Annotated in this window: 60 protein-coding genes and 1 tRNA gene (2 of these 61 only partly in view); 33 read left to right on the top strand and 28 right to left on the bottom strand. The window is 72.9% G+C overall.

The features are described from left to right. Nucleotides 1–984, bottom strand: partial view of an arginine--tRNA ligase gene (gene argS / locus J3P38_RS14300; protein ID WP_210504147.1) — the 5' portion only. Its footprint begins 687 nt before the window's first position; 984 of the gene's 1,671 nt are visible here — the first part of the coding sequence; the start codon lies at nt 982–984; the stop codon falls past the left edge of the window. 96 nt (nt 985–1,080) lie between these two features. Between argS and J3P38_RS14295 the strand changes: the two genes are divergently transcribed. The 3 genes from J3P38_RS14295 (at nt 1,081) to J3P38_RS14285 (ending at nt 3,338) form a co-directional block, all read left to right on the top strand. After that, a complete protein-coding gene (locus J3P38_RS14295; RefSeq protein ID WP_210504146.1) occupies nt 1,081–1,578 on the top strand; it encodes a thioesterase family protein in 498 nt (165 codons plus the stop codon). Nucleotides 1,579–1,655: 77 nt separating this feature from the next. Then, nucleotides 1,656–1,728, top strand: a tRNA-Arg gene (locus J3P38_RS14290). Between the two features lie 191 nt (nt 1,729–1,919). Then, complete coding sequence (locus tag J3P38_RS14285) at nt 1,920–3,338, top strand: choice-of-anchor P family protein (RefSeq protein ID WP_210504145.1); 1,419 nt, start codon at nt 1,920–1,922, stop codon at nt 3,336–3,338. A 30-nt stretch (nt 3,339–3,368) separates the two neighbouring features. Here J3P38_RS14285 and J3P38_RS14280 read toward each other — a convergent pair whose 3' ends face one another. Continuing rightward, nucleotides 3,369–4,310, bottom strand: coding sequence for an LCP family protein (locus J3P38_RS14280; RefSeq protein WP_210504144.1), 942 nt, complete (start codon nt 4,308–4,310; stop codon nt 3,369–3,371). Next, nucleotides 4,307–4,921: a hypothetical protein gene (locus J3P38_RS14275; RefSeq protein WP_210440425.1), complete on the bottom strand. Its 615-nt coding sequence runs from the start codon at nt 4,919–4,921 to the stop codon at nt 4,307–4,309. The genes J3P38_RS14280 and J3P38_RS14275 overlap by 4 nt, the downstream gene beginning before the upstream one ends. 149 nt (nt 4,922–5,070) lie before the next feature. Between J3P38_RS14275 and J3P38_RS14270 the strand changes: the two genes are divergently transcribed. The 3 genes from J3P38_RS14270 to J3P38_RS14260 are packed head-to-tail and all read left to right on the top strand — an operon-like array spanning nt 5,071 to nt 9,737. Then, nucleotides 5,071–8,940: a multifunctional oxoglutarate decarboxylase/oxoglutarate dehydrogenase thiamine pyrophosphate-binding subunit/dihydrolipoyllysine-residue succinyltransferase subunit gene (locus J3P38_RS14270; RefSeq protein ID WP_210504143.1), complete on the top strand. Its 3,870-nt coding sequence runs from the start codon at nt 5,071–5,073 to the stop codon at nt 8,938–8,940. Nucleotides 8,941–8,949: 9 nt separating this feature from the next. Continuing rightward, nucleotides 8,950–9,126 (top strand): DUF6104 family protein, encoded by a 177-nt coding sequence (locus tag J3P38_RS14265; protein ID WP_210504142.1) that lies wholly within the window; start codon nt 8,950–8,952, stop codon nt 9,124–9,126. After that, nucleotides 9,126–9,737, top strand: coding sequence for an acetoacetate decarboxylase family protein (locus tag J3P38_RS14260; protein ID WP_210504141.1), 612 nt, complete (start codon nt 9,126–9,128; stop codon nt 9,735–9,737). The genes J3P38_RS14265 and J3P38_RS14260 overlap by 1 nt, the downstream gene beginning before the upstream one ends. Here J3P38_RS14260 and J3P38_RS14255 read toward each other — a convergent pair. Together J3P38_RS14255 and J3P38_RS14250 are read right to left on the bottom strand one after the other, a co-directional pair. Further along, nucleotides 9,734–10,435 carry an SDR family oxidoreductase gene (locus J3P38_RS14255; protein ID WP_210504140.1) on the bottom strand — a complete coding sequence of 234 codons (702 nt, stop codon included), beginning with the start codon at nt 10,433–10,435 and terminating at the stop codon, nt 9,734–9,736. The genes J3P38_RS14260 and J3P38_RS14255 overlap by 4 nt on opposite strands. After that, nucleotides 10,432–11,400, bottom strand: coding sequence for a zinc-binding dehydrogenase (locus J3P38_RS14250; RefSeq protein WP_210504139.1), 969 nt, complete (start codon nt 11,398–11,400; stop codon nt 10,432–10,434). Before J3P38_RS14250 ends, J3P38_RS14255 begins: the two co-directional genes overlap by 4 nt. A gap of 69 nt (nt 11,401–11,469) precedes the next feature. Between J3P38_RS14250 and J3P38_RS14245 the strand changes: the two genes are divergently transcribed. After that, entirely contained in the window at nt 11,470–12,711 is a 1,242-nt protein-coding gene (locus tag J3P38_RS14245; protein ID WP_210504138.1) for a GNAT family N-acetyltransferase, read from the top strand. A 21-nt stretch (nt 12,712–12,732) separates the two neighbouring features. Here J3P38_RS14245 and J3P38_RS14240 read toward each other — a convergent pair whose 3' ends face one another. Further along, nucleotides 12,733–13,908, bottom strand: a complete 1,176-nt coding sequence (locus J3P38_RS14240) for an NAD(P)-dependent malic enzyme (RefSeq protein ID WP_210504137.1) — start codon at nt 13,906–13,908, stop codon at nt 12,733–12,735. Between the two features lie 20 nt (nt 13,909–13,928). Then, nucleotides 13,929–14,309 (bottom strand): S24/S26 family peptidase, encoded by a 381-nt coding sequence (locus J3P38_RS14235; protein WP_307807924.1) that lies wholly within the window; start codon nt 14,307–14,309, stop codon nt 13,929–13,931. A 50-nt stretch (nt 14,310–14,359) separates the two neighbouring features. On the opposite strand from J3P38_RS14235, the gene sodN reads away from it, so the two are divergent. The 4 genes from sodN to J3P38_RS14215 all read left to right on the top strand — a co-directional run bounded on the left by sodN (nt 14,360) and on the right by J3P38_RS14215 (nt 17,939). Next, nucleotides 14,360–14,761, top strand: a complete 402-nt coding sequence (gene sodN / locus J3P38_RS14230) for a superoxide dismutase, Ni (protein WP_210440826.1) — start codon at nt 14,360–14,362, stop codon at nt 14,759–14,761. Nucleotides 14,762–15,036: 275 nt separating this feature from the next. Then, nucleotides 15,037–16,317, top strand: a complete 1,281-nt coding sequence (locus J3P38_RS14225; protein ID WP_210504136.1) for a DNRLRE domain-containing protein — start codon at nt 15,037–15,039, stop codon at nt 16,315–16,317. A gap of 358 nt (nt 16,318–16,675) precedes the next feature. Then, complete coding sequence (locus J3P38_RS14220) at nt 16,676–17,092, top strand: ATP-binding protein (protein WP_210440416.1); 417 nt, start codon at nt 16,676–16,678, stop codon at nt 17,090–17,092. A gap of 1 nt (nt 17,093) precedes the next feature. Continuing rightward, nucleotides 17,094–17,939: an RNA polymerase sigma factor SigF gene (locus J3P38_RS14215; protein ID WP_210504135.1), complete on the top strand. Its 846-nt coding sequence runs from the start codon at nt 17,094–17,096 to the stop codon at nt 17,937–17,939. Nucleotides 17,940–17,944: 5 nt separating this feature from the next. Here J3P38_RS14215 and J3P38_RS14210 read toward each other — a convergent pair whose 3' ends face one another. Next, entirely contained in the window at nt 17,945–18,361 is a 417-nt protein-coding gene (locus tag J3P38_RS14210) for a hypothetical protein (protein ID WP_210440414.1), read from the bottom strand. Nucleotides 18,362–18,519: 158 nt separating this feature from the next. On the opposite strand from J3P38_RS14210, the gene J3P38_RS14205 reads away from it, so the two are divergent. Next, nucleotides 18,520–18,771, top strand: coding sequence for a WhiB family transcriptional regulator (locus tag J3P38_RS14205; RefSeq protein WP_056601527.1), 252 nt, complete (start codon nt 18,520–18,522; stop codon nt 18,769–18,771). Nucleotides 18,772–18,789: 18 nt separating this feature from the next. Here J3P38_RS14205 and J3P38_RS14200 read toward each other — a convergent pair whose 3' ends face one another. Then, nucleotides 18,790–20,271, bottom strand: coding sequence for a sensor histidine kinase (locus J3P38_RS14200; protein WP_210504134.1), 1,482 nt, complete (start codon nt 20,269–20,271; stop codon nt 18,790–18,792). Between the two features lie 69 nt (nt 20,272–20,340). Here J3P38_RS14200 and J3P38_RS14195 point away from each other — a divergent pair, with 69 nt between their 5' ends. From J3P38_RS14195 to J3P38_RS14185, 3 genes are read left to right on the top strand one after another with little or no spacing between them, the layout of a single operon-like run. After that, nucleotides 20,341–21,195, top strand: coding sequence for a DUF2785 domain-containing protein (locus J3P38_RS14195; protein WP_210504133.1), 855 nt, complete (start codon nt 20,341–20,343; stop codon nt 21,193–21,195). Nucleotides 21,196–21,204: 9 nt separating this feature from the next. Beyond that, on the top strand, nt 21,205–22,878 hold the full coding sequence (locus J3P38_RS14190) for an acetolactate synthase (protein WP_210504132.1): 1,674 nt from the start codon (nt 21,205–21,207) through the stop codon (nt 22,876–22,878). A gap of 11 nt (nt 22,879–22,889) precedes the next feature. After that, nucleotides 22,890–23,369, top strand: coding sequence for a GNAT family N-acetyltransferase (locus tag J3P38_RS14185; RefSeq protein WP_246856256.1), 480 nt, complete (start codon nt 22,890–22,892; stop codon nt 23,367–23,369). A gap of 3 nt (nt 23,370–23,372) precedes the next feature. Here the strand turns inward: J3P38_RS14185 and J3P38_RS14180 are convergent, their stop codons facing one another. After that, the gene (locus J3P38_RS14180) at nt 23,373–24,788 is read right to left on the bottom strand and encodes a hypothetical protein (RefSeq protein WP_210504131.1); all 1,416 of its coding nucleotides are present in this window, start codon (nt 24,786–24,788) and stop codon (nt 23,373–23,375) included. Next, nucleotides 24,785–25,291: an RNA polymerase sigma factor gene (locus J3P38_RS14175; protein ID WP_307807923.1), complete on the bottom strand. Its 507-nt coding sequence runs from the start codon at nt 25,289–25,291 to the stop codon at nt 24,785–24,787. The genes J3P38_RS14180 and J3P38_RS14175 overlap by 4 nt, the downstream gene beginning before the upstream one ends. Nucleotides 25,292–25,390: 99 nt before the next feature. On the opposite strand from J3P38_RS14175, the gene J3P38_RS14170 reads away from it, so the two are divergent. Then, the gene (locus J3P38_RS14170; RefSeq protein ID WP_210504129.1) at nt 25,391–25,765 is read left to right on the top strand and encodes a thioesterase family protein; all 375 of its coding nucleotides are present in this window, start codon (nt 25,391–25,393) and stop codon (nt 25,763–25,765) included. Between the two features lie 75 nt (nt 25,766–25,840). Here the strand turns inward: J3P38_RS14170 and J3P38_RS18535 are convergent, their stop codons facing one another. The 6 genes from J3P38_RS18535 to J3P38_RS14145 all read right to left on the bottom strand — a co-directional run bounded on the left by J3P38_RS18535 (nt 25,841) and on the right by J3P38_RS14145 (nt 29,284). Then, nucleotides 25,841–25,915 carry a 50S ribosomal protein bL37 gene (locus J3P38_RS18535; protein ID WP_369759046.1) on the bottom strand — a complete coding sequence of 25 codons (75 nt, stop codon included), beginning with the start codon at nt 25,913–25,915 and terminating at the stop codon, nt 25,841–25,843. A gap of 79 nt (nt 25,916–25,994) precedes the next feature. Then, on the bottom strand, nt 25,995–26,267 hold the full coding sequence (gene rsrA / locus J3P38_RS14165) for a mycothiol system anti-sigma-R factor (RefSeq protein WP_210440408.1): 273 nt from the start codon (nt 26,265–26,267) through the stop codon (nt 25,995–25,997). Continuing rightward, nucleotides 26,264–26,908, bottom strand: a complete 645-nt coding sequence (locus tag J3P38_RS14160) for a sigma-70 family RNA polymerase sigma factor (RefSeq protein ID WP_210504249.1) — start codon at nt 26,906–26,908, stop codon at nt 26,264–26,266. Before J3P38_RS14160 ends, rsrA begins: the two co-directional genes overlap by 4 nt. 87 nt (nt 26,909–26,995) lie before the next feature. Continuing rightward, entirely contained in the window at nt 26,996–27,658 is a 663-nt protein-coding gene (locus tag J3P38_RS14155) for an alpha/beta hydrolase family protein (protein WP_210504128.1), read from the bottom strand. After that, nucleotides 27,655–28,416: an SOS response-associated peptidase gene (locus tag J3P38_RS14150; protein WP_210440406.1), complete on the bottom strand. Its 762-nt coding sequence runs from the start codon at nt 28,414–28,416 to the stop codon at nt 27,655–27,657. Before J3P38_RS14150 ends, J3P38_RS14155 begins: the two co-directional genes overlap by 4 nt. A 31-nt stretch (nt 28,417–28,447) precedes the next feature. Beyond that, the gene (locus tag J3P38_RS14145; protein ID WP_210504127.1) at nt 28,448–29,284 is read right to left on the bottom strand and encodes a hypothetical protein; all 837 of its coding nucleotides are present in this window, start codon (nt 29,282–29,284) and stop codon (nt 28,448–28,450) included. An 83-nt stretch (nt 29,285–29,367) separates the two neighbouring features. On the opposite strand from J3P38_RS14145, the gene J3P38_RS14140 reads away from it, so the two are divergent. From J3P38_RS14140 to rsgA, 4 genes are all read left to right on the top strand, one after another. After that, nucleotides 29,368–31,134 (top strand): sigma-70 family RNA polymerase sigma factor, encoded by a 1,767-nt coding sequence (locus tag J3P38_RS14140; protein ID WP_210504126.1) that lies wholly within the window; start codon nt 29,368–29,370, stop codon nt 31,132–31,134. Nucleotides 31,135–31,222: 88 nt separating this feature from the next. After that, entirely contained in the window at nt 31,223–31,753 is a 531-nt protein-coding gene (locus J3P38_RS14135) for a DoxX family membrane protein (RefSeq protein WP_210504125.1), read from the top strand. Between the two features lie 16 nt (nt 31,754–31,769). Then, nucleotides 31,770–33,101, top strand: a complete 1,332-nt coding sequence (aroA, locus tag J3P38_RS14130) for a 3-phosphoshikimate 1-carboxyvinyltransferase (protein WP_210504124.1) — start codon at nt 31,770–31,772, stop codon at nt 33,099–33,101. Further along, nucleotides 33,098–34,102, top strand: a complete 1,005-nt coding sequence (rsgA, locus tag J3P38_RS14125; RefSeq protein ID WP_210504123.1) for a ribosome small subunit-dependent GTPase A — start codon at nt 33,098–33,100, stop codon at nt 34,100–34,102. The genes aroA and rsgA overlap by 4 nt, the downstream gene beginning before the upstream one ends. Here the strand turns inward: rsgA and J3P38_RS14120 are convergent, their stop codons facing one another. Further along, complete coding sequence (locus J3P38_RS14120) at nt 34,103–34,564, bottom strand: DUF2231 domain-containing protein (protein ID WP_210504122.1); 462 nt, start codon at nt 34,562–34,564, stop codon at nt 34,103–34,105. Nucleotides 34,565–34,605: 41 nt separating this feature from the next. Here J3P38_RS14120 and J3P38_RS14115 point away from each other — a divergent pair, with 41 nt between their 5' ends. The 3 genes from J3P38_RS14115 (at nt 34,606) to J3P38_RS14105 (ending at nt 36,394) form a co-directional block, all read left to right on the top strand. Then, entirely contained in the window at nt 34,606–35,493 is an 888-nt protein-coding gene (locus J3P38_RS14115; RefSeq protein ID WP_210440399.1) for an inositol monophosphatase family protein, read from the top strand. A gap of 75 nt (nt 35,494–35,568) precedes the next feature. Next, nucleotides 35,569–36,000 (top strand): CBS domain-containing protein, encoded by a 432-nt coding sequence (locus tag J3P38_RS14110; RefSeq protein WP_210504121.1) that lies wholly within the window; start codon nt 35,569–35,571, stop codon nt 35,998–36,000. A gap of 52 nt (nt 36,001–36,052) precedes the next feature. Then, nucleotides 36,053–36,394: an FKBP-type peptidyl-prolyl cis-trans isomerase gene (locus J3P38_RS14105; RefSeq protein WP_455430095.1), complete on the top strand. Its 342-nt coding sequence runs from the start codon at nt 36,053–36,055 to the stop codon at nt 36,392–36,394. 60 nt (nt 36,395–36,454) lie between these two features. On the opposite strand, the gene J3P38_RS14100 is transcribed toward J3P38_RS14105, so the two are convergent. Continuing rightward, a complete protein-coding gene (locus J3P38_RS14100; protein WP_374222616.1) occupies nt 36,455–36,709 on the bottom strand; it encodes an RNA-binding S4 domain-containing protein in 255 nt (84 codons plus the stop codon). A gap of 19 nt (nt 36,710–36,728) precedes the next feature. Between J3P38_RS14100 and J3P38_RS18445 the strand changes: the two genes are divergently transcribed. Next, entirely contained in the window at nt 36,729–37,931 is a 1,203-nt protein-coding gene (locus tag J3P38_RS18445) for a phospholipase D-like domain-containing protein (RefSeq protein WP_210504120.1), read from the top strand. Between the two features lie 25 nt (nt 37,932–37,956). Here J3P38_RS18445 and J3P38_RS14090 read toward each other — a convergent pair whose 3' ends face one another. After that, on the bottom strand, nt 37,957–39,243 hold the full coding sequence (locus J3P38_RS14090; RefSeq protein WP_210504119.1) for a DUF445 domain-containing protein: 1,287 nt from the start codon (nt 39,241–39,243) through the stop codon (nt 37,957–37,959). Between the two features lie 52 nt (nt 39,244–39,295). On the opposite strand from J3P38_RS14090, the gene J3P38_RS14085 reads away from it, so the two are divergent. Further along, on the top strand, nt 39,296–39,691 hold the full coding sequence (locus J3P38_RS14085) for an adenylyltransferase/cytidyltransferase family protein (RefSeq protein ID WP_210440394.1): 396 nt from the start codon (nt 39,296–39,298) through the stop codon (nt 39,689–39,691). A 73-nt stretch (nt 39,692–39,764) separates the two neighbouring features. Further along, nucleotides 39,765–41,360 (top strand): MXAN_6640 family putative metalloprotease, encoded by a 1,596-nt coding sequence (locus J3P38_RS14080; RefSeq protein ID WP_210504118.1) that lies wholly within the window; start codon nt 39,765–39,767, stop codon nt 41,358–41,360. A gap of 13 nt (nt 41,361–41,373) precedes the next feature. Here the strand turns inward: J3P38_RS14080 and J3P38_RS14075 are convergent, their stop codons facing one another. Beyond that, entirely contained in the window at nt 41,374–41,985 is a 612-nt protein-coding gene (locus J3P38_RS14075) for a TetR/AcrR family transcriptional regulator (protein WP_210504117.1), read from the bottom strand. Between the two features lie 27 nt (nt 41,986–42,012). Between J3P38_RS14075 and J3P38_RS14070 the strand changes: the two genes are divergently transcribed. The 6 genes from J3P38_RS14070 to J3P38_RS14045 all read left to right on the top strand — a co-directional run bounded on the left by J3P38_RS14070 (nt 42,013) and on the right by J3P38_RS14045 (nt 47,108). After that, a complete protein-coding gene (locus tag J3P38_RS14070) occupies nt 42,013–43,266 on the top strand; it encodes an acyl-CoA dehydrogenase family protein (protein WP_210504116.1) in 1,254 nt (417 codons plus the stop codon). Next, nucleotides 43,263–44,027, top strand: coding sequence for an SDR family NAD(P)-dependent oxidoreductase (locus J3P38_RS14065; RefSeq protein ID WP_210504115.1), 765 nt, complete (start codon nt 43,263–43,265; stop codon nt 44,025–44,027). Before J3P38_RS14070 ends, J3P38_RS14065 begins: the two co-directional genes overlap by 4 nt. Next, nucleotides 44,024–45,097 carry a phosphotransferase family protein gene (locus J3P38_RS14060; RefSeq protein WP_210504114.1) on the top strand — a complete coding sequence of 358 codons (1,074 nt, stop codon included), beginning with the start codon at nt 44,024–44,026 and terminating at the stop codon, nt 45,095–45,097. Before J3P38_RS14065 ends, J3P38_RS14060 begins: the two co-directional genes overlap by 4 nt. After that, nucleotides 45,094–45,762, top strand: coding sequence for a histidine phosphatase family protein (locus tag J3P38_RS14055; RefSeq protein WP_210504113.1), 669 nt, complete (start codon nt 45,094–45,096; stop codon nt 45,760–45,762). Before J3P38_RS14060 ends, J3P38_RS14055 begins: the two co-directional genes overlap by 4 nt. 8 nt (nt 45,763–45,770) lie before the next feature. Continuing rightward, nucleotides 45,771–46,514, top strand: a complete 744-nt coding sequence (locus J3P38_RS14050; protein WP_210504112.1) for an SDR family oxidoreductase — start codon at nt 45,771–45,773, stop codon at nt 46,512–46,514. A gap of 84 nt (nt 46,515–46,598) precedes the next feature. Continuing rightward, nucleotides 46,599–47,108: a hypothetical protein gene (locus J3P38_RS14045; protein WP_210504111.1), complete on the top strand. Its 510-nt coding sequence runs from the start codon at nt 46,599–46,601 to the stop codon at nt 47,106–47,108. Between the two features lie 210 nt (nt 47,109–47,318). On the opposite strand, the gene J3P38_RS14040 is transcribed toward J3P38_RS14045, so the two are convergent. Then, nucleotides 47,319–49,433, bottom strand: coding sequence for a DEAD/DEAH box helicase (locus J3P38_RS14040; protein ID WP_246856254.1), 2,115 nt, complete (start codon nt 49,431–49,433; stop codon nt 47,319–47,321). 250 nt (nt 49,434–49,683) lie between these two features. On the opposite strand from J3P38_RS14040, the gene J3P38_RS14035 reads away from it, so the two are divergent. After that, nucleotides 49,684–50,280 carry a TetR/AcrR family transcriptional regulator gene (locus J3P38_RS14035; RefSeq protein ID WP_210504109.1) on the top strand — a complete coding sequence of 199 codons (597 nt, stop codon included), beginning with the start codon at nt 49,684–49,686 and terminating at the stop codon, nt 50,278–50,280. Nucleotides 50,281–50,292: 12 nt separating this feature from the next. Here J3P38_RS14035 and J3P38_RS14030 read toward each other — a convergent pair whose 3' ends face one another. The 6 genes from J3P38_RS14030 to paaA all read right to left on the bottom strand — a co-directional run. Next, nucleotides 50,293–51,198 (bottom strand): AMIN-like domain-containing (lipo)protein, encoded by a 906-nt coding sequence (locus tag J3P38_RS14030; protein WP_455430101.1) that lies wholly within the window; start codon nt 51,196–51,198, stop codon nt 50,293–50,295. A 103-nt stretch (nt 51,199–51,301) separates the two neighbouring features. Then, nucleotides 51,302–52,360 carry a 1,2-phenylacetyl-CoA epoxidase subunit PaaE gene (gene paaE, locus J3P38_RS14025; RefSeq protein ID WP_210504107.1) on the bottom strand — a complete coding sequence of 353 codons (1,059 nt, stop codon included), beginning with the start codon at nt 52,358–52,360 and terminating at the stop codon, nt 51,302–51,304. Nucleotides 52,361–52,365: 5 nt separating this feature from the next. Continuing rightward, nucleotides 52,366–52,827 carry a 1,2-phenylacetyl-CoA epoxidase subunit PaaD gene (gene paaD / locus J3P38_RS14020; RefSeq protein ID WP_307807922.1) on the bottom strand — a complete coding sequence of 154 codons (462 nt, stop codon included), beginning with the start codon at nt 52,825–52,827 and terminating at the stop codon, nt 52,366–52,368. An 83-nt stretch (nt 52,828–52,910) separates the two neighbouring features. Beyond that, entirely contained in the window at nt 52,911–53,867 is a 957-nt protein-coding gene (gene paaC, locus J3P38_RS14015) for a 1,2-phenylacetyl-CoA epoxidase subunit PaaC (RefSeq protein ID WP_210504106.1), read from the bottom strand. Nucleotides 53,868–53,887: 20 nt separating this feature from the next. Further along, nucleotides 53,888–54,250 (bottom strand): 1,2-phenylacetyl-CoA epoxidase subunit PaaB, encoded by a 363-nt coding sequence (paaB, locus tag J3P38_RS14010; protein ID WP_210504105.1) that lies wholly within the window; start codon nt 54,248–54,250, stop codon nt 53,888–53,890. Further along, a protein-coding gene (gene paaA / locus J3P38_RS14005) for a 1,2-phenylacetyl-CoA epoxidase subunit PaaA (RefSeq protein ID WP_210440379.1) crosses the window boundary here: on the bottom strand, nt 54,247–54,875 show its 3' portion. It continues 322 nt past the right edge of the window; 629 of the gene's 951 nt are visible here — the last part of the coding sequence; its start codon lies beyond the right edge, outside the window; its stop codon occupies nt 54,247–54,249. The genes paaB and paaA overlap by 4 nt, the downstream gene beginning before the upstream one ends.

The raw sequence follows: 54,875 nt of genomic DNA, 5'->3' as shown, positions 1-54,875 counted from the left end.
GCAGCGGTCGAACCCCCGCTCCTTCTTGTCCAGGTAGTAGGCGAGGTCGCCGGAGATGTAGGCGGGCGAGCCGTTGGAGCGCACGATGACGCGGTCCTTGTCGTCGCCGTACTTCTCGGTCCTCAGCCACAGCGCGCCGTCGGCCTCGTAGGTGTTGCCCATCTCGGTGAGCCGCGCGATGGCGCGCTCGACGGCGCCGGACTCGTGCAGGTTGTTCTCGTGGAAGTAGACGTCGAAGTCCACCCCGAAGTCGTGGAGCGACTGCTTGATCTCGGCGAACATCAGCTCGACGCCCTCGGCGCGGAAGATCTCCTGCGCCTCGTCCTCGGGCAGCTCGAGGACCTCGGGCCGCTTGGCCACGACGTCCTTGGCGATCTCCTCGATGTAGGCCCCGCCGTAGCCGTCCTCGGGCACGGGCCGTCCCTTGGCCCAGGCGAGCAGGGAGGAGCTGAACCGGTCGAGCTGGGCACCGTGGTCGTTGAAGTAGTACTCCCGGGTCACCTCGGCGCCGGAGAAGGCGAAGACCCGGCCCAGCGCGTCGCCCACGGCGGCCCAGCGGACCGCGCCGATGTGCAGGGGGCCCGTGGGGTTGGCCGAGACGAACTCGAGGTTGATCTTCTCGCCCGCGAACGCGTCGGAGGAGCCGTACGTCTGCCCCGCGGCGACGACGTCGGCCGCGACCTGCCCCTGGGCGCCGGCCTCGACCGTGACGTTGAGGAAGCCGGGACCCGCGACCTCGACGTCGCCGATGCCCGCGGAGGCGCGCAGCCGGCCGGCGACGAGGTCGGCGAAGGCCCGAGGGTTGGTGCCGGCCTTCTTGGCCAGCTGCAGGGCGACGTTGGTGGCGTAGTCGCCGTGCCCCTTCTGCCGGGGTCGCTCCACCGTGACCTGGGTCGGCACGCCGTCGGGCAGCGTGATCGCACCGTCGGCCACGAGGGCCTCCAGCGCGTCGACGATGGTCTCGGAGAGCTGCGAGGGATTCACCGGACAAGCCTATCGGCGGCCGCCGGCTCGGACCGAACCGGTTTCACGCCGTGGCCCCCCGGCCGGCGCCCGGGTCCTGCCCTAGGGTTCTGCGCTGTGACGACGCACCCGACCTACGACCAGCTGAGCGGCCTCCCCGCCTACGTCGAGCAGCCCGTGCCGATGCCCTTCGAGGACATCAACGGCCACCTCAACGTCCGCCACTACATCGGCATCGCCAGCGAGGGCCTCGACGAGTCCCTCGTCGAGGTCGGGATCCCTCAGATGTGGCCGCTGACGCACGGCCAGGCGTGCTTCACCGCCGAGCACCACGTCACCTACCTCAGCGAGCTGCGCACCGGCGACCAGATGTCCGCCCGGGTGCGCCTGCTCGGCCGCTCCGAGCGCGCCGCGCACGTGCTGGTCTACCTGCTCGACGAGACCCACCAGAAGGTCGCCTGCGTGGTGGAGGAGATCTTCTTGCACATCGACCTGGAGACCCGGCGTACGGCGCCGTGGCCCGAGGACGTCGCCGCCGCGCTCGACGCCCGCGTCGCCGAGCACGAGGGCCTGCCCTTCCCCGCCGTGACCTCCGGCTCCCTCGCCCTCCGCTAGGCGGTTTCACGACCGCGTCGCACGACCGGTAGTCTTCACCGCGCACCCAACCCGGAGCTCCTCCGGGAGAGGTGCAGGCCTCCGTAGCTCAGGGGATAGAGCACTGGTTTCCGGTACCAGGTGCCGCAGGTTCGAATCCTGCCGGAGGCGCCCCCGCTGCTGTCGCAGCCGCTCGCAGACCGACGGACCCACTTCGACGTGGGTCCGTTCGTCATTTCCGGCCCCGTCCGCGGTGACGGCCGTCACCAATCCGTGCTCCCCTCGTTGACGGCCTGAGGGAGTTACTGGCCGGTCACTGGGGACGGCCCACGTGTCGACTCCCCCGGACCCCGGGAGGGAACATGCAGAACCTGATCCGCCGACCGTTGGCGGCAGCCGTCGCCATCGGCGTGAGCGCCTCGCTCGCGCTGGCCACCGGAGTCGCACCGGCGCTGGCCGACGGAGCCGGCACCGGCACCGACGCCCGCGCGGCGCGGTCGGCGCTGACCGACTTCGGCTATCGCGGCGACGTCTACGGCGTGAAGCTGGTGACCGACAGCGTCGAGGCGCTCAACCTCAAGGACGCGCACGCACAGCAGCTGTGCACGCGCTCCGTGGGCAAGGTCACCGAGCAGCGGAGCGCTGTGTCGGTCCCGGACAACCCGCTGATCCACGTCTCGGCGAGCACGAGCCGCACCGAGACCTACGTCGACGGCAGCACGCACGGCGTCCGCGGCACCAACACGATCGGCGACATCTCGATCGGCGGGACCGTCGGTCCCCTGACGACGCCGCGGCTGGTCATCAAGGGCCTTCAGACCACCGCTCACGCGTTCAACACCCCGCGGGGCTACGGCCACGCCGAGAGCTTCACCTTCGCCAGCATCTCCCTCGAGCTGCTGGAGAACACGGTCGTGCAGCAGCTGCCGCCCGAGCTGCAGCAGCTCCTCGCGCCGCTCGAGCAGGTGACCGACACCGTCTTCACCGGCACGCAGCAGGCCGCCCAGCAGGTCTTCCAGGTCCTCAGCGACGTCACCAAGCCGATCGTCATCCCCGGTCTCGGGTCGATTGCGCTGGGCTACAAGACCGGCCGGGCCAACAGCCACAACGCCCAGTCCCAGGCCTCCGCGCTGCGCATCGAGGTCACCGCCGGCGGTCGTCGCCAGCTCGTCGAGCTGGGCACGGCGCGGGTGCGCATGGGCGGTCCCGCCCCGGTCGGCGTCTTCCGCTCGGGCGGCACGGCCATGGACTACCAGGCGCTCCGGGGAGCGCTGAAGTTCGGCAACGTGCAGCACAAGGCGCTGCCGTGCCAGGGCTCGCGCGGACGCACGCAGACCTACCAGGTCCCCCACGCCAGCCAGCTGGTCCCGGTGCCCGTCCTGCTCGACGGCATCACCTACCAGGTCAACGGCGACCAGTACCGCGCCAAGAAGGTGGCCAAGGGCTGGTCCCGCACCGCCATCAGGTCGGTCTCGATCCCGACCGCGCAGCTCGTCATCACCGACGTCAGCTCGCGGGCCGCGATGCGCCAGAAGACCGGCAAGCGGGTGGGCTCCAAGGTCTCGACAGCCATCGGGTCGATCACCGTCGGCGGTCAGCCGCTCGAGGTGCCCGCCCCCGGCGGCGTCGTCGAGCTGCCCAACGGCGCCGGCGAGATCCAGCGGCAGCTCGTCGACACCGGGTCGCGCGGGTCGCAGGTCATCGCGCTGCGGATCAAGCTCTACTCCGAGGCGGTCGTGATCGACCTCGCCCGCACGGCGGGCCGGATCTACCCCCACTGAGCACCGGGCGGGGTCGCTGCGCGACCCCGCTCAGCAGTGACGCAGGGCGGCGTCCTGGCGGGCCTCGCGCCCCAGGCGCCGCGCCTGCGCCACGTCGGGGAACACCACGCTCGCCGCGCCCACGAAGCCGATCCGACCACCGATCACGCAGGTGGTGATCCTGCGCGGGTCCACCTGCGCGACGGCCTGCGCGATCTCGAAGAGCTCGGCGGGCGAGGCGTTGGTGTCGGTGTGCGCCAGCACCGTCATCACGCCGCGCTCGATGAAGCCGGGCTCGTCCGCCTGGCTGCGGATGCGCGCATGGATGCCGCGCAGCGTGCGCTGCTGGTTGGCCGAGCGGTCGAAGTCGCCACCCGCGAGGCCCTTGCGGATCCGGGAGAACGCCATCGCGTTGTAGCCGTCGAGGTGGACCCGGCCCTTCGCGAACCCTTCCTTCTTCAGGTACGGGTCGGAGAACCGGCGCGGGTTGCTCACGGTGATGCCCCCGATGTCGTCGACCATGTCCTCGAAGAACGGGAACCGGGTCACGACGACGTAGTCGGGCTCGATCCCCACCAGGTCGCTCATCGCTCCGGCCATGCCGCGCGGGCCGGCGACGTAGAGGGCGGAGTTGATCTTCTCCCGACCGTGCCCCGGTATGGCGACCCAGGAGTCGCGGGGCACCCCGATCGCGGTGGCCGAGCCGGTGCGGGTGTTGATGCCGACCATCTGCAGCGCGTCGCCGCGCGCGCGGGTCATCTCCTGTCCCGGCCGGGCGTCGGAGCCGACCGCGAGGATCCACACGACGTCGTCCCCACCGGTTGCGACACCCTGCGCGTGGCGGATCTTGACCAGGCTCACGTCGGTCGGCTGCACGGCGGAGGGCGGGATCGCGAGGCCGGTGGCGGCGAGCACGGCGGCCAGCACGGCGGTCCGGGTGGTGCGGCGCGCACGCCGCAGGTGCCCCACGAGGTCGGTCCGGCGGGTGGTCATCGGCGGGCTCCCCTCGCGACGTCGTAGCCGAAGATGCGCCACGTCCCGCTCCTGCGCGTGAGGAACAGCCGGCCGCGGACGGTCGTGGTCGCGGTCCTCGGTCCGGTGGTGTCGAACCGCAGGACGAAGTGGGCCGTCACGGCCCGGGCCTGCCCGCGGGTGGCCAGGATGTCGAGGGTGACCGCGCGCCGCCGGGGCGTGACCGACTCGATCCGCCGGCCGGTGGTCTGGTTCGTGAGCAGCGCCTTGTCGCTGCGCGCGCGCTCCTCGGCAGCCCCGGTGAAGCCCGGGAACGCCGACGGGAAGCTGCTGCGCGGATAGGTGCCCCCGAGGTAGGCGGCCTCCCACCAGCGGTCGACGACCTCGCCGACCTGCCGGCGCACTGCCTTGCGCCGCGCGACCGGGAGCCGTCCGTGCACGCGGTGGATCCCGGTCCTCGTCGGCACCGGGTGCGAGGCCAGCTCCACCTGCGCGTCGCCGCCGGGACGCTCCGGCGCGGCCGACGGATCGCCGGTGGACCGGCAGCCCGCGGACAGCGGGAGCAGGGCGACGAGGACGACTCCCGCGAGGCGACGGGCACCCCGGGTGCGGCCCGATGAGGGGCGTGGCATGAGCTCTCCAGGCAGTGGTGTCGGGGCTGTGGCCCACACCATGCATCAAACGAAAGGCCCGCCCCTGCATTTGCGTGCGTGTGCGACTAGCCTTGTCGGCGACTTGGTCATTTCCTCGCGCGAAGAATCCTGGAAGAGGCGAAACAAGCGTGGCGCAGTCCCCGAACGGGCAGTCCGGCAACCAGTCCTCGGTTGCACCGTCATCCGACCTCGGAGCCAACGAGTGGCTCGTGGAGGAGATGAAGGAGCAGTACGACAAGGATCCCGCCAGCGTGGGTCCGGAGTGGGCGGCGTACTTCGGCAACGGCAGCTCGGCGGCCTCCGCCGCGCCGGCGGCCCAGGCCCAGCCTGCGAAGCCTGCCGCGGCTGCCGCCCCGGCCTCGGCGCCCGCGAAGGCCCCTGCCAAGGCCCCCACCCAGGCGGCCGAGAAGGCGCCCCAGAAGGCGCCCCAGCAGGCTGCGTCCCCGACGCCCCGCACGTCGACCCAGAGCTCGTCGGCGGCCCAGCAGGAGGCGCCGAGGACGGAGTCCCCCGCGCCCAGGTCCACGCAGCGTCCGGCCGCCGCCGCCGAGGAGCCCGCCAAGGGCACGAGCAGCCCGGTCGCGAAGGACCCCAAGCCGGCCGCCCCGACCGACGCGGGCGACGAGCCCACGTACACGGTGCTGCGCGGCGCGCCCGCCCGCACGGCCGCCAACATGGACGCCTCCCTCAGCGTCCCCACCGCCACGTCGGTCCGCTCGGTCCCCGTCAAGCTCCTGTGGGACAACCGCACCGTCATCAACAACCACCTCGCCCGCGCCCGCGGCGGCAAGGTCTCCTTCACCCACATCATCGGCTACGCCCTCGTGAAGGCGCTGCGCGCGATGCCGGAGATGAACGTCGGCTACGAGGTGGTCGACGGCAAGCCCAACCTGATCACGCCGGCCCACATCAACCTCGGCCTCGCGATCGACATGCAGAAGTCCGACGGGACCCGGCAGCTGCTCGTCCCGAGCATCAAGGGCGCCGAGGCCATGGACTTCGCTGCCTTCTGGACCGCGTACGAGGAGATGGTGCGCAAGGCGCGCGACGGCAAGCTGACCGTCGCCGACTTCCAGGGCACCACGATCTCGCTGACCAACCCCGGCGGCATCGGCACGGTGCACTCGGTGCCGCGCCTGATGGCCGGCCAGGGCGCGATCATCGGCGTCGGCGCCATGGAGTACCCGCCGGAGTGGCAGGGCGCCTCCGAGGAGGCGATCAACCGCAACGCCATCAGCAAGGCGATGACGCTCACCTCGACCTACGACCACCGCGTCATCCAGGGCGCGCAGTCGGGCGAGTTCCTCAAGCGCGTGCACGGCCTGCTGCTCGGCGAGGACGACTTCTACGACGAGATCTTCCGCTCGCTGCGCATCCCCTACGAGCCGATCCGCTGGGCACGCGACGTGGTGGCCAACCACGACGACGACATCGTCAAGCAGGCCCGCATCCTCGAGCTCATCCACGCCTACCGGGTCCGCGGCCACCTCATGGCCGACACCGACCCGCTGGAGTACCGCCAGCGCAGCCACCCCGACCTGGAGGTGGAGTCGCACGGCCTCACCCTGTGGGACCTCGACCGCGAGTTCGCGACCGGGTCCTTCGGCGGCGAGGGCCGGCGCTTCATGAAGCTGCGCAACATCCTGGGCATCCTGCGCGACTCCTACTGCCGCACGACCGGCATCGAGTACATGCACATCATGGACCCCGAGCAGCGCAAGTGGATCCAGGAGCGCGTGGAGCAGCCGCACGTGAAGCCGCCCCGAGAGGAGCAGCTGCGCATCCTGCTCAAGCTCAACCAGGCCGAGGCGTTCGAGACGTTCCTGCAGACCAAGTTCGTCGGCCAGAAGCGCTTCAGCCTCGAGGGTGGCGAGACGACGATCCCGCTCATCGACGAGATCTGCGAGGCGGCCGCCGAGACCGGCCTCGACGAGGTCGCCATCGGCATGGCGCACCGCGGCCGCCTCAACGTGCTGGCCAACATCGTCGGCAAGAAGTACAGCCAGATCTTCCGCGAGTTCGAGGGCAACATCGACCCCCGAACGGTCCAGGGCTCCGGCGACGTGAAGTACCACCTCGGCGCCGAGGGCGAGTTCGTCGCCGGGTCCGGCGACAGGATCAAGGTGTCCGTGGCGGCCAACCCCTCCCACCTCGAGGCGGTCAACCCGGTCCTGGAGGGCATCGCGCGCGCCAAGCAGGACATCCTCGACCAGGGCGAGAAGTTCCCGGTGCTGCCCCTGCTCGTGCACGGCGACGCCGCGTTCGCCGGGCAGGGCGTGGTGGCCGAGACGCTCAACCTCTCGCAGCTGCGCGGCTACCGCACGGGCGGCACGGTGCACCTGGTCATCAACAACCAGGTCGGCTTCACCACCGCTCCCGGCTCGTCGCGCTCCTCCCTCTACGCCACCGACGTGGCGCGGATGGTGCAGGCGCCGATCTTCCACGTCAACGGCGACGACCCCGAGGCCTGCATCCGGGTGGCCCGGCTGGCGTTCGACTACCGCCAGGCCTTCAACAAGGACGTCGTCATCGACCTCGTGTGCTACCGCCGCCGCGGGCACAACGAGGGCGACGACCCGTCGTACACCCAGCCGCTGATGTACGACCTCATCGAGCAGAAGCGCTCGGTCCGCAAGCTCTACACCGAGTCCCTCATCGGTCGCGGCGACATCACGATCGAGGAGGCCGAGCAGGTCCTCAAGGACTACCAGCAGCAGCTGGAGCGGGTCTTCACCGAGGTGCGCGAGGCCAGCTCGGAGGCGCTCACCGAGTGGACCACCGTGCCGGACTACCCGGACAAGCCGGCGGGCGACTTCTCGACCGCGGTCAGCCCGGAGGTCCTCAAGCGGATCGCCGACAGCTACGTCACGCCGCCGGAGGGCTTCACGGTCCACCCGAAGGTGATGCCGCAGCTGCAGCGCCGGGCGGCGGCGATCACCGAGGGCCCCATCGACTGGGGCACCGGCGAGATCCTCGCCTTCGGCTCGCTCCTCATGGACGGGCGCCCGGTGCGGCTGGCCGGCCAGGACTCGCGTCGTGGCACGTTCGTGCAGCGCTTCGCCACCATCATCGACCGCACCAACGCCGACGAGTGGACGCCGCTGACCAACCTCACCGAGGACCAGGCCAAGTTCCACGCCTACGACTCGCTGCTCTCGGAGTACGCCGCCCTCGGGTTCGAGTACGGCTACTCCGTCGCGCGGCCCGAGGCGCTGGTGCTGTGGGAGGCGCAGTTCGGCGACTTCGTCAACGGGGCGCAGATCGTCATCGACGAGTTCATCTCCGCCGGTGAGACCAAGTGGCGCCAGCAGTCCGGGGTGGTGCTGCTGCTCCCCCACGGCTACGAGGGACAGGGCCCCGACCACTCGTCGGCGCGCATCGAGCGCTTCCTGACGATGAGCGCCGAGGACGCCATGGTCGTCGCGCAGCCGTCGACGCCCGCGTCGTACTTCCACCTGCTGCGTCGCCACGCGCTGGGCGAGGAGCACCGTCCGCTCATCGTCTTCACGCCGAAGTCGATGCTCAAGCGCAAGGAGGCCGCCTCGCAGCCGGCCGACTTCGTCGGGGACACCACCTTCCGGCCGTTCATCGGCGACGCGAGCGCCGACCCGGACAAGGTCGAGACCCTCATCATGTGCTCGGGCCGGGTCACGTGGGACCTCATGGTGGAGCGGGGCAAGCGCGACAACGGCGACACGTTCGCGATCGGCCGCATCGAGCGGCTGTACCCGAACCCGGTCGAGGAGATCAGGGCCGAGATCGCCAGGTACCCGCACCTCAAGGCGATCCGCTGGGTGCAGGACGAGCCGCGCAACATGGGCCCGTGGCCGCACTACCAGCTCAACGTCTGGCCGCACCTCGACCTCACGGTCGAGCCGATCACCCGCCCCGCGTCGGCGTCGCCGTCGGTCGGCACGGTGAAGCGCCACGTGGAGGAGCAGAAGACGCTGCTCGACGCGGCCTTCGAGGCTCCGCGCGGTCACAGCACCGACTACTGAGGTCCGCGGGTGTACTTCACCGATCGAGGCATCGAGGAGCTCGAGAAGCGCCGGGGTGACGAGGAGGTCACCCTGGCGTGGCTCGCCGAGCAGCTCCAGGCGTTCGTCGACTCCCACCCGGACTTCGAGGTGCCCATCGAGCGCCTGGCCACCTGGCTGGCGCGGCTCGACGATCCCGAGGACTGATGTACCCCCCGGCGCCGTGGCGGCTGCACGGCCAGCTCTGGCTGTCGCTGTTCGGGGTCGGTAGAGGCGGTGCGCCGGGGCGCCCGCCCGGCGTGTGCGCGGTGGCGCTGGTGCGCTACGAGGCGCCGGGGGTGCTGACCTACGACGAGCTGCTGGTTTCCCGTCCGGTGGCGCGTCCGGTGCGCGGCGTGACGGTCGACCAGATCTGGGTCGACTCGGCTGCCTCGATGCTGGGCGGCCGGGAGCTGTGGGCGATCCCGAAGGAGCTCGCCGCGTTCGACGCGGGGGTGCGGCGCTCGCGCCTCGTCGACCGGGCCGCCTGGCGGGTCACGCACCAGGGCGCGCCCGTGCTGCAGGCACGGTTCGAGGACGCCTCCCGGTTCGCGCCGCGGCTCCCGTTCCGCGGCACCGTGTGGCAGCCGGGGCTCGTCGGCGAGCCGGGGCTCGACGGTCCGCGCAGCGCACGGCTCTCGGGCTCCGCCCGCGCGCTCCCGTGCCGGGGCCGGTGGCACTTCGCCGGCGACGGGCCGCTCGGCTGGCTCGCGGGGCACCGGCCGTGGCTGTCCGTGCGCCTGACGGACTTCGCGCTGGAGGTCGGCGGAGCGTCCTAGGTGGCGCGGGGCACCACCGGACGGACCGTCACGTCCGGGATCGTCGCGTCCGCCGGCAGGTCGATGACGTGGAGGATGGTGTCGACGACCGTGTCGGCGCTGATCCAGCGCGAGGAGTCGTACGTGCGACCCTCCTGCTCGTGCACCTTCTCCTGCATGGGCGTGGCGGTCCTGCTCGGGTACACGGTGCTGACCCGCACCCCGTTGTCGACCTCCTCGGCGCGCAGCGCGTCGGCCAGGGCACGCAGGCCGAACTTCGAGGCGGCGTACGCCGACCAGCCGGCGCTCGCGGTGAGCCCCGCCGAGGAGTTGACGAAGACGATGCTGCCGCGGCTGCGACGCACGTGCGGCAGGAACTCGCGCGTGAGCACCGCCGGGGCGGTGAGGTTGACCGTCACCTGCTCCTCCCAGGCCGCCAGGCGAAGGCGCTCGACGGGTCCGAGGTCCACCACACCGGCCACGTGGAGCAGCGTGTCGACCGCACCGTCGACCTGGCGCCCGATGCCGTTCAGCGTGCCCGGGTCGGCGAGGTCGGCGACCAGCAGCTGTGCCTGCGGGAACGACGCGGCGAGCTCGCGCGCGCGGGCGTCGCTGCGGGCGAGGAGGACCAGCTCGTCGCCGCGGTCCGCGAGCCGGTGCGCCAGCGCGAGGCCGATGCCGGAGCCGGCACCGGTGAGGACGTGACGCCGCGCGCTCACCGGGTGAACACGATCTTGCCGAAGACGTCGCCCTGGGCCATCGCCGCGAAGCCGTCGCGCGCCTGGTCCATCGGGAGCGCGCGGTCGACCAACGGGCGGGTCCCGGTGGCGTCGAGGAACCTGACGAGGCGGTCGAGCTCCCCGCGGGTGCCCATCGTCGAGCCGATCACCGACAGCTGGGTGAAGAAGATGCGGGTGAGCCCGGCGTCCGCGACGTCGGGGCCCGAGGTCGTGCCGCTGATGACGATGCGGCCGCCCGGGCGCAGCGAGCGGACCGAGTGGCTCCACGTGGCCCTGCCGACGGTCTCCATGACGGCGTCGACCCTGACCGGCAGGCGCGTGCCGGACTCGAACACCTCGTGGGCGCCCAGCTCCAGCGCGCGTCGGCGCTTCTGCTCGTCGCGACTGGTGGCGAGGATGCGCAGGCCGGCGGCGCGGCCGAGGATGATCAGCGCGGTCGCGACGCCGCCGCCGGCGCCCTGGACCAGCACGGTCTCCCCGGGCTTGCAGTCGCCCTGCACGAACAGCATGCGGTAGGCCGTCAGCCACGCGGTCGGGAGGCAGGCCGCCTCCTCGAAGGAGAGCGAGGCGGGCTTGGGCACCAGGTTGCGGCGGGGTACGACGACCTGGTCGGCGAAGGTGCCCTGATGCCGCTCGGACAGCAGCGAGCGGCCGGGGTCGTCGGCCTCTGCGCCCGTCCATGCCGGGTCGCCGATGACCCCGTGGACGACGACCTCGTTGCCGTCCTCGTCGAGCCCGGCGGCGTCGCAGCCGAGGATCATCGGCAGCGACTCCTGGCGCAGCCCGACCCCGCGCAGCGACCACAGGTCGTGGTGGTTGAGGCTCGCCGCCCTCACGGTCACGGTGGCCCAGCCGTCCGGCGCCTCCGGGGCCGGCCGCTCCCCCACCACCAGGCCGCTCAGCGGGTCGTCGGACGAGAAGGACTCGGCGTAGACGGCGAACATCCTCAGACCCTAGCGAGTGGCGCTCGTTATCCGCTTGCGGGTCCCGGGGCCGGACGATTGGCTGGCGGCGTGAGCATCGACGTACGTCCCTCGCAGGACGCCGACCGCTACCTCGCCACCGACCAGCTCGTCTGGTTCAGCGAGGTCTCCCCCTCCGACGCCGACCACCTGCGCCTCGGCATCCCCGAGGACCAGCGGTTCGTCGTCGACCTCCCCGGCGGCCCGCGCGACACGCACAGCGGCATCTACGGGGTCCGGCCGATGCAGATGTCGCTGCCCGGCGGCGCCCTGGTGCCGATCGCCGGCCTCACCTGGGTCGGCGTGCACCCCGACTGCCGCCGGCGGGGCGTGCTCTCGGCGATGATGACCGACCACCTCGCGCGGACGCGCGAGGCGGGCACGGCCGTCTCCGCGCTCCACGCCAGCGAGGCCGCCATCTACGGTCGGTTCGGCTACGGACTCGCCGTGCTCACCCACCAGGTCGACGTCGGTCGCGGGACGACCTTCACGGCGCCGCACCTCGAGCACGAGGCGGCCGCGATCACGACCACCCTGCAGACCATGTCCGACCCCGGGGTCGCCGAGCGCATGCGGGCCTGCCAGCTCGCCGCCGCGCCGGACGTCCCCGGTGCGGTCGTCGGGTCGGCCGACTTCTTCACGCTGATGACGTACGAGTCGCCGGAGCAGCTGCGCGGCAAGGAGCGCCGCCGCGTGGTGTTCGCCCGCCGCGACGGGACGGACGTCGGCTACGTCGGGCTGCGCCGCGAGCACCGGTGGACGAACGCGCGGCCGTCCGGCACGGCCACCGCCGGCATCTTCTGCGGTGGCCCCGCGGCGCGGCTGGCGCTCGCCCGACGGGTCGTCGACCTCGACCTGATGGGCACGACCAGGCTGGAGAACGTCGGGCTCGACGACCCGCTGCTCGGCTGGCTCGGGGGGCCGCGTGGCACCGGCGACCTCCAGACGTGGGACAGCACGTGGGTGCGCCTGGTCGACCTCCCCGCGGCGTGGGCACTGCGCGCCTACGAGGGGGACTGCGACGTCGTCGTCGAGGTGGAGGACCGCCACGCGCCGTGGAACGCCGGGCGTTGGCGCCTGCGCTGCTCCGGCGGCGCCGGGGACGCCGGCCGCACCGACTCCCCCGCCGACCTCACGCTCGCCATCGACGTCCTGGGCGCCGGCTTCCTCGGTCACTCGATCGCGGCGGGGCTCCGCGCGGGCCTGGTGCGCGAGCACCGGCCCGGCGCGTACGGCGAGCTCGCGCGGGCGATGCGCACGCTGGTCGCACCCGAGCCCTCGATCGGCTTCTGAGCCCCCCGGCCGCGACAGGCGTCAGCGGCGCGCGACCCCGTCGCGCCGGGCCGCCGCCGCGACGGCCGACCGCACGGCGCCGGGCACCCGTGGGTCGAACGGCGACGGGATCACCAGGTCCTCGCGCACGTCGTCGCCGACGAGCTCGGCGAGCGCGGTGGCAGCGGCGACCTTCATCCCCTCGGTGATCGCCGTGGCGTGGACGTCGAAGGCGCCCCGGAAGATGCCGGGGAAGGCCAGCACGTTGTTGATCTGGTTGGGGAAGTCGGACCGGCCGGTGGCCACCACGCGGGCGTACCTGTGCGCCAGGTCCGGATGCACCTCGGGCGTGGGGTTCGCCAGGCCGAAGATGATCGCGTCGTCGGCCATCGAGGACACGATGTGCTCCGGCACCTGGCCACCCGAGACGCCGATGTAGACGTCGGCTCCCGCCATCACGTCCGCGAGGCTGCCGCTGCGACCGAACCGGTCGGCGGTGTCGCGGGCGAGCGCGGCCTTCACCGCGGTCAGGTCGGACCGCCCGGAGTGGAGCACGCCCTGCCGGTCGAGCACCACCACGTCCGCGACCCCGGCCTCGAGCAGGATGCGGGCGACCGCGACGCCGGCCGCGCCCGCGCCCTGCACCACCACGCGCGCGGTCGCGGGGTCGCGACCGGTCAGCCGGAGGGCGTTGGTGAGCGCGGCGAGCGCGACGACCGCGGTGCCGTGCTGGTCGTCGTGGAAGACGGGGATGTCGAGGCGCTCCTTGAGCCGCGCCTCGATCTCGAAGCAGCGCGGCGCCGAGATGTCCTCGAGGTTGATCCCGCCGAAGCTCGGCGCGAGCCGGGCGACGGTCTCGATGATCTCGTCGACGTCCGTGGTGTCCAGGCAGATGGGCACCGCGTCCACGCCGCCGAACTGCTTGAACAGCACCGCCTTGCCCTCCATCACCGGCATCGCCGCGGCGGGGCCGATGTCGCCGAGACCGAGCACCGCGGTCCCGTCGGTGACGATGGCGACCGTGTTGGGCACCCAGGTGTAGTGCTGCGTCATCGACGGGTCGGCGGCGATGGCCTCGCAGACACGGGCCACGCCGGGGGTGTACGCCAGCGAGAGCTCGTCGGGGCCGCGCAGCGCCACCGTCGAGACGGTCTCCATCTTGCCGCCGACGTGCAGGTCGAACACGGGGTCGCCCGCGTGCGGGTGAGGCGTGGCCATGCCGGGGATACTGGCACAGCTCAGCGGCTCCGGAGCCTGCGTCCCACACGTGGCGAGGGCCACACCCGCAGGCGTACGACGCCCAGCACGCGCTCCTCGGCGACGGGCCCCCGGTGGCGTGAGTCGACGCCCTCGTCTGGGTTGTCGCTCAGCAGCCACCACCCCGGGGCGCCTGACGCCGTGCGCCGTGGCTCGACGGCGCGCTTGACCGTCAGCGTCCCGTCGGCGAACCGGGCGACCACGAGGTCCCCGGGCCGCACCCGGGCACCGTGGCGCACCAGCAGCAGGTCGCCCTCCGACAGGGTCGGCAGCATCGATCGGCCCCGCACCCGCGCGGTGCCGAAGGGCGCCCCGGGACCCTCGTCCCCGGGGACGAGACCCCGCTCCCGACGCCGTCGCACGCGGAGTAGTGTCGCAGCTGCTGCACATCTTCCCGATCGAGAGGAATCCGATGCTTCGCCACCTGCTTGCCCCGACCGTCGAGGTCTCCGCCCACTGCGACCTTCCCTGCGGCGTCTACGACCCCGCCCAGGCGCGCATCGAGGCCGAGTCCATCAAGGCGATCATCGCCAAGGTCGCCGACAACGACGACCCGGACTTCCGCACCCGCGCGATCCTCATCAAGGAGCAGCGCTCCGAGCTCGTCAAGCACCACCTGTGGGTGCTGTGGACCGACTACTTCAAGCCCCCGCACTTCGAGAAGTACCCCCAGCTCCACACCCTGGTCAACGAGGCCACCAAGCTCGCCGGCGCGTCCGGCACCAAGGGCGAGCTCGACGCCGAGGTGGCCGACAAGCTCCTCGCCAAGATCGACGAGATCGCCGAGATCTTCTGGGAGACGAAGAAGGCCTGAACGCCTGGAAGGCCTTGACCCGCACCAGCGCTGATCCGACGCCGCCTCAGTCCGCCACGAGCTCGCACGTGGACTGAGTGCGGCGTCGAGCACGTTCTGGGTCCGGTCCTCGTCATACGGGGAGGAGTGGGCGTTGCGCAGCACACGGCGGCCACACGCTTGAACCGCCGCTCGCCGGATCAACCTGTGACGTTGCTCGCCCCACAGGCGGGGCCCGGGCAGCACGAGGCTCCCTCAAGTTGACCTCACGGACACGCGTTCGGATGGTGGCCATCATGAAGAAGTTCGTCCCAGCGCTGGCGGTGGTCCTCGGCGTCACCGGCCTCGCGATCCCCCACCCTGCACACGCGGCTCCGTCCCGGACCACTGCTGTCGCCGACGCGTACGTCAACGTCCGCTCGCAGAGCGTCCGTCATGCCGATGCGGTCACTCTCAAGGTCGACGGAACCGCCGGGCGCCGCAAGCAGGCCTTCTTGAAGTTCACCGTCCCGACGGTGCCTGCCGGTCAGGAGCTCAGCCGGGTGGCGTTGCGGCTGCGGCCGCTGACCTCGTCCAAGCAGGGCGTCCGTGTCCATCGCACGAGCCGCCGATGGTCCGAGGAGACGCTCACCTGGGGCAGCAAGCCCACTGGGCGGACACTGCTGGGAGCGTCGGCCGCGGTGCAGTCCGGCGTGACCGAGGTCATCGAGCTCGACGCGTCCCGCATCGCGCCCGGGCGGGTGTTGTCTGTCCGGGTGGCGACCTCGGCGCAGTCGCCCGTGTCGTTCGCGTCCAGTGAGGCGCGCACCGTCGCCTACCGGCCCAGCCTGTCGGTGCGCCGCTCCTCCGCCACGACACCCAGCCCGACCCAGACGCCCACCTCGGCCGGTGTTCAGCCGACCGGTGTGGCGGGTGGGTGGAGCACCACGTTCCAGGACGAGTTCAACGGCACCAGCCTCGACACGAGCAAGTGGAAGCCGAACTGGTTCGACGAGGGCGGATCCATGAACAACGTGGGCACCTACGCCGACAACGTCACCGTCGCCAACGGTGAGGCGCGTCTGCAGCTGTCGTCCTCCACCCGGGGCGCCCTGATCCACACGGGCGGCGGCTACCGGGGCGACCCGAACCGCTACGGCTTGCCCGTGGGTGGCGTGGCGGAGGCTCGCATCTGGTTCCCTGGCAACGGGTCGTCGCTGTACAACTGGTCCGCATGGTGGGCCAACGACACCTACGACGGTGTTTCCGGTCAGCCGGTCAATGGTGAGCACGACATCGCCGAGATCCTCAGCAGCGGTGCACTGACCGTCAACTACCACAGCAGGTCGGGCGCACACAACCAGGGCTCGGTGCCGGGCTACTGGGGCGACGCGTTCCACACCTACACGCTGCACCGGAAGCCCGCGAGCGTCGACGTCTACTGGGACGGCCGGTTGGTCAAGTCGTACTCGACGGACGACAGCGGAGCTCCGATCGAGCTGATCCTGAACGTCGGATCAGGTCAGGGCACCACGGTCACCGGTCCTGCTGGGGCGATGCGCGTCGACTACGTGCGTGCGTGGGAACCCGCGCACTGACCGCACCCACGTGCGTCGTCCACGGCGGCCCAGGCGTGCGATCCACCTGAGGAGCGTCGCCGACAGCCCTACGGCCGGCCCGGTTCGCACGAGGTCCCCACGAGGCCAGCGGACCCGCGCGGGAAGCGGCGCGGCAGCGTCATGGTCGGCCCTTGCCCGCCCCAACTCGCGGACCTTCCGCAGGCCTCCGGTCGGAGCGCGGAAGGCACCGTTCAGGCCTTCTTCCGATCGGCTCGCCGCTGCGCTCCTCGGTCCCTCCACACCGGGCCCGGCCGCCACACTCGTGGCCGCCGGGCCCGGTGTCGCATGTCCTAGGGTGTGGCGAGCACACCAGCCTCGACGACGGGACAGGACGCAGATGGCAGACAACACGGGGGGCGCCCGCGCCGACGTCGAGCTCCGGCTCCCCGCCGAGGGTGCCTACGCGACGATCGTGCGCACGACCGCCGCGGGCCTGGCGGCACGGCTCGACTTCACGATCGACGACATCGAGGACCTGCGGATCGCCATCGGGGAGGCGAGCGCGCTAGCCATCGGTGAGGCGGACCCCGGGACGGACCTGGTGGCGTGCTTCTGGTTCGGTCGGGGGTCGATGACCATCGAGCTGGACGCCGAGGCCGTGGACGACCCACCACTCGATCCGGAGAGCTTCGCCTGGCAGGTGCTCGACACGATGGCGCAGGACGCGTCGGCAGGATCCGAGGGCGGCCGCTTCCGCGTCCGCTTCACGGTGACGTCGACGGTGGCTGCGGGGATGACAGGTGCCGAGCTCTGACATGAGCGACGTCACGGGGGACACGGGGGACCACCTGGCGGCGGAGGCCGCGCTGCACCGCGAGCTCGACGAGGACGTCGGGCACGTCGGCCTGGAGCAGGTCCGCACGCGCAGCGCCGAGCTGTTCGAGGTCCTGCGCGGCGACAGCGGCGTGGTGGAGCAGGCGAGGGCGCGCGACGACCTGGTCCACCTGCACCTGTCGCTCGTCGAGCACTGCGCGCGGCGCTTCCGCAACCGCGGCGAGCCGTTCGAGGACCTCGTGCAGGTCGGCACGATCGGGCTGATCAAGGCCATCGACCGCTTCGAGACCGACCGCGGCGTCGAGTTCTCGACGTACGCGACCCCGACGGTGATCGGCGAGATCAAACGGCACTTCCGCGACAAGGGCTGGGCCATCCGCGTGCCGCGTCGGCTCCAGGAGCTGCGGATGCAGATCGGCGCGGCGACCGGGGAACTGACGCAGAAGCTGGGCCGCTCCCCCACCCCGCGAGAGCTGGCCGAGGTCATCGGCTGCACGGTGGAGGAGATCATGGAGGGGATCGAGTCCTCCCACGCCTACGCCACGCTGTCGCTGGACGCCTCCGACGACGACGACGACGGTCCGCCGGCCATGCTCGCCACCCTCGGCGTGGAGGACGCCAACATCGAGCACGTGGAGGTCCGCGAGTCGATCAAGCCGCTGCTCGAGGGCCTCGGTGACCGCGAGAAGCGGATCCTGCTCCTGCGCTTCTTCAAGAACATGACCCAGTCGCAGATCGCCGAGGAGATCGGCGTGTCACAGATGCACGTCTCGCGCCTGCTCACGCGCACCCTCGCACAGCTGCGGGCCTCGCTCGAGCAGGACTGAGCCCCTCACGCGGGACGCGCGTCCTCCTCGAGCACCCGCGTGGTCGCCGGGTGCAGCAGCCCCGCGATGACGAGGAGCGCCGCCAGCGCGAGCGCCACCGGGAGCAGGACGCTCCAGACGTCGCGGAAGTTCCAGGCCAGCCCGAGCTGGATGAGCTGCACCATCACGACCGGCCCGCGGGCCCAGCGTCGCGCCTTCCACAGCGACCAGGCGCACCAGGCGAGCCCACCGGCGGCGGCGAGGAAGAAGATCGACGTCGTCACCCCCATGGTGAGCCGGGCCGCGCGGAGGTTGGCCACCTCCAGGACACCGAGCACGAGCAGCCCGAACGCCTCGAGCGCGGCGAGCGAGGCGGCGACCACGAGCGGAGGCGGCGCGACGGGGTCGGGATCCCGGGGATCGGCCGAAGGGGTGACGGGCACCGGACAACAGTAGTTGTGACCGACGCGACCTGCGTGTGGGGTTGTGTGAACGTTCAAGTCTTGCCAGTCTGGACGCTGCGCCTCGTAGCGCCCGGGCTCCGCTGAATGTCCGAAAACAGCACCTGCCTGTGAACTTGGAAAGAGGGATTCCCCCACTCATGGATTGGCGCAGCCGCTCCGCATGCCTCGACGAGGACCCTGAGCTGTTCTTCCCAATCGGCAACACCGGACCCGCGATCCTCCAGATCGAGGAGGCCAAGCAGGTGTGCCGACGCTGCGAGGTGCGCGAGCAGTGCCTTGCCTGGGCCCTCGAGGCCGGGCAGGACCACGGAGTCTGGGGCGGTCTCAGCGAGGACGAGCGCCGGGCGCTCAAGCGGCGCAACGCGCGCGCCCGGATCCGCACCGCCTGACCGCGGCGCGGTGACGCGCTAGTCGACGGGCAGGTCCGCCTGCACCCGGGTGCCCCGGCTCCCGGGACCGATCTCGAGCACGCCGCCCAGCTCGGACTCGACGAGCGTGCGCACGATCGACAGGCCCAGCTGGGTCGATCCGTCGAGGTCGAAGCCCTCGGGCAGGCCGCGGCCGTCGTCCTCGACGACCACGTGCAGCCGCCCGACGATGCGTCGCGCCGTCACCACCACCCGGCCCTCCTCCCGACCCTCCCCCCGGTCGGGGAGGTCGGCGTAGCCGTGCTCGACGGCGTTCTGTAGCAGCTCGGTGAGCACCATCGCCAGCGGGGTGGCGGCCTCCGACGCCAGCTTGCCGAAGGATCCCCTGCGGACCACCCGCACCGGCACCTCCACGCCGCTCACGTCGACGACCATGGAGCCGAGCCGGTCGGCGATGTCGTCGAAGTCGACGGTCTCCTCCACCGCGTGGCTCAGCGTCTCGTGGACGATCGCGATGGAGCCCACGCGGCGCACGGCCTCCTCGAGCGCCGCCTTGGCGTCCTCGGCGCGGGTGCGCCGGGCCTGCAGGCGCAGCAGGGCCGCGACGGTCTGCAGGTTGTTCTTCACGCGGTGGTGGATCTCGCGGATCGTGACGTCCTTGGTGACCAGCTCCCGGTCGCGACTGCGCAGCTCGGTGACGTCGCGCACCAGCAGGAGCGCACCGCTGCGCTCCCCCTGCGGGCGCAGCGGGATGCTGCGGACGATCAAGGTGACCTCGTCGGTGCCGACCTCGGTCGCGCGGCCGTCACGGCCGCCGAGGACGGCGCTGAGCGTCTCCTCGTCGGGGCGCATCCGGACCGGCACGAGCTCGCGGGTGAGGTCGGTGAGGACGAGCCCCGCGAGGTCGCCCTGCAGGCCGAGCCTCCGGTAGGCCGAGAGCCCGTTGGGGCTGGCGTAGACGACGCGCCCGGCGGGGTCCAGCCGCACGAAGCCGTCCCCGACCCGCGGCGAGTCGGCGTGGTCGCTGCGCTGGCCCGGGAGGGGGAAGTGGCCCGCGGCGATCATCTGCGTGAGGTCGGCCGCGGTCTGGAGGTAGCTGAGCTCGAGGCGGCTCGGGGTGCGTACGCCGAGCAGGTTGGTGTTGCGCGCGATGCAGGCGACCAGGCGCCCGGCGCGGCGCACCGGGATCACCTCGACCCGCACGGGCACGTCGTCGCGCCACTCCGGGTCGCCCTCCCGCACCAGGCGCCCGGTCGTGAAGGCCTCGTCGAGCATGCGGCGGCGACCGGTGGGGATGAACGTCCCCAGGACGTCGTCGACGAGCGCGGTGGGGCCGGTCGTGGGTCGCATCTGCCCACCGGCCCAGTAGCCGCGGCCCTCGCGGTCGGGCAGCCACAGCACGAGGTCGGCGAAGGAGAGGTCCGCGAGGATCTGCCAGTCCGCCATGAGCAGCTGCAGCCACGAGACGTCGTCCTCGACGAGGTCGGTGTGGGCTCGCACGAGCTCGTGGAGGGAGGGCACCCGGCAAGCCTAGGTGCACCGCAGCCCCGGACTAGGGCAGTGTGGGAGGCGGCTGGCAGGATGGGGCTCATGTCGCTCGGGTACTGGAGCCACGTGCAGGCCGCCGGGTTCGAGGTCCCCTCGGACCGCCCGCTCGACGACCTCACGGCCGAGCTCACCGCGATGCTCGGGTCCACCGAGCCCGAGGTCCGCGACGGCACGGCCTACCCCGCGCTGGCCACCTGGATCGGCCGCGGCGTCTACGACGACCTGCTGGCCGGGCTGGGCGACGGCATGGTGGCCGGACTGTCCGTCGGGCTCGGCGACACCGGCGCCGACACCGTCTTCCGGCGCAGCTTCAGCGCGCTGATCCTCGCCGAGTGCCTGCACCGCAACAACGAGCAGCACCTGCTGCCCGGCGCGAAGGTCCTCGACTGGGGCGACCGCATCGCGGTGTGGTTCCTCACCGAGGCCGACACCCGGGGCTTCGTCCCGGGCAAGGGCTGGGCGCACGCGGTCGCGCACGGCGCCGACGCCATCGGCGCGCTCGGCGAGTCCCCGCACCTGGCCGGGCCGGAGCACGCCGCGCTCCTCGACGTGCTGGCCGAGCGGCTGGTCCGGCAGCCCGCCGAGGCCCCCCTCGCGGCGGGAGAGCCCGACCGGATCGCCGCCGCCGCGATGCGGATCCTGCGCCGCAACACGCTCGGCACCGACGTCCTCGAGCCCTGGATCCTGCGTCTCGGCGCCGCCGGCAACCCCTTCGGCGGGCCGGTCGACCACGACCCCTTCGCCGCGACGGCGGCCGCGCAGGCGTTCCTCCGGGCGCTGTTCGTCCAGCTCTCCCTCGCGCCCGACGCGCCGGCGGTGCGGCCCGACCTGCTGCTCGTCCTGATCGAGGCGCTGCGGACGACCAACGCCCCCTACCTGCGGGTAGCAACCGGCTAACCTCGGTCCATGACCGAAGAGATCACCGGGCACAGCGGCGAGCTCGCCGTGCACGTGGCCCGCGCCCACGGCGTGGAGACGATGTTCACCTTGTCGGGCGCCCACGTCTTCCCGATGTACGACGGCGCCGTCCGGACGCAGAAGGAGGGGCAGGGCCCGCCGATGCGCCTGCTCGACGTGCGCCACGAGCAGACCGCCGCCTTCGCCGCCGAGGCCACCGGCAAGCTGACCCGGGTGCCCGGTCTCGCGGTGCTGACCGCCGGGCCGGGCGTCACCAACGGCATCAGCGCGATCGCGCAGGCCCAGTTCGCCGGGTCGCCGATGGTCGTCGTGGGCGGCCGCGCGCCGCAGAACCGCTGGGGCACCGGGTCGCTCCAGGAGCTCGACCAGCCGCCGATCATCGCCCCGGTCGCGAAGGCGGCGCGGACGTTGATGACCGCCGGCGACGTCGCCGCGGGGATGGACGAGGCCTTCACCCTGGCCCGCTCGAGCCACCGCGGACCGGTCTTCGTCGACGTACCGATGGACGAGTTCTTCAGCTCCGCCTCGGGCACCGTCGGCACCGGCGAAGGGGTCCGCATCGAGCCCGACCCGGACGCCGTGGCGGCCGTCGCCCGGCTGCTCGCGCGGGCGAAGCGCCCGGTCCTGGTCCTCGGCACCGACGTGTGGGCCGACCACGCGGAGGCGGCCGCGCTGCGCTTCGTGGAGGACCTCGGCATCCCGACGCTGACCAACGGCATGGGCCGCGGGGTCGTGCCCGGGGGGCACCGCTCGCTGGTCACCAAGGCGCGGGGCGCCGCGCTGTCCGGCGCCGACCTGGTGGTCGTGGTGGGCACGCCGCTGGACTTCCGTCTCGGCTACGGCCTCTTCGGCGGGCCCGACAAGAACCCCGACGGCGCCTTCGCCAAGGTGGTGCACATCGCCGACTCCCCCGCCCAGGTCTCCGGGCACGCCGAGCTCGCGGCGTCGGTCGCCGGTGACCTCACCACCGTCCTCGACGGCCTCCAGGCCGCGATCGAGCGCGGCGACAAGCCCGACTGGCAGGCGTGGGCCGACCAGCTGGCCGACCAGGTCCGGGCGGCTGCGGCCCGCGACGCCGAGCTCCTCACGGCCGAGGCCGACCCCATCCATCCGGCCCGGATCTACGGTGAGCTCGTGCCGCGGCTCGAGCAGGACTCGGTGGTCATCGGCGACGGCGGCGACTTCGTGTCCTTCGCCGGCAAGTACGTCGAGCCGCAACGGCCCGGCGGCTGGCTCGACCCGGGTCCCTACGGCTGCCTCGGTGCCGGTCTGGGCGCGGCCATCGCGGCCCGCCTCGCCCGGCCGAGCGCCCAGGTGACGCTGCTGCTCGGTGACGGCGCCGCCGGCTTCTCGCTCATGGACGTCGACACCCTGGTGCGCCACGACCTGCCGGTCGTCATGGTGATGGGCAACAACTCCGCCTGGGGCCTGGAGAAGGGCCCGATGCAGATGCTCTACGGCTACGACGTCGTCGCCGACCTCGCCCAGCGCACGCCCTACGACGAGGTCGTCAAGGCACTCGGCGGCGCCGGCGAGACGGTCACCGACCCGAGGCAGATCGGCCCGGCGCTCGACCGCGCGTACGCCGCGGGGGTGCCCTACCTCGTCAACGTGATCACCGACGTCGAGGCGGCCTACCCCCGCAACACCTTCGGCATCTGAGCGGCACCGCCATGGAGCTGCGCCGCATCCGACCCGAGGAGCACTCGGCGGCCGGCGAGGTGTGCGTGGCGGCGTACGACCCGCTGCTCGGCGGCGCCGAGGACGACTACCGGAGGCGGCTGCGCGACGTGGCCGCGCGCGACGCGCAGGCCGAGGTGTGGGTGGCCGTCGAGGAGCGGCGGCTGCTCGGCGTCGTGACGTACTGCCCGCCGGGATCCCCGTGGCGCGAGATCGGCCGTGACGACGAGGGCGAGTTCCGGATGCTCGCGGTCGACCCGGCAGCCCGGGGCCGCGGGGCGGGCACCGCCCTCGCGCGGCTGTGCGAGGACCGCGCCCGTGAGCACGGTGCCACCGGGATGGCCCTGTCGTCGCTCGCGACGATGTCGTCGGCGCACCGGGTCTACGCCCGGCTCGGCTACGAGCGCGACCCGGGCCGCGACTGGTCGCCGGTGCCCGGCGTCGACCTGCTCGCCTTCAGCAAGTCGTTCTGAGCCTCAGCACCGGCGCATCGTCGACGGGTCCGTCGGGTCGTCGAAGCACACGACGGCGCCGGGCAGCGCGGCCATCTCGGAGCGAGACACCGTCTGCCAGAACCAGAGCCGCCAGGTGCCGTCCTCGGCGGCGACGGCGGTGACGAGGGTGCCGTCGGGGGTCAGCCAGGTCCGGTGCGACCCGTCGTCGGTGAGGTCCACCTCGCCGACGGGGTCGAGCGCGCGGAGCCGTCCACCGTCCTGGCGGAGGACCTGGACGTAGCCGGGGTCGGAGGACGAGGCGATGACCACGGAGGCGCCGTCCGCGAAGACCCCCACGGGCTGCGTCGTGAGGACCCGTGGATCGGCCACGTCGAGAGCGTGGTCGATCGTGCGGCCGTCCGCGCCCTCGACGACCAGGCTCGGGTCGGCGACCGCCTCCAGCCGCGCGGTGAAGGCATACCCGTCGTCGAAGGTGGCTGACTCCCCGAGCCCGATGCTCTCCTCGGCGACGTCGGCCACGTCGGGGAGGTCGTCGGCGGCCCCGTCCTCGCACGGGGTCCTCGCGTCGTCCATGACGTCGTGCCGGAGGCACCCCGCGTCCACGTGCTCGAGCCGCCCGTCCTCGGTGAGGCGCCACGTCCAGGCATCGCGCACGGTGACGAGCGGCCTCACGATCGTCATGTTGCCCCTGGCGTAGGCGTTCACCGACCGGCTCGACCAGAGCTCACCGTCCTCGACCCAGAAGTCCTGCTGGCGCACCATCTCGTAGTGCTCGGTCTTCGTGCCCGGGACCGGGATGTCGCCGCTGAGGAGCAGCTCCGGCTCCTCGGCGACCGCCTCCACCAGCAGGCCGTCACGCAGGTCGAACACCAGCGGGTGGCCCCCGCCGCCCGGTCCCGCGGCGGGGTCGTCGTACCGGAGCACCAGTTCCTGGTCGCCGTCGCCGTCCGCGTCGACGGGCGGCAGCGCGGTCGTCCCGATCGTGGTCCCGAGCTCGGCGATGCCGTAAAGGTCCTCGCCGGTGCTGCTGAGGGTCGTCTCCAGGCGCGTCCGTCCGTCGAAGTCCTCCGTGGGCTCGCCGAGGAAGTCGACGACCTCGTCGGTGCCGTCGCCGTCGAGGTCCAGCCGGGCGGGCGTCGAGACGTCGTCGGCCTCCCAGTGGCGCCCCACGTCGTCGGGGAGCACGACGGGCGGCTCGTCGGGCCTGGGCGCGACGTCGTCGGAGCGCGGGTCGCGGCCCAGGCCCTGCAGGACCACGCCGAGGACGAGGAGCACCGCCGCGGCGGTGGCGAGCAGCACCCACGGCGACCAGCGCGGTCGCAGCGGGGCCGCCGGCGCGAGCGGCGCGAGGTCCTCGGGACGTACCAGGTCGGCACGGGCCGTCAGCGCGGCACGCAGCCGCTGCTCGAGGTCGACCGTGTCGGGCGTGGTGCTCATCGCTGCTCCGTCCCCTCGCTCCGCGGCCCGGTGGGCCGCATGCCCTTCTCCAGCGCCACCAGCGCGCGGCTGGCGGTGGACTTCACGGTGCCGCGACTGACGTCCAGGGTCTTGGCGATCTCCGCCTCGGACAGGTCGGACCAGTAGCGCAGCACCAGGACCTCCCGCTGGCGCGGCGCGAGCCGGTGCAGCGCCTCGATGACCTCCCGGTGCTCCTCCGCCAGCACCGCGCTGTCCTCGGGCGAGGGCGCGGCGACGTCGTGGGGAGGTGAGTACGCCCGCGCGGTCCGCCGCCGACGCAGCGCCGACCGCGCGGTGTTGACCACCGAGATCCGCAGGTAGGCCAGCGCCTTCGACGGGTCCCGCACCGCCTCCGGCCGCCGGGCGAGGGCGGCGAACGCGTCCTGCACGACGTCCTCCGCCGAGGCGAAGTCGTCGACGAGGAGCACCGCCAGCCGGACCAGGGCGAGCCGGTGGGCAGCGTAGAGCTCAGTGATGTCCACTGAAGGCTCCATCCCGAGGGACCTCGTGCTCATGTCTGGTAGACGTGTCGTCGTCCCTCAGGTTGCCCCACCGACCCCACCATCTCCGGGAGGCCCTCCGTGCCCCAGCTCCAGACCGCGACGCTGACCTACCACGTGACCGACGAGGACACCGCCGCGTCGCTCGGCAGCGGCTCGCTCCCGGTGCTCGGCACGCCCCGGCTGCTCGCGTGGCTCGAGGCCGCGACCTGCGCCTGCCTCGCGCCGGTGCTCCCGGCAGGCTCGACGAGCGTGGGCACGCGGGTGCAGGTGGAGCACCTCGCCGCCAGCCCCGTCGGCGCCGAGGTGGAGGTCAGCGCGTCGAGCGCGTACGAGGACGGCCGGCTGCACCGGTTCACCGTGAGCGCGCGGGACACCTCCTCGGGCAAGGTCCTGGCGGCCGGCGAGGTGACCCGGGTCGTGGTGGACGCGGAGCGCTTCCTCTCGCGGTTGTGAGCCGGTCGCGACCCCCGGACATGCAAAAGTCCCCGCCGCGGCGGGGACTTCTACGGTGCTGACGTCGTGTGACGCTCAGGCGTTGGGGCGCTTGCCGTGGTTCGCGCCCTTCTTCTTGCGAGCGCGGCGCTTGCGTCCGGTCTTGCCCATGGTGGTCCTCCTGGAATCGGTGCTCGGAGCAGTGTCTCAAATCCGCCACGGCGCAGCGAATCGGGTCGGCGCGACCGGCTCAGGCGCCACCCTCGGTGATCTGGACCGTGACCTCGCGCAGCCGCAGGCGCACGCGGTCGCGCAGGGACTCCGGCGCCGACTCCGAGCAGGAGCGGGCGACGAGCTGCTTGACCGCTCGCTGCAGGTCGTAGCGCTCGAGGCACGGGCCGCACTCGCGCAGGTGCATCTCGACGACGGCACAGTCGGCCTGGTCGAGCTCGTTGTCGATGAGGTAGACGATGCGCTCGATGTAGTCGACGCACTCGTCGTTGCCGTGCTCGTCCGTGCTCACGACCCGCTCCCCTCGTTGGTGCCCGGAACGGTGCTGGCGGGCAGCAGGTCGTTGGCGCGGACGTAGTCGGCCAGCATGTCGCGGAGCTGGCGGCGACCGCGGTGCAGGCGTGACATCACGGTGCCGATGGGCGTGTCCATGATCTCGGCGATCTCCTTGTAGGGGAATCCCTCCACGTCGGCGAGGTAGACGGCGAGGCGGAACTCCTCGGGCAGCCGCTGCAGCGCCTCCTTGACCTCGGAGTCAGGCAGGTGTTCCAGCGCCTCCATCTCTGCGGACCGCAATCCGGTCGAGGAGTGCGACTCCGCGCGGGCGAGCTGCCAGTCCTCGACGTCCTCGGACATCGACTGCTGCGGCTGGCGCTGCTTCTTGCGGTAGGAGTTGATGTAGGTGTTGGTGAGGATCCGGTAGAGCCAGGCCTTGAGGTTCGTGCCGGGCCTGAACTGGTGGAAGGCGCTGTAGGCCTTGGCGAACGTCTCCTGCACCAGGTCCTCGGCGTCGGCGGGGTTGCGCGTCATCCGCATGGCCGCCCCGTAGAGCTGGTCGAGGTAGGGCAGCGCGTCGCGCTCGAAGCGCGCCGAGCGGTCGCCGGAGCTCTCGTCGTCCACCACGACTGCAGCGGCGTCGTCCGGCGGGGACATCTCGTCCTTCAGCGATTCAGTCATCGCCTCCCACAGTACCTCTGCGGGTCGTTCGAGGGTCAGTGCGTTCACACCGGCCCCAACACCTCACCCGGCCGAGGGATTCCCGACGACCTCGCGCACCAGCCACTCCAGCGTCGACTCCACGACGATGCCCATCGCCTCGTCCTGGCTGACCTCCCCGCGGGCGGGGACCTTGAGGCCGTGGTCGCCGCCCGGGACCACCACGAGGTCGAGGCCGTCCTGGTCGCCCGGGAACTCCTCCGGGCGGCCCATCGGGTCGCGCTCGCCCTGCACGACGAGCGTGGGGAGCCCGACCCCGCGCAGCTCCGGCAGCCGCGTCGGCTCCGTCCTCCCCGGCTGGTGCAGCGGGAAGGACAGCGCCAGGCACCCCGAGGCCCCCAGCGAGCGGGCCGTGCGCGCGGCGGAGCGGGCACCGGCCGAGCGGCCCCCGACCACGAGCGGCGTACGCACCCGCATCGCGTCAGCGGCGCACGTCAGCGCCGCGTCGAGGGTCGCCGGCGCGGTCGCGATCCTGCGACCGGCCACCCTCCACGGCTGCTCGAAGAGCACCACCGACACGCCCTGCGCGGGCAGCGCGTCGGCCAACGCCCACAGGTCGCGCGCCTCCACGCCGCCGCCCGCGCCGTGGCTGAGCAGCAACGTCGCCATCGGGCTGGTGGCGCGGCGCGTGTGCAGGCGACCCTCGCCGTGGGGCGTCGCGACGGAGCGCACGGTCGCCTTCTTCACCGGGCCGCCTCGACGGGCTCGACCGGCAGCGGCTCGACGAGCTCGGGCCCGTTGTTGCGCACGTTGCTCACCAGCCTCGCCACCGGGTAGGCCTCCAGCCGTCCGGGCGCGGCCGGCACCAGCAGGGAGGTGTCGCCAGGGACGCTGGGATCGAGCCACTGCTGCCAGCGCTCGCGCTCGACCATGAGCGGCATCCGGTCGTGGATGTGGCCGAGCGAGTCCTCGGCCTGGGTGGTGAGCACGGTGCAGGTCCACCGGAAGCGGTCCGGATCGTCCTCGGCCCTCGTCGGGTCGCGCCAGATCTCGTAGAGCCCCGCCATGGCGAGGACCCCTCCGTCCCTGGGGCGGATGAAGAAGGGCTGCTTGACCGGCTTGCCCTTCGCGTCGGTCTGCGAGGTGGGGTACCACTCGAAGTAGCCGTCGGCCGGCAGCAGGGCGCGACGGGTGGCGAACGCCTTGCGGAAGGCCGGCTTCTCCGCCACGGTCTCCATCCGGGCGTTGATCATCCGGTTGCCGATCGAGGGGTCCTTCGCCCACGACGGCACCAGCCCCCACCTGAGCACGCGGAGCTGGCGCTGCGGCGCGGCGTCCCGGGCGGCCGGCTCACGCGACGCGGGCCGCTCGACCACCGCGTAGACCTCCTTGGTCGGCGCGACGTTGTAGTCCGCGGCCAGCGGCTCGGCGATCCGGCTCTCGACCACCTCGAACTCCTCGACCAGGTCGTCGGGCTGCCGGGAGGAGGCGTAGCGACCACACATGCCTCGACCCTAGCCGCGGCCCGGCGCGGCGTCAGCCGCGCGCCAGCTCGTCGAGGAGCATGCCGGCACCGGCGTCGGTGCCGGGCAGCCCCTCGATCCACACCCGGACGAACCCCGTCGGCTCGGCGCCCTCGAGGAGCGTGCGCAACAGCTGCACGCGCCTGCCCAACCGGTCGTCGCGCCGGGTGAGGATCCCGACCCGGTGCAGGCCCAGACGCGCGACGGTCTCGTCCCGCACGAACGCGGTGCGCGCCAGCTCCCCGGCCCGGGCCAGCCGCATCGCGCGGGTGAAGTGGTCGTCGGGCTCCTCGGAGGGGTCGTCACCGAACGGCATCGCGGCCACCACCAGCGCACACGTCGCGGCGCCGCCCTCCACGTCCGCGCCGAGCCGGTAGAGCTCGGTGAGCCGGCTGCGCAGGTGCGCCTGGCTGGAGAGTCCGGTGAGCGGGTCCTCGCAGGACAGCTGGTGCAGGTAGCCGAGCGTGGTCTCGCTCCAGGCGGTCAGCAGCGCGGCCACGGCGTCGTACGACGGATCCGTGCGGCGCACGCGCCGGGTGGTGGCGCGCAGGCCCTCCATCGCCTCGCCCACCGAGGCCCCGTCGCGCGCGAGCTCCTCACCGGCGACCGCGCAGGCCTCCAGCACGCCGGTGCCTGAGGCGAGCGCCTCCCCCAGGGCCTCGAACCGGTGCGACAACCCCGACCGCCCGGTGGACCCACCAGCGCTCGCCCCAGGACCGGGTGCCGCGAACCGACGCCCACGTGTGGCGAAGATCTTCACGGCGTACCCCCATGCTGGTGCGTGCTCGACGATGAGACGGACGTCGCGCGCGGTCATGACGCGGACCAGACCGGAAATCTCCGAATCCACCTTCTACTCCACCGACGGCGCCGCGGGGTCTACCCTCACGGAGACCGACGAACGCGTCGGGTCCTGCGTCCAGGAGCGTCGGCATGACCGTGGCCACCAGCCTCGAGCCGCGCGGGGATGCCGAGCTCATCTCGGCCGTCCGCGGCGGGGAGGTCGACGCCTTCGGCACGCTCTACGAGCGGCACGTGGAGGCGGCCCGGCGGCTGGCCCGCCAGCTCGTCGCGGCCGGCGACGCCGAGGACCTGGTGTCGGACGCCTTCATCAAGGTGCTGGGGGTGCTGCAGCGCGGCGGCGGCCCGGACGTCGCGTTCCGTGCCTACGTGCTGACCGCGGTCCGGCGCCTCCAGGTGGACCGCTTCCGGGCCGCGTCCCGCCTGCACACCACCGACGACATGGAGCCCTTCGACCCGGGCGTGCCGTTCCGCGACACGGCCGTCGAGGGCTTCGAGAGCGCCGCCGCGGCCCGGGCGTTCGCCTCCCTGCCCGAGCGCTGGCAGCTCGTGCTCTGGCACACCGAGGTCGAGGGCGAGAAGCCCGCGGACATCGCGCCGCTGCTGGGGATGAGCCCGAACTCCGTCTCCGCGCTGGCCTACCGGGCGCGCGAGGGCCTGCGCCAGGCCTTCCTCACCCAGCACGCGGCCGGGCTCGAGCAGGACACGTGCCGGTGGACACACGCCCAGCTGGGGGCCTACGTCCGTGGCGCGACCTCACGGCGCGACGGCGCCAGGGTCGAGCAGCACCTCCAGGACTGCCGGACCTGCATGGCGATCTACCTGGAGCTGAGCGAGGTCAACTCCGGGCTGGGGGCGCTCCTGGCGCCGCTGCTCCTCGGCGGCGCCGCGACCGCGTACCTCGGGTCCGCCGCGGGAGGCCTCGCCGCGCCCGCCGGCCTCGGCGCGGCCGTGGGCCGCCTGCGCGACCTGGTCGTCGGCAACAGCGGCGCCGCCGCGGTCGCCGGGGTGGCGGCCTCCGTCGTGGTGGTCGGGGGCGCGGTGACGATCGGGCTGTTCCACGGCGACCGGAGCACCACCGAGCCGTCGGCCCTCGACCCCGTGCCGGGAAGCACCGCTCCGCACGAGTCCGGGTCCCCGCCCCTGCCGGCGACCACGGACCGGACGACCCCCGGTGGCGCGGTGCAGCGACGCGAGGACTCGGCGCCGCCGCCGGACGACCTCCTCGTCGTCCCCCCGCCGCTGGTGGCCGACCCGACGGGCAGCCCGGCGACCCCCGACCCCACCTCGGACCCCACCTCGGACCCGACCTCGGACCCCACCTCGGACCCCACCTCGGACCCCACCTCCGACCCCACCTCCGACCCGACCTCCGACCCCACCCCCGACCCCACCTCGGTGCCGACTCCCACGCTCGAGCCGACCCCACCACCTCCGCCGGTCCCGACCCCCACGCCCACGACGGACCCCACGACGGACCCGACGACGAACCCGACGACCGACCCGGACCCAGACCCGGACCCAGACCCGGACCCAGACCCGGACCCAGACCCGGACCCAGACCCGGACCCGGACCCGGCACGGGTGGACGTCTCGGTCACCGGCGCGGTGACGAGCTCGCGGCCGTTCCACACCGCGACGGTGCGGGTATCCGGCGTCCCCGAGGGCCGCACCGCGACCGTGCGGATCCGCTTCACGGGGTTCGGGGCCGTCGTCAGCGAGGACCGCAGGTGCGACCAGCGGGCCGGGGACCTCACCTGTGCGGTGCCCGCAGCGAGCACGACGCCGGTGGTGGTGACCGTGGTGTCGCCCCTCGGCGGCGCGCTCGAGGCCGCGCTCGACCCCGTCCCGGGCGACACCGACCCGGCGAACGACACCTGGCGCGCGGTCCTCGACTGACCACCCGACTGGCCACCCGACCGACCACCCCCACGCCAGCACCCGTGCGGACGGGGCGCCCCTCCCCCGGATCGTGTAGACAGAAGGCATGACGATCACCCGGTTGCTCGCCCGTCCGATGCTGGCCACGATCTTCGTCGCCGGCGGCATCAACGCCCTCCGCAACACCGAGGCGCACGCCGACAAGGCCAAGAAGGTGACCGACAAGGTCGTCCCGGCCGCCCGCCAGGCGGTGCCCGGGGCGCCGATCCCGACCGACCCCGTCACCCTCGTGCGGATCAACGCCGCCGCCCAGCTCCTGGCCGCCGGCGCGCTCGCGACCGGGCGGGCTCCGCGCCTCAGCGCCGCGGTCCTGGCCGCCTCGCTGGTGCCGACGACCCTCGCCGGGCACGCGTTCTGGGCCGAGGCCGACCCGCAGGCCAAGGCCGCCCAGAAGCTGCAGTTCTACAAGAACACCTCCCTGCTCGGCGGCCTGCTGCTCGCGGCGGTGGACACCGAGGGCAGGCCCGGACTGGCCTGGCGTGCCCGCCGTGCTGCGGCGGACGTACGGCGCGAGGCCAGGCAGGTGGCGAAGGACGCCCGCCGGGGGGCCACGCTGGCCAAGGCCCAGCTCACCTGATCGGTAGGCTGCGCGGGTGAGTGAGCTCTGGCCCGCACCGCGCCCCCGCGACCGCGTGGACGCGGTCGTCTCGCTGCCCGGCAGCAAGTCGCTGACCAACCGGGCCCTGCTCCTCGCCGCGATCGCCGACGGTCCGAGCGTCGTACGCCGCCCGCTCCGCTCGCGCGACACCCTGCTCATGGCCGCCGCGCTCACCGCCCTCGGCACCGGCATCGACGACACCGGCGACGAGGTCTCCCGGGAGGGTGCCGGCGACTGGGCCGTCTCCCCCGGCGCGTGGGACCGCGACGCCGACGTCGACTGCGGCCTGGCCGGCACCGTGATGCGCTTCGTGCCGCCCGTCGTGGGCCTCGCGCGAGGCACCGTGCGGTTCGACGGCGACGCGCACATGCGCCTGCGGCCCGTCGGCCAGATGCTCGCCGCCCTGACCGAGCTCGGCGTCCGCGTCGACGACGGAGGTCGCGGCGCGCTGCCGTTCGCCGTGCACGGGTCCGGGTCGGTCCCCGGCGGCACGGTGACGATCGACGCCAGCGCCTCGTCGCAGTTCGTGTCCGCCCTGCTGCTGGCGGGCGCGCGCTACGAGCGCGGCGTCGACGTGCGCCACGTCGGCAAGCCCGTGCCGTCGCTGCCCCACATCGAGATGACCGTGCAGATGCTGCGCAGCCACGGCGTCGAGGTGGACGACTCCGACGCCAACCGGTGGGCCGTCGCCCCGGGCCCGGTCCGGGCGGTGGACCACGTGATCGAGCCCGACCTGTCCAACGCCGCGCCGTTCCTGGCCCTCGGCGCCGCCACCGGCGGCCGGGTCACCGTCACCGGGTGGCCGGGGTCCACGACGCAGCCCGGCGACGAGCTGCGCACGATCCTCGCCCTGATGGGCTGCGAGGTCACCCTGTCCGACGGCGGCCTGACCGTGGTCGGCCCCGACCGGCTCGCGGGCGTCGACCTCGACCTGCACGACGTCGGCGAGCTGACCCCGGCCGTCGCCGCGTTGTGCGCGCTCGCCGACTCCCCCTCCCACCTGCGGGGCATCGCCCACATCCGCGGGCACGAGACCGACAGGATCACCGCGCTGGCCACCGAGCTGGGACGGCTGGGCGCCGACGTCACCGAGCGCGACGACGGGCTCGACATCCGGCCGGCGACCCTGCACGGCGGCACCTTCCACACCTACGCCGACCACCGCATGGCCCACGCCGGGGTCATCCTCGGCCTGGCCGTCGACGACGTGCTCGTGGAGGACGTCGGCACCACAGCGAAGACCTTCCCCGACTTCGCGACGGCCTGGAGCCGCGCGGTGCACGGCACGCCGGCCGCGGCCGGGGCACCGGCCGGGACCGCCCTGTGACCGGTCGCTACTCCGAGCACGACCAGGAGCACTACGAGCGCCCGCGCCGCCGTACCCGCCCCCGCACCAAGGACCGTCCGACGTACGCCGACGCCGTCGACGGACGCGTGGTCACCGTCGACCGCGGCCGCTTCACGCTGCTGGTCGAGGGGCGGCGGGTGCTGGCGATGAAGTCCCGGCCGCTGGGCCGCAAGGGCGTCGTCGTCGGCGACCGCGTGCGCGTCGTGGGCGACACGAGCGGCGCCGACGGGTCGCTGGCCCGGATCGTCGAGGTCGTCGAGCGGAGCACGACCCTGCGCCGCACGGCCGACGACGACGACCCCGTCGAGCGGGTGATCGTCTCCAACGCCGACCAGCTCGTGGTCGTCACCGCGCTCGCCGACCCCGAGCCCCGACCGCGACTCATCGACCGCGCGCTCGTCGCGGCCTACGACGCGGGCATGGCGCCGCTGCTGTGCCTGACGAAGGCCGACCTCGCCGACCCCGAGACGCTGCTGTCGACCTACCGCTCCCTCGGCGTCCCGTGGGTCGTCACCCAGCTGCGGGGCGAGGGCGCCGGCGACCTCACCGAGCTGCGGGACCGGCTGCGCGGCCGGACCAGCGTGCTCGTGGGGCACAGCGGCGTCGGGAAGTCGACCCTGGTCAACGCCCTCGTGCCCGACGCCGGGCGCGAGGTGGGCATCGTCAACGCCGTGACCGGTCGCGGCCGGCACACCTCCACCAGCGCCTACCTCCTCGAGCTGCCAGACGGCGACGGCTGGATCATCGACACCCCCGGCATCCGGTCGTTCGGCCTGGCCCACGTCCGCCCCGAACGGCTCATCGAGGCCTTCCCGGACCTCGACGAGATGACCGAGGACTGCCCCCGCGGGTGCAGCCACGGGAGCGGCGAGCCCGAGTGCGGCCTCGACGACGCCGTCGAGGCCGGCCGGGCCGACCCCGACCGCGTCGAGTCGTTCCGCCGGCTGCTGTCCGCCCGCGAGGGCGCCAGCGACTGGTGATCAGCCCCAGACCGCCTCGGCGCCGGACTCACCGGCGAGGAAGACCGTGACCACCAGCGCGAGCGCCCCGAGCACCAGCAGCGCCGCCGCCGGGATGCCGAGCCGGGTCTCCCGCGCGCCCCGCCCGGAAGCCAGTGCCGAGGCCCCTCCGAGGGCCCAGGCCGCGAAGCCGGCGACCAGCACGTAGCCCAGCGCCACGTTGCGCATCAGCTCGCCCGCCTCCTCGTGCTCCTCCACGATCGGCGCCAGCTCGGGCCGCGCGGACAGCAGGTCCTCCCCCGCCGCGACCGCCACGAGCGACGCCACGGCCGTGACGACGGCGAGCACGACGAGAGGCCAGCGCAGCAACCACCGCCACCTCGCGACGAACGCGTAGGCGAGCCCGGTCAGCGCCGACAGGGGCCCGAAGACGACGACGGCGTGGACGACGAGCGGGTGCAGCGGCACACCGTTGAGTTCCATGCGGGCAGGCTAGGGCGCGATGCTGGGAATAGCCTGTGAACATGCCCCTCACCGGCTCCACCGACCACACCGACGACCTGCGCCTGGCCCACGTGCTCGCCGACGACGCGGACTCGTTGACCCAGGCGCGCTTCAAGGCCCTCGACCTGCACGTGATGAGCAAGCCTGACCTCACGCCGGTGACCGACGCCGACAAGACCGTCGAGGAGGGCATCCGCCGCACGCTGTCCCGCGTCCGCTCGCGCGACGCCGTCGTCGGCGAGGAGCAGGGCTCGAGCGGGCACAGCCAGCGCCGCTGGATCGTCGACCCGATCGACGGCACGAAGAACTACGTGCGCGGCGTCCCGGTCTGGGCCACGCTGATCGCGCTCGCGGTCGACGACGAGGTGGTGCTCGGGGTCGTGTCGGCGCCGCAGCTGCAGCGCCGGTGGTGGGCGTCGGCGGGCAACGGCGCCTGGACAGGCCGCTCGCTGCTCAAGGCGACGCGGTGCGAGGTGTCCGACGTACGCCGCCTCGAGGACGCCTCGCTGAGCTACTCGTCGCTGTCGGGCTGGGACGAGCGCGGCCGGCTCGACGACTTCGTGTCGCTGACCAGGCGCTGCTGGCGCACCCGCGCCTACGGCGACTTCTGGTCGTACATGCTGCTGGCCGAGGGGGCCGTCGACCTCGTCGCGGAGCCCGAGCTGGCCGTCTACGACATGGCGGCGCTCGACGTCATCGTGCGGGAGGCGGGCGGTCGGTTCACCTCGCTGGACGGCACCGACGGGCCCTGGGGCGGCAACGCCCTCGCCTCCAACGGGCACCTGCACGACGCCGCGCTGTCCTTCCTCGGGGCGCTCGACGACGAGGCCGACCCCGACGTGCCGCGACGGGGACCCGGCTCGGTCAGCAGCCTGCGCGACCGGCAGGCCCCACCGGTCCTCGACTGAGCGCTGTCCCTCCCCCGTCCCGCTTGGCTACGGTGACCCATCAGCAGTCTCCGTGCCGCACGAGAGGTAGGGACCATGAGGATCAAGGACGTCATCTCGGCCAAGGCCGACCAGGCCGTCGTCACCATCGCGCCGGACGCCACGGTGCGCGAGCTCGTGGCCCTGCTGGCCGAGCACAACGTCGGAGCGCTGGTGGTCAGCGAGGACGGTGAGCGCGTCTCGGGCATCGTGAGCGAGCGCGACGTCGTCCGCCGACTCCACACCGACGAGGCCGTGCTCGACAGCGCCGTCGGCGCGATCATGACCGCCGACGTGCGCACCTGCGCGGGCGAGGACGCGCTGACCGACCTCATGCAGACGATGACCGAGCACCGCGTCCGGCACGTCCCGGTGGTGGCGGCCGGTCGGCTGACCGGCATCATCAGCATCGGTGACGTCGTCAAGAGCCGCATCGGCGAGCTCGAGTTCGAGCGCGACCAGCTCGACAGCTACGTCCACCGGACCTGACAGACCATCGATGGGAGCAGCAGTGAACGACAAGCCCGACGTCGACCCGCACATGGGCGAGGTGCCCGCCGACCTGGAGGTGACCGACCTCGTCGAGGGCGAGGGGGCCGAGGCCACGTCCGGCTCGACCGTCTCGGTCCACTACGTGGGCGTCGCCCACTCCACGGGCGAGGAGTTCGACGCGTCCTACAACCGCGGCACCCCGCTGCAGTTCCGCCTCGGCATCGGCCAGGTGATCTCCGGGTGGGACACCGGCGTGCAGGGCATGAGGGTCGGCGGCCGCCGGCGGCTCGTGATCCCGCCGCACCTCGGCTACGGCGACCGCGGCGCCGGCGGCGTCATCAAGCCCGGCGAGACGCTGATCTTCGTGGTGGACCTGCTCGAGGTCCGCTGACCCGCACCCCGGGGGGCGGCGGTGCCGTCGTCGCGGGCGGGCCTGCGGACCACCGGCGCCTCACCAGGGGACGTCGATCTCGGCCTCACCCGTGGCGACCCGGGCCGCCAGCCCGCCCAGCGTGACCACGTCACCGGGGACGAGCTGGCGGCCCCGGCGCGTCTCGACCTCGCCGTTGACCGTCACCGCGCCGTCGGCGATCACCGGCTTCGCCTCCGCGCCGCTCTCGACGAGGTTCGCGAGCTTGAGGAACTGACCGAGTCGGATCGACTCGTCACGGATCGGGACGTCGACGGGTTCACTGCTCGGGGGCACTTCTCTAGGGTAGGCGTCCGTGCGCACCTCACGCTGGTTCCGGTCCGCCACCGCGCTCTGCCTGCTGCTGCCGGTGCTGGCCCTGGCCTCGCCGGCCGACGCCGAGCGCGCGCCCCGCGAGCGGGCGGGACGGTCGGGGTGCTGGGCGCAGGCCGGGGTCGAGACGTGCTTCACCTCCCCGCCCACGGTCCCGAACGACCCGACCGTGCTCGACCGCCCCAGCCGGCTCTTCGACACCGCCGGCCCAGGCGACACCATCCGTGTGGCGATGTTCCGCTGGGACATCGCCCCGCCGACCGACGCGCTGATCGCGGCGCAGCGGCGCGGCGCCGTCGTGCTGCTCGTCGGCGACGACGACCTCCGGCTCAACCGGCACGGACGACGCCTGCTGCGGGTGATCGAGGAGCAGGACCCCGCCCGCCGCAACGTCACCGTCTGCCGGGGGGCGTGCCTGCCGTGGCGCGCGCCCGGGCCGTACCCGGACAGCCAGGACGTCCAGCACCTGAAGTTCTACGTCACCGACATCGGCGGGGTGCAGTCGTTCATCACCTCGTCCGCGAACCTCGAGGACCGGCAGTACCGCCAGTACAACTCGTTCCTCAAGATCGACGACCCCGCCCTGCACGGCTTCGGAGTGGCGTACTTCGACCGGCTCGCCGCCCAGAGCCTGCGCGTGGGGGGCGAGCGCTGGAACGACCGCCGCAAGGTGTGGAGGCGCGGTCCGCTGACCGCCGCCGTCTACCCCAACCGCAGCGACCTGCTGCTCGACACGTTGCGAGACGTCTCGTGCACGCGCGGGGCCCGCGACGTCTCGGCGATGTTCGCCGTCATCCAGCGCGCCGACGTGCGCGACCGGCTCGCCCGGCTGTCCAGGTCCGGGTGCCGGGTGCGCATCGTGACCTCCCGCGACACGGTCGAGAACTGGCTCCAGCAGGCGCTCCCCGCCGGGGACATCCCCGACGCCCGCGTCCGCACGGCGCTGACCCACGACAAGATGCTGGTGGTGCACGCGCGCTACCGCGGGAGGAAGACCCACCTCGTCGTCACCGGCACGTCGAACACCACCTGCGGCGGACTGCTCTACAACGACGAGGTGATGGTGCGCCTCGTGGGCAACCGCTGGCTGCACGACCAGTACCTCGCGCACTTCGACGACGCGTACGCCCACGCGAGGCAGAGCGCGACGCGCGTCATGCCGGTCATGAAGCCCTGCCGACGCTGAGGACGATGCCTGGTGGGGCGCCCGGTCACCCGGTCAGCAGGGTGACCGCGTGGATCAGCACGCCGACCAGTCCGCCGACGATCGTGCCGTTGATGCGGATGAACTGCAGGTCGCGGCCCACGTGCAGCTCGATGCGCCGTGCGGCCTCCTTGCCGTCCCAGCGCTCGATGGTCGAGGTGATCACCGTGGTGACCTCGGCGCCGTAGCGCTCGACCACGAAGACCGTCAGGTCGGCCGCTGCCCGGTCCAGCCGGTCGCGAAGGGCGGCGTCCTCGCGCAGCCGCTGCGAGAAGGCGTTGAGCTCGGCCAGCAGCCGCTGGCGCACCGCACCCTCGCGGTCCCGGATCGAGGTGAGCAGCGCGGCGCGCATCGCCTTCCACAGCGAGATGGCGGTGGTGACGACCTGGGGGTGGTCGAGCAGCCGGTTCTTCAGGGCCTCGGCGCGGTCGCGGGTCGGCTGGTCGTTGAGCAGGTCGTGCGCGAGCTGGCCCAGCATCGAGTCGAGGGCCTCGCGGGCGCGGTGACGAGGGTCGTCGCGGATGTCCTCCACCCACGCGAGCGCCTGCACGTGCAGCCGCGAGGTCACGGCCTCGTTCAGCCGCGGCGGGGCCCACCACGGCGCCCGCTCCTCCAGCACCTGCGAGAACGTCTCGGGGTTCTCCAGCAGCCAGCGGTGCATCTCGTCGAGCGCGAGGTCGACGAGGCCGTGGTGCAGGTCGTCGCGCAGCACCTCCATGAGCGTCGAGCCCAGCAGCGGCGCGATGGGCTCCTTGCGGAAGCGCGGCACCAGCGCCTGGGTGACCAGGTCGGCGACGTGCTCGTCGCGGACCTTGCCGAGCGCGATCGCGGCGACGTCCGAGGCCTCGTCGACCACCCGGCGGGCGTTGGCGGGGTCGGCCAGCCAGCCGCCCACCCGCGCGGAGATCCTCGCCGCGCGGACGCGGTCGCGGACGACCTCCTCCTGCAGGAAGTTCTCGCCCACGAACTCCTCGAGGCCCTTGCCCAGCTCGTCCTTGCGCTTCGGCACCAGCGCGGTGTGCGGGACGGGCAGCCCGAGCGGGTGCTTGAACAGCGCGGTCACCGCGAACCAGTCGGCGATCGCACCGACCATCGACGCCTCGGCGCCCGCGTTGACGAACCCCCAGAATCCGTCGCGCCCCAGGGTGGCGACGTACACGCACGCCGCGAGCAGCAGCAGCCCGACAGCCACCGTGCGCATCCGGCGCAGACCCCGGCGGCGGGCCTCGTCGGCGCCGGGGTCGGGGGTGATGAGCGAGAGGGACGGCGTGCTCGCTGTGGTCGTGGCGGCCATGCGCGCCATCCTCTCCCAACCCGCACAAGCCCCGCGTGCCAGAATGCCGCGCATGCCTCGCACCGTCATCACCTTCGGCACGTTCGACGTGTTCCATGTCGGACACCTGCGCGTGCTCGAGCGCGCCGCCGAGCTGGGCGACCGGCTGGTCGTCGGCGTCTCCGCCGACGCGCTCAACGAGAGCAAGAAGGGCCGGGCCCCGATCTTCAGCCAGCGCGAGCGGCTCGCGATCGTGGGAGCGCTCAAGGTGGTCGACGAGGTGTTCGTCGAGGAGAGCCTGGAGCAGAAGCGGGACTACGTCCTCGAGCACGGCGCCGACGTCCTCGTGATGGGCGATGACTGGGCCGGCAGGTTCGACGAGCTGTCCGACGTGTGCGAGGTGGTCTACCTGCCGCGGACCCCGGCGATCTCCACCACCGCCATCATCGAGCACATCGCCGACCTGTAGTCGCTCGTCGGACGCCGCGGCGTCGCACGGCCGGGTTAGGGTCAGCCACGACACGACCGACACGAGGGGAACCATGCGCAGAATCGTCACCACCGCAGTGGCCATCGCACTGGTGGGCGGGACGGCACTGGCCGCTCCGTCCGTCGCTGCCGACAACGACCGTCCGGCCCTCCGGGAGTCCCGGGGGCTGGACCCCGAGGCCCTCCTCGAGCGCTCGGCCGAGCCGGTGCTGCCCGCGCTGCCCTCGCTGGAGGAGCAGGTCGACCCGACCGCGTCCGAGACGCTCGCCACCGCGCGCCGCGTGCTCGCCGGCGACGCCCGTCCCACGGACCCCTCCGCCACGCTCGTGCTGCGCGACCTGTGGATGAAGAAGTCGGAGCTGCGCGGCACCGAGCGCCGCCGCGCCGACGCCCTCCTCGCCCGCCCGACCGACGGCGTCAGCGACCCCCAGGGGTTCGGCTACACCGTGGCCGAGGCACCGCCGGTCTGCAACACCCGCCTGTGCGTGCACTACGTCCCCACCGGCACCGACGCCCCGCCTTCCCCGGACTGGCCTGCGCAGAACCTCGCGACGATGGACTCCGTGTGGTCGACCATCGTCGACCAGATGGGCTACCGCGCTCCCGTGCGTGACGGCGCCAGGGGTGGCAGCTCGCTCTTCGACGTCTACCTCAAGGACCTCGGTGGCGACCTCTACGGCTTCTGCGCCGGCGAGCGCCGCGCGAAGAAGCGCACGGCCTCCGGCTACTGCGTGCTCGACAACGACTTCGCGGCCTCGCAGTTCCCCAACGGGACGCCGCTCGACAACCTGGTCGTCACTGCCGGGCACGAGTTCTTCCACGCCGTCCAGTACGCCTACGACTACGCCGAGGACCCGTGGATGCTGGAGTCCACGGCGACCTGGATGGAGGAGCGCATCGCCTCCCACGTCAACGACAACCGCCAGTACCTCCCGGTCAGCCAGATCTACGCCCCCCAGATCCCGCTCGACGCCTTCAGCCAGACCAACGGCTTCCAGTACGGCAACTGGGTGTTCTGGGAGTACCTCTCCTCGCGCTACGGCACGAGGATCGTCAACAAGGCTTGGAAGCAGGCGGGCACGCTCAAGGGCGACGGCAACAAGTACAGCCTCCAGGCGATCGACCGCGTGCTGCGCGGCAAGGGCGGGCTTCGGAAGAACTACGCCACGTACGCCGCCGGCAACCTGACGCCGGCCGCCAACTTCCCCGAGGGCGCCGAGTACGCCGGCGGCCGGATCTTCGCCGGCAAGGCGCTCAGCAAGCGGAAGCGGTCCAAGCGGTTCGCGACGCGCATCCACCACCTGGCCTCCGCGTCCTACCTCTACGTTCCCGGCACCGGCCTCGACGGCCGCAGGTGGAAGCTCGCGCTGCGGGTCAGCGGACCGGCCAAGCGCACGTCGCCGTCCGCCGTGGTCGTCGTCCACCGCGTCGACGGCAGGCGCCAGGTCAAGCTGGTCCGGCTCGGCCGCGGGGGCGACGGCGGCACCAGGGTCTCCTTCGACAACCGCTCCGTCGGTGCCGTCTCGGTCACCCTGGTCAACGGCTCGACGCGCTACCGGTGCGACCGCGACACCGTGCTGGCGTGCGGCGGCAAGCCGGTCGACGACCGGCTCCGCTTCGCCGTGAAGGGCCGCGTCACCAAGGGCTGAGCGCCCATGGTGCTCAGACGCTGATCCGCAGCAGTGCGTGGAGGGCGGCGACGCACTCCCGCACCAGCTGCGACACCGGGACCGGGCGTTCGCCGGTCGGCACCGCCGACCAGGTGAGCGCCCGGTCCTCGGTGTAGGCCCACCACGCCCGGACGACCTCGCGCTGGCGCTCCGGGACCCCGAGCGCCGCCACCACGCGCTCGGTGCTGCCCTCGCGCACGGAGTCCACCACCTCGCTGACCCGCGGGTCGGCGACGCCGTGGCCGTGCACGAGCGCGAGGTAGAAGTCACGCCGCCGGTCGATCTGCTCGATCATCAGCCGGGTGACCATCTCGACCTGCACCTCCCCGGGCGCGTCCGGGTCCGGCGCGGTGGTGCGCAGCATCCGGCGTCCCGCGGCGGCGATGCAGGCGAGGTAGAAGTCCGTCTTCGTCGGGAAATAGTGGAAGAGCAGACCGCGGGAGATCCCCGCCTCGGTCGCGATGTCGTCCATCGAGAGGTCCTGGATGGGCTTCTCGACGATCTTGGCGAGCCCGATGCCCACGAGCTGCCGACGACGCTCCTGCGCGCTCAGGCGCCGGCGTACGGGATCGCGCTCGGCGGGTTCGGCCACGCTGTTGAGCATTGCTCAACAGTGTGCCAAGGTCAATCCATGGACTTCTCCCTCTCCCCCCGCGCAGCGGACCTCCGCGACCGCGTGCGCGCGTTCGTCGCCGACGAGGTCGAGCCCGTCGAGGCAGAGGTGCATCGTCGGACGACTGAGCTGCGCGAGTCCGGAGGGGACCACTGGACGCCCCACCCCGTCATCGCCGAGCTGCAGGGCAAGGCCCGCGCCCGGGGCCTGTGGAACCTGTTCCTGCCGGCCGAGCACGCCGGCCGCTACGCCGCCGACTTCGGGACCGACGGCGGCGAGGGCCTCTCCAATGTCGACTACGCGCCCGTGGCAGAGGCGATGGGCCGGTCGTTCCTCGCGCCCCTCGTCTTCAACTGCAACGCTCCCGACACCGGCAACATGGAGGTGCTGCTCCGGTACGGCACCGACGAGCAGCGCGAGCGCTGGCTCGAGCCGCTGCTGCGGGCGGAGATCCGCAGCGCCTTCTGCATGACCGAGCCGGACGTTGCGTCCTCCGACGCCACCAACATGGCCGCCACCGCCCGCGTCGAGGGCGACGAGGTCGTCATCAACGGCCGCAAGTGGTGGTCCACCGGCGTCGGCAACCCGGACTGCGAGGTGCTGGTCTTCATGGGGCTCTCCGACCCCGACGCCGACCGGCACTCGCGGCACACCATGGTCCTGGTCCCCCGCGACACCCCCGGGGTGCGGGTCGAGCGGATGCTCACCACCATGGGCTACCACGACGAGCCGCTGGGCCACGGCGAGGTGTCGTTCGACGACGTGCGCGTCCCGCTCTCGAACGTCCTGCTCGGGCCGGGTCGCGCGTTCGAGATCGCACAGGGCCGGCTCGGCCCCGGCCGGGTCCACCACTGCATGCGGGCCGTCGGGCTCGCGGAGCGCGCGCTGGAGCTCGCGTGCGCGCGGGCCACCTCGCGCACCGCGTTCGGCAAGCCCATCGCCAACCTCGGCGGCAACCGGGAGCGCATCGCCGACGCGCGCATCGCGATCAACCGCTCCCGCCTGCTGGTCATGCACGCCGCGTGGCTGCTCGACCAGGGGATGAGCCGCGAGGCGTACTCGGCGGTCAGTGAGATCAAGGTCGAGGTCCCCAACATGGCCCTCGACGTCATCGACACCGCCATCCAGCTGCACGGCGGCGCCGGGATGTCCGACGACTTCCCCCTCGCCGCGGCCTGGGTCGGGGCCCGCACGCTGCGGCTGGCCGACGGACCCGACGAGGTGCACCGCAACGTCGTGGCCAAGATCGAGCTCGGGAAGTACGTCTCGTGAGCCGCCGCGTGCTCGTCACCGGCGCCGCCTCGGGCCTCGGTGCCGCGCTGGTCGCGGCGTTCCGCGCTCGTGGCGACGAGGTGCTCGCGACCGACCGGGTGGCCGCCGAGGGCATCGACCTCGTCCTCGACATCACCTCCGACGCCGACTGGGCCGCCGCGGTGGAGGCCGTCCGCGAGCGGTGGGGCGGCCTCGACGTCCTGGTCAACAACGCCGGCGTGGCCGGCGGCGGCCGCGTGGACCGCTGCACGCTCGAGGAGTGGCAGTGGATCACCGACGTCAACCTGTTCGGACTGGTCCGCGGGACGAGGGCGTTCGTGCCGGTGCTCAAGGAGCAGCGCTCCGGGCACCTGGTCAACGTCGCCTCTCTGGCCGGCCTCGTGCACCCGGGCGGGATGGGCTCCTACAACGCCACGAAGGCCGCGGTGGTGGCGTTCACGGAGACGTGCGGCCACGAGCTGGCGTCGTACGGCATCCGGGCGAGCGTGGTGTGCCCGTCCTACTTCCGCACCAACCTGATGGACTCGATGCGGGGCAGCGACGAGGCGGTCGGCCGGCTCGTCGCCGGGCTGGTCGAGCGCTCCGAGGTCACCGCCGACGACGTCGCGGCCGCGGTGCTCGCCGGCATCGACGCCGGGGAGGACGTGATCGTGCCCGACGAGGCGGCGCGCCAGGCGTACTTCCTCAAGTGGGCGGATCGACCGGCCTACGACGCGATCATGCGCGAGCAGGCGGCGAAGCTCCGGGCGGCCGGCTCGTGAGCGGCGTGCCGGGCGCCCGGGAGGTGCGGGCGGAGGACGCCTTCGACGTCGCCCGGGTCGCCGCGTGGATCCGCGACAACGCCGCCACGCCCGAGGGCCTGGACGGCGAGCCCGAGGTCCGGCAGTTCACCGGCGGCGCGTCCAACCTCACGTTCCTGCTGCGCTACCCCTCGGGACGCGACCTCGTCCTGCGCCGGGCGCCTCGCGGCACGAAGGCCCGCGGCGCGCACGACATGCACCGCGAGTACGTCATCCAGTCGGCCCTGGCGCCGGTCTTCGACTACGTCGCGCCGATGGTGGCCTTCTGCGACGACCCCGACGTGATCGGTGCCGACTTCTACGCGATGGACCGTGTCCCCGGCGTGATCCCGCGCAGCGAGTGGCCCGCCGAGGTGCCGCTGCCACCCGAGCGGGCGCGCGCCCTGTGCCTGGCCGCCGTCGATGTCCTGGCCGAGCTGCACGGCATCGATCCGCACGCGGCCGGGCTGGCCGACCTGGGCAAGGGGCTCGGCTACGTGCGCCGGCAGGTCGAGGGGTGGTCGACGCGCTACCGTGCCGCCCGCACCGACGACGTGCCCGACCTCGAGCCGGTCATGGCGTGGCTCGACGAGCACCAGCCCGACGACGTCGCGACCTGCGTCATCCACAACGACTTCAAGCTCGACAACCTGGTGCTCGACGCCGACGACGTGACCACCGTCGTGGGGGTCCTCGACTGGGAGATGGCCACCCTCGGCGACCCGCTCATGGACCTCGCCGGCTCGATGGCCTACTGGGTGCAGGCCGACGACCCGGAGGACGTCCAGATAATGCGCCGCGTGCCCACGCACCTGCCGGGGATGCTCACCCGCGACGAGTTCGTGGCGGCGTACGCCGAGCGGACCGGCCGGACGGTCACGCCCGACCAGTGGCGGTTCTACGAGGTGTTCGGGCTGTTCCGGATGGCCGTCATCGCCCAGCAGATCTACTACCGCTGGTTCCACGGGCAGACGACCAACGAGATGTACTCGCTCTTCGGGGCCGCCGTGCAGATCGTCGGCAGGCGCCTCGACGGGCTGATCCGGTCGTGAGCCGCATCCTCCTGGTGCGGCACGGACAGGCCTCGTTCGGGGCCGCCGACTACGACGACCTCTCCCCCACCGGGCACGAGCAGTCCCGCGTGCTCGGCGCCGCCCTCGCCGCGCGCGGCGTCCGCGCCGACGTGGTCGTGGCCGGCGAGATGCGCCGTCACGGGCAGACCGCCGCCGGCGTGCTCGAGGGGGCGGGGTGGGCGAGCGACGTCGAGGTGGACCCGGGCTGGAACGAGTTCGACCACCTGCAGGTGCTCAGCGTCCACGACTCGCCGTCCACGGTCGACGGCGAGTCGGAGAGGGCCGCCTTCCAGCGGTGGTTCGAGGAGGCGACGCTGCGGTGGACCTCCGGCGAGCACGACGACGCCTACGACGAGTCCTTCGCCGCCTTCACCGCGCGGGTCGCAGCGGCCATGGACCGGCTGGTCGCGGCGCTGCCGCCCCGCGGGACGGCGGTCGTGCTCAGCAGCGGCGGACCGGTGGCGTGGGTGGCGGCCGCCCTGCTGGCCGATTCGTCCCCCGCCCGCACCGACCTGTGGCTGCGGCTGAACCCGGTCTCGGTGAACACCGGCACCTCGACGGTCGTCCGCGGCTCGCGTGGCACGACGCTCGTCTCGTTCAACGCCCACGACCACCTCTCCCCCGACCTCCTCACCTACCGCTAGGAGCCCCCATGGCACGGATCCTCATCACCGGGGCCAGCAGCGGCCTGGGCGCCGAGATGGCGCGGCAGTTCGCGGCGCTGGGCCACGACCTGGCGCTCTGCGCGCGGCGCACCGACCGCCTCGACGACCTGCGCGCCGAGATCGGCGCGGCCCACCCGGGCGTACGCGTGCTCGTCAAGGCGCTCGACGTCACGGACCATGAGGCCGTCTTCGGGACCTTCGAGGAGTTCGCCGCTGAGCTCGGCGGCCTCGACCGGGTCGTCGTCAACGCCGGGCTCGGCAAGGGACAGCCCCTCGGCACCGGCCGGTTCGACGCCAACAAGCAGACGGCCGAGACGAACTTCCTCGGGGCGCTGGCCCAGACCGAGGCGGCCGCCGCGATCTTCCGCCGCCAGGGCCGCGGCCACCTGGTGATGGTCTCCAGCTTCTCGGCGCTGCGCGGGATGCCCGGCAACATCACCACGTACGCCGCCTCGAAGGCGGCCGTCGCGCACCTGGCCGAGGGGTTCCGCGCCGACGTCCACGGCACCGGCATCAAGGTCACCGTGCTCTACCCCGGCTACATCGTCTCGGAGATGTCGGGCACCTCGGCGCGGACGCTCCTGATGACCTCCACCGAGAAGGGCGTGCGGGCGATGGTCGAGGCCATCGAGAAGGAGAAGGCCTCCGCCCGCGTCCCCGCCTGGCCCTGGGGCCCGCTCGGGTTCGTGGTCAAGCGGCTGCCGACCGGGATGATGAAGCGGATGGCCTGAGGTCGCCGGGTGTCCTCTGCGGGGCTGCGGAGGTGGCCGGCGGCTCGGAGGCATCAGCCCCGCCGTTCCTGGGCACGGTGGTCCATGACGCGGCACGCGAGGACATCGGACCGGAACTCGACGTTGCGCGCTGCGGCCGCGCGAGGGGCCGCGGCCGGCCTGGTGGGCGTGGCCGCGATGACGGTCGCGGAGAAGCTCGAGCAAGCCGTCACGCAACGGCCGAGCTCCTACGTCCCGGCCCGTGCGCTGCTCACGCTGCTGGGCCGGGAGCCGTCGGACCGCGACACGCCCGCGACGTGGAACCACGCGATGCACTGGGGCACCGGCGCCCTCCTCGGGGCCCTGCGAGGCGTGTGGGCGGCCATCGGCATCCGCGGGAGCCACGCCAACGCGACCCACACCGTCGTCAGGCTCGCCTTCGACCAGACCGTGGAGAACGCGACCGGGGTCGGCGCGCCGCCGGCGTCGTGGCCCAGCCCTGAGCGGCGCGTCGACGTGGCGCACAAGACGCTGTACTCCTTCGTCACCGGCCTGGTCGCGGACCGCTGGATCGCGCCGAGGCTGCAGTCGCGGCGTGGTGTGACGAGCCATTGAACGAGCCACTGAGGTAGGGCCATTGACGAGGGGCCACTGAAGGGACCACTGAAGGGGCCACTGAAGACGAGCCACTTGACGAGTGCCATCGGGCCCCGTGTGACGTGCGCTGCCCTCTCCCGCCGCCATCGGGTAGTCCACCGGGAAACGGTCGTCAGGACCGCCCCCGGACAGCCTCTTCCCGGTGGACTACCGGCGCCGGGGGCAGGCTCAGCCGAGCTCCCGCTCCAGCGCGTCGGTGAGCAGCGCGACGAGGGCCTCGGTCTGGATGTTGGCCGAGGACGACACCTCCTCGTCGGAGCCGTCGAGCGCCCGTGCGGCGAGGCCGGCCTTGGAGTCGATGAGCTCGGCGATGCGGGTGTCGATCGTCTGCGCGGCGATGATCCGCCACGCGGTGACCGGGTCGCTCTGGCCGATGCGGTGCACGCGGTCGATCGCCTGCGTCTGCTCGGCATCGGTCCACGAGAGCTCGGAGAGCACGACGTTGGAGGCGACCTGCAGGTTGACGCCCACGCCGGCGGCTGCCAGCGAGCAGACGATGACCTGCACGTCGGGGTCGTTGACGAACGACTCGATGGCCTTCTCGCGGGCCTTCGCCGACTGGTCGCCGCGGATGGAGGTGTGCTTGAGCCCGCGTCGGGTGAAGGTCTCCTCCGCGATGTCCATGACGTCGACGTGCCGGGCGAAGAACACGACCTTGCCGACGTTGCGCGCCAGCTGGGCGGCGTAGTCGGCGGCGAGGCCGGCCTTGGCGCGGCCGATGCGGCGGAACATCGAGAAGACGTTCTCCCCGCCGGTGCCCTGGTCCATCTCCTCGCGCTCCCACGTCGCCACGCGCCGGACGAGCTCGTGGTCGATGCCGTCGACCACCGAGCCCGTACGACGGGTCTCCAGAGCGGCCTTGTAGCGCTGGACGAGCCGGCGGGCGAGGTCCTCCTCCGCGGCGCGGATGGAGCGGGTGTCCTCGTCGTCGAGCTCGACCGGGATGTCGGCGATGCGCCGGGCGGGGATGTCCTCGGCGACGTCGACCTTGCGGCGCCGGACGATGCCCATGTCGATGACCGCCTTGCGGGCCGCCGGGTAGAACGGCGGGTCGGCCGGCGTCAGCTCGGTCTCCTCCAGCGCCTCCATCAGGCGGGCCAGCGGCTTGGTGTCGTCGATCCAGCCGAGGAACTGCCAGATCGCGCGGAAGTCCTCGATGTCGTTGATCAGCGGCGTGCCGGTCAGCGCCATCAGCAGCGGCCGGGCGGTGCGCGCGCGGAGCCTCTCCGACAGCTCGAGCACGTGGCGCGAGCGCTGCGAGGTCTTGTTCTTGATGAAGTGCGCCTCGTCGACGACCATGCCGCGGAAGCCGAAGGTGCTCAGCCAGCCGACGTGGCGGTCGAGGATCTCGTAGTTGACCACGATGACGTCGGCGAAGGCGTCGACCCGGTCGCCGTCGCCGTGGATCACGGTCGCGCGGCGGCGCGGGGTCCACCGCTCGGTCTCGCGGGCCCAGTTGGTCTTGACGACGTTCGGGCAGACGACGAGCAGCGGGTAGGCGTTGGCCGCCTGCGCGGCGAGCAGTGCCTGGGCGGTCTTGCCGAGGCCGGGCTCGTCGGCCAGCAGGAACGTGCGGTGGCCCTCCGCCGCGGCGGCGATCAGCCGCGCCTGGTGGGGCATGAGCTCGAGCTTGCCCGGGGCGTTGAGCGAGGTGGCCTCGGGCAGGTCCATGCAGGAGGACGCGCCGCCGAGCTCGAAGGAGCGGAACAGCGGGCCGAGCAGCTCCCAGCTGGCCAGCCGGCCGTGCACGCTGCGGCGCTCGCGGCCGATCTCGAAGTCGGGCTTGAGGAAGGGGTTGGCCAGCTGGTGCTGCAGGACCGACCGCGGGACGACGCGACGCTCGACGAGCCCGGGACCCGACTCGTCCTCGGGCTTCGGCTCCTCCTGCGCGGCCTCGATGCCGGCCTTGCGCAGCATCTCCAGGCGCAGCTCGCGGGCGCTGTCGGTGACGACGGCCTCCTCCGACAGCAGTCCGAAGAGGGAGGGGTCGCGGGTCGCGGTCTTGGCGAGGATCGTCGCGATCCCGTCGAGGCGCTTGAGCTCGTCGGCCTTCTGTGCCTCGGTGAGCTCGGTGGAGGCGCGTACGTCGGTGCGGTGCTCGCGCGCCAGCAGGGCGACGACCTGGAAGCGCACCCGCTGGCCGGGGGCGAGAGGACCCCGCTGCACGGCGGACTCCAGCTCGCGCACGGCGCGGGCGAGCACGGGGACGATGCCCTCGTTGTCCTTGTGGCGGGCGTGCGCAGGGGCACGACGGTTGCCGCGTTGACGCTGGCGCTGGGCCAAGGTGTCCTCCCGGACTGGGTACGCGTCGCGGAGCAGGCGAGCCTGGGTCGGCGCTGACCTGCACACCACGGCGTGGAGGTTTGGTGCGGGCGTCAGGGGGCGGTGGCCGGTGGACCTGGGGTGGTCAGTGGGGCACGGCGTCTGGACGCTGCGACCACTGTAGCCCCCGCACGGCCGTTGCGGGTAACTCCCCGCACCCGGCGCGCCCGGCGTCGCGCCGATCCGCAGCGGGTCGTGAGAGCGTTCACCCATGTCGGAGCGCGCGCGCCGGGGCCGGCCCGGGCACGACCAGGAGACCGTCCTGCGCGTCGCGATCGCGCTGTTCAACCGGCAGGGCTACGACGCCACGAGCATGGGCGACCTCGCCCGGGAGCTGGGCCTGACCAAGTCGGCGATCTACCACCACGTGCCCAGCAAGGAGCACCTCCTCGAAAGGGCGCTCGACGAGGCGCTCGACGAGCTGACGGCCGCGCTCGACGCGGTGCACGCCGACCGGTCCCACACGCCCGAGGAGCGTCTGCGTGCGGCCGTGCGCAGCAGCGTCGTCGTCCTCGCCCACCACCTGCCGGCGGTCACGCTGCTGCTGCGGGTGCGCGGCAACACCCCCGCCGAGCAGAACGCCCTCGCGCGTCGTCGCGACATCGACCACCGGCTGGCCGAGATGGTGCGCGAGGCCGCCGACACCGGCGCGATCCGCGCCGACGTCGACCCGCTGCTGGCCAGTCGGCTGCTCTTCGGAATGGTCAACTCGATGACCGAGTGGCTCCGCGACGGCAGCGACGTGGCTGCGCTCGCCGACACCGTCACCACCCTGGCGTTCGACGGCCTGGTGCGGCACAGCACCTGACCGCCTGCGGCCTCAGGGCTCGAGGCACGCCGGTGTCGAGTCGCCCGGTCCGTCGGGGTCGAGCGTGCTCCCGGCCGCGTCGCGCAGCACGACACGGTCGACCGTCGGCAGCTGCTTGAGGGTCGGCAGCACCTCGCCGGCGATGCTCACCGTGGCGCCACCGCTGCGGCAGCGGCCCGTGAGCCGCAGGTCGGCCACGCCGCCCGCGACCGTCAGGTCGTCGTACCCCGTCGCGCCCGAGCGCAGCAGGCGCAGGCCCCGCGCCCGCTCCCCCGGCAGCGGGCCGGCGAAGAGGCGGTCCATCAGGCCGGTGGCGGGTGCACCCGGCACGACCGGGCGCCGGACGGGGACGAAGTAGGGCTCCCACCCGTCTGCGAAGCGGTCGCGGTCGAGGAACCACACCTTGCGCCGCACGGTGGCGAACCCGGCCCCGACCTCCACGACGACCCGCGGCGGCGCCTGCAGGGTCGTCACCCGCACCGGCGTGCGTCTCGCCAGCCCGAGGCCGTACGTCGTGACCGCCTCGAAGTCGCCCGCGCGGACGGCGGTCATGACGTTGGGCAGGGCGTACGCGACCCGGCGGGGCGCCGCGGTCGGCGAGCCGTCGTCGGTGTGCGCCTGGGCGGGCTCGAAGCGCACCCGGAGGAGGGCCCGGCCGGCGACGCGCACGCGGCGCCCGGACCCGTCGGCGAACAGTCGACGGACGTAGCCGACCCGCCGCGACTCGGGCAGGCCGCCGCGGAACTCGAAGACGACGCGGTCGACGCCGTCGCGGTGAGCCGCCCGCACGGCGACGAGGACGGGGGTCGGCGGAGCGGACGTCCGGGGCCGGTCCGCGGGCCCGGACGTGGCCCGGCCCGGCGCCGGACCGAGCGTCACGGCGAGCAGCAGCGCCACCAGCAGGGACAGCCAACGCATCCTCACCACGCACCTCCTTGACGCGTACGGGACCTCCCAACGCTAGTCATCCCCAGCGACGGAGGGAAGGTCTCCGAGCCGGTCGAGGCGACCCCGCGGCGCGTCAGGCGTCGAAGTCGACCGTCACCGTGTCGCTGACCGGGTAGGACTGGCAGGTCAGCACGAACTGCTGCTCGACCTCGTCGGGCTCGAGGGCGTAGTTGCGCACCATCTCGACCTCACCCTCGACGACCTTCGCGCGGCAGGTGCCGCACACGCCCCCCTTGCAGGCGAAGGGCAGGTCGCTGCGCACGGCCTGGGCGGAGTCGAGGAGCGTCGTCGCGCGAGGCATCGGCGTGGTGGTCGCCCGTCCGTCGAGCACGACCGTGACGTCGCTGGTCACGCCCTCCACGACGCGGTCGGCGTGCCGCAGCTGCGGTGGCGGCGCGTCGACGAAGAACAGCTCGAAGTGGACCTTCTCGGCCGGGACGCCGAGCTCGGCGAGCACGGCTCGCGCGTCCTCGACCAGTCCGAGCGGGCCGCAGAGCCACACGTGGTCGACGGCCGGGAGCGGCACCTTGAGCGTCAGCAGCCGCCGGAGGCGGTCGGCGTCGAGCCGGCCGGAGAACAGCTCGACGTCGCGCGGCTCGCGGGACAGCACGTGGACGAGGTCGAAGCGTGGTCCGTGGAGGTCCTTGAGGTCGCTGAGCTCCTCGGCGAACATCACCGACGTCGTCTCGCGGTTGCCGTAGAGCATCGTGACGGTACTCCCGGGGTTCGCCAGGACGGACGCCGCGATGGACAGCATCGGGGTGATGCCCGACCCTGCGGCGATGCAGAGGTGCCGACCGGGGCTCGCCGGGTCGGCGCGGAAGCCGCCGGCGGGCGCGGCGACCTCGATCGTCTCCCCGGGCGCGACCTCGCGGATCAGCCACGACGAGAACATGCCGCCCGGGACCTCGCGCACGCCGATGCGCGGAGCGGCTCCGGCGGGGGCGCAGATCGAGTAGCTGCGGCGGTGCTCCACGCCGTCGACCACGCGGCGCAGGGTCAGCGACTCCCCCGGCGCGAAGGCGAACAGCTCGCGCAGGTCGTCGGGCACGTCGAAGGTGACCGCGGCCGAGTCGTCGGTGAGCGGCTCCACGGCGCGGACGGTCAGCTCGTGGAAGGTCGGGGCGGCCATGTCGCTCAGATCTCCTTGACGTGGTCGAACGGCTCCAGGCAGGACGTGCAGCGGTACTGCGCCTTGCACGCCGTCGAGCCGAACTCCGAGACCAGCTCGGTGGCGGGTGAGTCGCACTGGGGGCAGCGGACCTGGCGGGCGGTGGGCAGCAGGGTCAGCGGGATCGGCCCGTCGGCCGACGGCGCGGGCCCCGGGGGCGAGATGCCCGCCGCAGCGAGTGCCACCCGCCCCGCCGGCGTGATCCAGTCGGTGGTCCAGGCGGGGTGAAGGCTGATCCGCACCTCGACCTGCTCGAAGCCGGCGCCGGTGAGCGCCCGGACGAGGTCGTCGCGCATCGCCGCCATGGCCGGGCACCCGGAGTAGGTCGGCGTGATCTCGACGACGACGTGGGAGTCATCCACCACCTCGACGCCGCGCAACACCCCGAGGTCGGCGAGCGTGAGCATCGGCAGCTCCGGGTCGGTCACGCCGGCTGCGACGGACCGGGCCGCGGCCACCTGCCGCCTCGGTGGTCGAGTGGCCCGCGCGGCACGAGCGGGCGTGCCGAGCCTCACCACACGCCCCTCGGGTGCGCGCGCGCCACGGACTGCATCTCGGCGAGCATCCGGCCCAGCGCCTCGCCGTGCATCCCGTCGCGTCCGGTGCGTCCGAGCACGCCCGCGCGGCGCGGCGCGGAGGGCCGGGGCACGTCGGCGGCGTCGAGCACCTGGTCGAGGACCGCCTCGGCCGCGTCGCGCACCGCTGCGGGGTCCACCCCCACACCGGACTCCGCGGCGGCGGCCTCGACCGGGTGGGTGTCGAACAGCTCGGGCCACAGCGGCCACAGCGCGTCGAGCGCCGCCAGCAGCCGGCGCCGCGACTCCGGGGTGCCCTGCGCCAGCGTGACGAACCAGCGGGCGGCGTAGTCCCGGTGGTAGGCGAGCTCCTTGACGCCCTTCGCGGCCACGGCGGCCAGGACGTGGTCGGCGCTGGAGCGGAGTCGCTCCCAGGTGGCGAGCCGCCACACCGAGAAGAGCAGGATCCGGACCGTCGCCTCGGCGAAGTCGCCGTTGACCACCTCGGCGAGGCGCACGTTGCGCAGCTCGTGGGCCTCGCGGAAGTACGCCAGCGCGTCCTCGGGCGGTGCCGGCGAGCCCTCCGGCAGCACGGGCACGACCGAGGCGTCGGCCCTGGCCGCGCGCGCCAGCAGGAGCCGCGCCTGGCCGAGCAGGTCGAGCGCGATGTTGGACAGCGCGATGTCGTCCTCGAGGTCGGGGGCGTTGCTGGTCCACTCCGCGATCCGGTGCGACATCACGAGTGCGTCGTCGCCCAGCATCAGGGCGTACGTCGCGAGCGTGGGCGCGTCGACGCCGGCGGGGACGGTCGTGTCGAGGCCCGCCAGCGGGTCCTCACCGTGCCCCTCGGGAACGGGGGCGGCGCCGAACGCCCAGTGGGCGTCGTTGACCAGCAGGCCGGAGTAGGCGCTGTCGTGCTCGTCCTCGGCGGGTCTCTCGGTACGGGAGTTCATCGCAGCCTCGCGGGGTGGAGTCACATGTGGGGGACGTGGTCGGGGATGTCGTAGAAGGTCGGGTGCCGGTAGACCTTGTCGCCGCTGGGCGCGAACATCGGGTCCTTCTCGTCGGGGCTGGAGGCGGTGATCGCGTCGGCGCGGACCACCCAGATGCTCACGCCCTCGCTGCGGCGGGTGTAGACGTCGCGCGCGTGCAGCAGGGCCATCCGGTCGTCGGCGGCGTGCAGCGACCCGACGTGGACGTGGTTGAGGCCGCGCTTGCCCCGGACGAACACCTCGTAGAGGGGCCACTCCGGCTCCGGCGGCGAGACGCCCTCGCCCGTCGGGACGCCCTGCAGCGGCACCGCGCCGTGCCCGCCCTCGGCGGAGAGCTCGCTCATCGCGCGCCTCCCGCCTGCCGGGCGGCGTACGCCGTGGCGGCCTCACGCACCCACGCCCCCTCTTCGTGGGCGCGCCGCCGGTGCGCGATCCGCTCGGCGTTGCAGGGACCGTTGCCCTTCACGCCCTCCATGAACTCGTCCCAGTCCGGCTGGCCGAAGTCGTGGTGCCCGCGCTCCTCGTTCCACCTCAGCTCGGGGTCGGGGAGGGTCACGCCGAGGGCCTCCGCCTGCGGGACGGACATGTCGACGAACTTCTGGCGCAGCTCGTCGTTGGTGTGGCGCTTGATGCCCCAGGCCATCGACTGGGCGGTGTTGGGCGAGGCGTCGTCGGGCGGTCCGAACATCATCAGGGCGGGCCACCAGAACCGGTCGACCGACTCCTGCACCATCGCGCGCTGCTCCTCGGTGCCGCGCATCATCGTGGTGAGGAGCTCGTAGCCCTGGCGCTGGTGGAAGGACTCCTCCTTGCAGATCCGGATCATCGCCCGGCCGTAGGGGCCGTAGGAGGTCCGGCACAGCGGTACCTGGTTGCAGATCGCGGCGCCGTCGACCAGCCAGCCGATCGTGCCGACGTCGGCGTAGGACAGCGTCGGGTAGTTGAAGATCGAGGAGTACTTCTGCCGCC

Origin of the sequence: Nocardioides xinjiangensis (genome assembly GCF_017916455.1) — a bacterium.
Classification (GTDB): Bacteria; Actinomycetota; Actinomycetes; order Propionibacteriales; family Nocardioidaceae; genus Nocardioides; species Nocardioides xinjiangensis.
This window is presented reverse-complemented; position numbering and strand designations above follow the sequence as displayed.

Bases quoted from the DNA above. Each gene is read 5' to 3' on its own strand.
- J3P38_RS14035 (WP_210504109.1), top strand. From the start codon at position 49,684: ATGTCGGAGCGCGCGCGCCGGGGCCGGCCCGGGCACGACCAGGAGACC.
- J3P38_RS14045 (WP_210504111.1), top strand. From the start codon at position 46,599: ATGACGCGGCACGCGAGGACATCGGACCGGAACTCGACGTTGCGCGCT.
- J3P38_RS14225 (WP_210504136.1), top strand. From the start codon at position 15,037: ATGAAGAAGTTCGTCCCAGCGCTGGCGGTGGTCCTCGGCGTCACCGGC.
- sodN (WP_210440826.1), top strand. From the start codon at position 14,360: ATGCTTCGCCACCTGCTTGCCCCGACCGTCGAGGTCTCCGCCCACTGC.
- J3P38_RS14070 (WP_210504116.1), top strand. From the start codon at position 42,013: ATGGACTTCTCCCTCTCCCCCCGCGCAGCGGACCTCCGCGACCGCGTG.
- J3P38_RS14150 (WP_210440406.1), bottom strand. From the start codon at position 28,416: ATGTGTGGTCGCTACGCCTCCTCCCGGCAGCCCGACGACCTGGTCGAG.
- J3P38_RS14205 (WP_056601527.1), top strand. From the start codon at position 18,520: ATGGATTGGCGCAGCCGCTCCGCATGCCTCGACGAGGACCCTGAGCTG.
- J3P38_RS14075 (WP_210504117.1), bottom strand. From the start codon at position 41,985: ATGCTCAACAGCGTGGCCGAACCCGCCGAGCGCGATCCCGTACGCCGG.
- paaB (WP_210504105.1), bottom strand. From the start codon at position 54,250: ATGAGCGAGCTCTCCGCCGAGGGCGGGCACGGCGCGGTGCCGCTGCAG.
- paaC (WP_210504106.1), bottom strand. From the start codon at position 53,867: ATGAACTCCCGTACCGAGAGACCCGCCGAGGACGAGCACGACAGCGCC.
- J3P38_RS14140 (WP_210504126.1), top strand. From the start codon at position 29,368: ATGACCGTGGCCACCAGCCTCGAGCCGCGCGGGGATGCCGAGCTCATC.
- J3P38_RS14185 (WP_246856256.1), top strand. From the start codon at position 22,890: ATGGAGCTGCGCCGCATCCGACCCGAGGAGCACTCGGCGGCCGGCGAG.
- J3P38_RS14160 (WP_210504249.1), bottom strand. From the start codon at position 26,908: ATGTCCCCGCCGGACGACGCCGCTGCAGTCGTGGTGGACGACGAGAGC.
- J3P38_RS14120 (WP_210504122.1), bottom strand. From the start codon at position 34,564: ATGGAACTCAACGGTGTGCCGCTGCACCCGCTCGTCGTCCACGCCGTC.
- J3P38_RS14080 (WP_210504118.1), top strand. From the start codon at position 39,765: ATGCGCAGAATCGTCACCACCGCAGTGGCCATCGCACTGGTGGGCGGG.
- J3P38_RS14090 (WP_210504119.1), bottom strand. From the start codon at position 39,243: ATGGCCGCCACGACCACAGCGAGCACGCCGTCCCTCTCGCTCATCACC.
- J3P38_RS14190 (WP_210504132.1), top strand. From the start codon at position 21,205: ATGACCGAAGAGATCACCGGGCACAGCGGCGAGCTCGCCGTGCACGTG.
- J3P38_RS14110 (WP_210504121.1), top strand. From the start codon at position 35,569: ATGAGGATCAAGGACGTCATCTCGGCCAAGGCCGACCAGGCCGTCGTC.
- J3P38_RS14275 (WP_210440425.1), bottom strand. From the start codon at position 4,921: ATGCCACGCCCCTCATCGGGCCGCACCCGGGGTGCCCGTCGCCTCGCG.
- J3P38_RS14135 (WP_210504125.1), top strand. From the start codon at position 31,223: ATGACGATCACCCGGTTGCTCGCCCGTCCGATGCTGGCCACGATCTTC.
- J3P38_RS14285 (WP_210504145.1), top strand. From the start codon at position 1,920: ATGCAGAACCTGATCCGCCGACCGTTGGCGGCAGCCGTCGCCATCGGC.
- J3P38_RS14085 (WP_210440394.1), top strand. From the start codon at position 39,296: ATGCCTCGCACCGTCATCACCTTCGGCACGTTCGACGTGTTCCATGTC.
- J3P38_RS14240 (WP_210504137.1), bottom strand. From the start codon at position 13,908: ATGGCCACGCCTCACCCGCACGCGGGCGACCCCGTGTTCGACCTGCAC.
- J3P38_RS14260 (WP_210504141.1), top strand. From the start codon at position 9,126: ATGTACCCCCCGGCGCCGTGGCGGCTGCACGGCCAGCTCTGGCTGTCG.
- J3P38_RS14050 (WP_210504112.1), top strand. From the start codon at position 45,771: ATGGCACGGATCCTCATCACCGGGGCCAGCAGCGGCCTGGGCGCCGAG.
- J3P38_RS14280 (WP_210504144.1), bottom strand. From the start codon at position 4,310: ATGACCACCCGCCGGACCGACCTCGTGGGGCACCTGCGGCGTGCGCGC.
- J3P38_RS14105 (WP_455430095.1), top strand. From the start codon at position 36,053: ATGGGCGAGGTGCCCGCCGACCTGGAGGTGACCGACCTCGTCGAGGGC.
- J3P38_RS14195 (WP_210504133.1), top strand. From the start codon at position 20,341: ATGTCGCTCGGGTACTGGAGCCACGTGCAGGCCGCCGGGTTCGAGGTC.
- J3P38_RS14180 (WP_210504131.1), bottom strand. From the start codon at position 24,788: ATGAGCACCACGCCCGACACGGTCGACCTCGAGCAGCGGCTGCGTGCC.
- J3P38_RS14250 (WP_210504139.1), bottom strand. From the start codon at position 11,400: ATGTTCGCCGTCTACGCCGAGTCCTTCTCGTCCGACGACCCGCTGAGC.
- paaE (WP_210504107.1), bottom strand. From the start codon at position 52,360: ATGGCCGCCCCGACCTTCCACGAGCTGACCGTCCGCGCCGTGGAGCCG.
- J3P38_RS14215 (WP_210504135.1), top strand. From the start codon at position 17,094: ATGAGCGACGTCACGGGGGACACGGGGGACCACCTGGCGGCGGAGGCC.
- J3P38_RS14030 (WP_455430101.1), bottom strand. From the start codon at position 51,198: ATGCGTTGGCTGTCCCTGCTGGTGGCGCTGCTGCTCGCCGTGACGCTC.
- J3P38_RS14220 (WP_210440416.1), top strand. From the start codon at position 16,676: ATGGCAGACAACACGGGGGGCGCCCGCGCCGACGTCGAGCTCCGGCTC.
- J3P38_RS14115 (WP_210440399.1), top strand. From the start codon at position 34,606: ATGCCCCTCACCGGCTCCACCGACCACACCGACGACCTGCGCCTGGCC.